Raw genomic sequence first — 57,671 nt, 5'->3', positions numbered from 1 at the left:
AGGAGGCATTTTTGTACATAAAATTCATTTTATTCACGAACTAGTAAAACCCTTACCTTCAATCGTTGGAGAATTTTTATCAGGATTAGTTATTGGGTTTATTGCATTAGGTATTTATAAAGCTGGTAAAAAGATTTTTATAAAAAAGTAAAGTTAAACTCTATGAAAAGCATTATTTAAATTAACAATTTTTAAGCTAAGTTGTAAGTGTAACTAACAAAGAATATTTGTATTTTGCAATCGCATTTTCAATAGGTTTAAAATTATAAACCTAAAAAGTTAAAAGAAGAATTCTGAGAACGCTAAAAAAACATATCGCATTATTAAGTTTACTTGTTTTGCTTACTCCAATGGCTATACAAGTAGTTCATGCGTTTGAAAATCATCATCATACTGTTTGTACTTCAAAAAATGATGCCCATTTTCATGATAATAGTGATTTAGACTGTTCGCAATTACACTATCAACATCAAATTTTTCATACTGAAATTACTTCGGACTATGAGGTAGTTCCACAACATTATTATGTAGAAAAATTTATTCAACAACCTCAACAAACTAAGGTTGTTTATCTTTCTAAAAAATCATCAAGAGCTCCACCTTATTTTACTATTTAATCAGTTTATACATACAAAATTAATAGTAAAATAAAAACACATGCAAAAATATTTATACATCCTATTTTTAATAGGATTTACGGCTGTATACAGTCAAAACAATCTATCAGGAACTATAACAGATACAAATAATCAACCTTTATACGGAGTAGAGATTTACGCTCCGCAATTACATAAAGGTACGATAACTAATGGACAGGGTACATATACCTTAAAGAATATTCCAAACGGGAAAATCACTATAAATATAACTTTTTTAGGTTATAAAACCCTTTCTAAAACATTCATTTTCAGTAGCGACAACCAAACTTTTGACGCACAATTAGAGGAAGCTGTTTTTACTATTGATGAAGTAATAGTTTCGACTCCTTTTAATAAATTACAATCAGAAAATGTGATGAAAGTAGAACGCCTATCAGCAAAGTCTTTACAAAAAGTTGGAGCTACTACTTTATCTGAAGGAATTACCAATATTGCTGGAGTTTCTCAGGTTTCTACCGGAACATCTATAGGAAAACCAGTAATTAGAGGTCTTAGTGGTAATAGAGTTTTGGTATATACGCAAGGTGTTCGATTAGAAAATCAGCAATTTGGAAGTGAACATGGCTTAGGGGTTAATGATGCTGGAGTTGAAAGCATTGAGGTTATTAAAGGACCTTCTTCTCTACTCTACGGTTCTGATGCTTTAGGTGGTGTTTTATACATCAATCCTGAAAAATTTGCAAGCGAAAATGACACACAAATTGGCATTAGCCAACGTTATTTTAGTAATACTATTGGTAGTAATACATCTGTAGGTATCAAAACCTCAACAGAAAAATTACAATTTTTGGCTCGTGGTACTTATGCTTTTCATTCAGACTATAAAATTCCAACAAATCAAAGAGTTAGCAATACTCGGTTTAAAGAAAAAGATTTAAAATTAGGAGTAGGATTAAGTGAAACTAATTTTTCATCTGAATTACGTTATAATTACAACAATTCTCTTTTAGGATTGACAGAAGGAATTGGTGAGCAGACTAGAGAAACTGATATGGAATCGCCTTATCAAGAAATAGATAATCATATTATCAGTTTGCATAACCATATCTTTTTTAAGAATTCAAAAATGGATATTGATTTGGGCTATATCATAAATGATAGAAAAGAATTTGAAGAGCACGAAGACCATGAAGAGGAAGAAACAGAAGAAGAACATGAAGAACACGCTGAAGGTGAAGCTGCAATGTCTTTAAAACTTAAAACTTTTTCGTACAACACCAAATATCATTTACCAAAATTTGGTAAGATAGAAGCTTTAATTGGTGTACAAGGAATGCATCAAACTAATGAAAATTTTGGTGAAGAAATTTTAATTCCAGATGCCACTACCAATGACATTGGTGCATTTGCTACTGCTAATTATGAATGGAAAAGCCATGTTTTTCAAGCGGGAATCAGATTTGACAATCGATCTATTTCTACAGAAAGACATGAAGTAGAGCATGAAGATGAAATACACATTTTTGAGCCAATAGATAAATCTTTCAATAGTTTTACAGCTTCGTTTGGTTACAAAACTACATTGTTTAATAAAATTAACACGCGTTTTAATATTTCTAGCGGATTTAGAGCGCCAAATTTAGCGGAATTAACCTCAAATGGTGTACATCACGGGGTGAATCGTTTTGAAGTTGGAAATAGCGAATTATCTAACGAAAAAAGCTTGCAGTTAGATCTTTCTTTAGAATATGGTTCAGACCATTTTGAACTTTTTGCCAATGGATTTTACAATAACTTAAACGATTATATTTATTTATTTCCAACAGGCGAAATTGAAGATGATGCACCTGTGTTTGAATACCAACAAGAAAATGCAAAATTATACGGTGGTGAATTTGGACTACACTTACACCCACATCCATTAGATTGGTTACACTTGCGTAGTAGCTTTGAAATGGTAATTGGTGAGCAAGATAACGGAAATTATTTACCATTAATTCCTGCAAATACTTTCAAAAATACTTTATCTGCTGATTTTAGTTTTGATGGATTTCAACAAGGATATATTTCTTTAAGTGCTCATACTTTTTTAAAGCAAGATAAAGTTAGCATATTTGAAACTCCTACAAACGGATATACTTTAGTAAACTTTGGTTTAGGAGGCGATGTTATGTTAGGTAAACACAAAGTAAATACAAGTTTATCAATTACAAATTTGTTTGATGAAGAATACATCAATCATCTATCAAGATTAAAATCAGATGGCATATTAAATCCGGGAAGAAATATTGTACTTGGGTTTAGTTTTGAAATTTAAATGAAATAAAAAAGATGGGAGAAGTCCCATCTTTTTTTTGTTAACTATTTATATTACGCTAAATCAAACCTGTCAGCGTCCATTACTTTTACCCATGCCTTTACAAAGTCATTTATAAATTTTTCTTTACTATCATCTTGTGCATAAACCTCTGCATAAGAACGTAAAATAGAGTTAGAACCAAACACTAAATCCATACGTGTTGCTGTCCATTTTACCTCTCCTGTTTTACGATCTCTAATTTCATACAAATCATTACCCACAGGTTTCCATTCGTACTTCATATCGGTTAAGTTTACAAAGAAATCGTTGGTTAAAGCACCTTCATTATCAGTAAACACTCCATGTTTTGTTCCTCCATAATTAGCACCTAACATACGCATACCTCCTACTAGAACTGTCATTTCTGGTGCTGTTAATCCTAATAACTCCGTTCTGTCTAACATCATTTCTTCCGGACTTACTACATAATCTTTCTTTTGCCAGTTTCTATATCCATCAGCTAAGGGTTCTAAATACTCAAAAGATTCAGCATCTGTCATTTCATCAGTAGCATCTCCTCTACCTGGTGAAAACGGAACGGTTACATCGAAACCTGCAGCTTTAGCAGCTTTTTCAATTCCTACATTACCTGCTAACACAATAGCATCAGCAACGCTGATACCAAATTCGGCTGAAATAGGTTCTAAGACTGATAAAACTTTAGCTAAACGTTGTGGTTCGTTTCCTTGCCAATCTTTTTGTGGAGCTAAACGAATACGTGCTCCGTTAGCACCACCACGCATATCAGAACCACGATAGGTACGTGCACTATCCCATGCGGTTGAGACCATTTCTGAAATAGACAATCCTGAATTAGCTATTTTGTTTGCTACTGCATCTACATCATAATCTGATTTTCCTGCAGGAACAGGGTCTTGCCATATTAAATCTTCTTTAGGTACATCTGGTCCATAATAACGAACCTTTGGTCCCATATCTCTATGTGTTAATTTAAACCATGCACGTGCAAAAGTTTCTGAGAAATATTGAGGATCGTTCATAAACTTCAATGAAATTTCTCTATAAATAGGATCCATTTTCATGGCCATATCAGCATCAGTCATAATTGGATTATGACGGATTGATGGATCTTCTACATCTACTGGTTTATCTTCTTCTTTAATATTTGTTGGTTCCCATTGCCATGCTCCAGCAGGACTTTTACGTAATTCCCAATCATGATTGAATAACATTTCAAAATACCCATTATCCCATTGTGTCGGGTGCTTTGTCCACGCTCCTTCTATTCCACTTGTTACCGTGTAACGACCTTTGCCTGTTTGTGTAGGATTCTTCCATCCAAACCCTTGCTCTTCAACACCAGCAGCTTCTGGTTCAGGTCCTAAAATACTAGCATCTCCATTACCATGAGTTTTACCTACGGTATGACCTCCTGCTGTTAAAGCTACTGTTTCTTCATCATCCATAGCCATACGCTTAAAGGTTTCACGAACTTGTGCAGCTGACTTCAAAGGATCTGGTTGACCATTTACTCCTTCAGGATTTACATAAATTAATCCCATTTGTACCGCTGCTAATGGATTTTCCATCGTTTCTGGCTTATCAACACTGTCATAACGTTCGTCACTAGGTGCTAGCCATTCTTTTTCAGCTCCCCAATAAGTGTCTTTTTCTGGATGCCAAATGTCATTTCTTCCAAAACCAAATCCATAAACTTTTAACCCCATGTTTTCATAGGCAATAGTACCTGCTAACACAATTAAATCTGCCCAACTTACTTTATTACCGTACTTCTTTTTAATAGGCCATAATAAACGTTTTGCTTTATCTAAGCTTACATTATCTGGCCATGAGTTTAAAGGGGCAAAACGAATGTTTCCTGCACCACCACCACCTCTACCATCGGCAATACGATATGAACCTGCTGAGTGCCAAGATAAACGAATCATAAGACCGCCATAATGTCCCCAATCGGCAGGCCACCAATCTTGACTATTCGTCATTAAATGGTGCATATCCTTTTTCAAAGCTTCAACATCTAGCTTCTTTAACTCTTCATGATAATCATAGTTTTCTCCTAAAGGATTTGTTTTAGTATCATGCTGATGTAAAATATCTAAATTCAATGTTTTTGGCCACCAACTAGTCACTGATGATGCGGTTGAAGTAATAGCTCCATGCATTACCGGACATTTTTTACTTGAATCTTGTTCTGGATAAGCTCCCGTAGTACCATCTTCCCCATTTCCATGATGATGTGGACATTTACCTTGATTAGATGATGCGTGTAAATGATTATTGTTTTCCATTGTTTAATATTATTAAGTTGGTTAATAAATGGTTTCTACCAAATTTACGACTTTATTAGCTATTGATATTCAATAGCTTAATTTTTAAGTTTTATTTCACTATAAATTAAACTTATAGAAATAGTATTTTAACATTAGAAAAACAAATACAATAGTAGATGAAATAAAAAAAACTGATTTTTTAAAAATCAGCTTTTCTTGGATATAAAATATAATACTTACTTATTGCACATATTTTGTTTTCTTTAAAGTGTTTAATATGATGAAGGAAGCTAAAAAGAATACTGCTAAACATAGTACACTCCATTGCATTGAGTCAGTAATTGCATATAAAATTCCGTATACAGCTGTTCCTAATACAATAGCTATTTTTTCTGTTACATCATAAAAACTAAAATAGGTTGCATGATCTTCTGTTTCGGGCAATAATTTTGAATAGGTTGAACGAGTTAACGATTGAATAGCTCCTTGCACCAATCCTAATAAACCACCTAATCCATAAAAATATAAATCTACATTCGTTTGATTCTTATCTAACATGAATGCAGCAAAACAAACTAACATCCATATAGCAATAGTAGATTTTAAGGTGGAAATATTTCCAAACCTATCAGATAGCCTAGAAAATAAAAAAGCTCCTAAAATAGCAACTATTTGCACTAATAGAATCGTAACTATCAGATTAGTTGATGACAACCCTAATTCTGAAGAACCAAAAATAGCAGCCATTAAAATAATGGTCTGAACACCTATACTCAATAAAAAGAAAGAAATTAAAAAGCGTTTAAGTGTAGGATAATTAAGTACCTCCTTTAAAACAATCTGTAATTCTTGATATCCTTTCCATAAATAATCACTTTCCGGTTTTTTGTTGTATACATTTTCAGGGAGTCTATTAAAAGTAATTTGTGCAAAACCAATCCACCATAACCCTACCAATACAAATGAAATACGGGAAGCTAATCCACTATCCATACCAAACCATTCAGGTTTTTGAATCATTATTAAATTTATGATTAATAAAATTACAGATCCAGCATATCCAAACATAAAACCTTTAGCACTGGCTCTGTCTTGTTGTTCTGGTAACGCTACTTCTGGTAAATATGCATTATAAAACACCAAACTAGACCAAAAACCAATACTAGCCAATACAGTAAAAACAATACCAATCCAAACAGTATCAATTCCTTTAAAAAAATACAAACTCATTACTGACAAACCTCCTAGCCAACAAAAGAATTTCATGAATTTTTTCTTGCTACCAGTATAATCGGCAATACCAGAAAGAATTGGCGACATAAAAGCTACCACTAAAAATGAAAAAGACAATGCATAACTATATAAACTACTAGGATGACTCCAATCAATTCCTAAAAACTCAACAGTTTTTCCTTCTGTAATAGCATCATAATACAACGGAAAAACTGCTGTACTAATTACCAATGAATATACCGAATTGGCCCAATCGTAAAAAGCCCAACCGTTAATTAATTTCTTATCACCTATTGTATGCATATATGTATTTTTATTTTTTTAATGCTTTCGTTTTTAGAAACAAAAAAACCGCTCTTAAAATAAGAACGGTTTGCAATATAGTAAAACTATTTTGTTAGTTATTTTGCCTTAACTTTTTTGGTTTTGGTATGTTTGAGCTTGTTGATTAAACTTAGCCGCATACTTCTTGGCTGTTGGCAAATAGCTACGTAAAGTTGCTATACGTGATTGATTTGATGGGTGCGTGCTTAAAAACTCTGGCGGAGCTTGACTACCGCTTTTTTGTGCTTCTTGTCCCATTCTTACCCACACATTTACTGCTTCCTCTCCTTTATAACCAGCCATAATCATAAAAACTAATCCTAATTTATCAGCTTCAGTTTCATGTGTTCGGCTATATTTTAACATTCCTAGTTGCGAGCCTACTCCATATAACATATTCCACATATCGCGTTGTTCACTATTCTGTGTACCTAAAGCTACAGCTGCTCCTCCTAATTGTTGTATTTGTGCAGATGACATACGCTCTTGTCCGTGCTTAGCAAATGCATGAGCTACCTCGTGCCCCATTACTGCAGCAATACCATCAGTATTAGCACAAATAGGCATAATACCGGTGTAAAAAACTACCTTTCCTCCTGGCATACACCAAGCATTTATAGTTTTATCATCAATTAAATTGAATTCCCATTTATATGAATTTGCTTCTTGCTCCATACCATTAGCACGCATAAATCTATCAACAGCAGCTGCAACATTTTTACCTACTGCTACAAGTTCGTTAGCTTTAGGCGTGTTTTTAACCACCTTTTCACTATTTTCTTTTAAAAAACCGTTATACTGTTGAAAACTCATAGGAAGTATTTCAGCATCGCTTACAAAATTAACACGTTGTCTTCCTGTAATTGGCACAGTACTACATTCTATAAATAAAACAGAAGTAAGTGCCAGTAAAAAAATTCTTTTCATTTTTCTTTTGATTTTTATTAACTACTAAATACTACAAATGTGTAGTTTTTTCAGAATTTAAATATACAAAATTTCTATCTTTATAACATTTACTGTCATTTATTAGTAATAATGGATTATTTCACTACCTTAAAAATCTTACCAGCAAGCATTGCTATACCCAGCTCTATTAGGCTAATTGCTAAAAGCTTACAACTTTTTTCTAGCAAATTAACAGTAATTTTTACCGATAAATTATTTACAACTCCTGTTAATTTTAGTGTTCCTAAGAGAGAACAAGTAATGTGGGAAAGTGCTCAAAAAAAACGAGTAAAAGTTGAAAGTTTAGGTCAAGAGATTGATGTTTTATCCTACGGATATTCAACAAAAAAAGTATTACTGGTACATGGTTGGTGTGGTAGAAGCACTCAATTATATACGCTTGCAGATAAACTTTTAGAAAATGGATGTATGGTGATTTCTTTTGATGGTCCTGCTCACGGAAAGTCAGAAGGGAAACGTACCTCTATGATTGAATTTATTGAAACCATTAAGCAATTAAATAAAGATTTTGGTCCGTTTGTAAGTGCTGTGGGGCATTCTTTTGGCGGAATGACCTTATACAACTGTGCTAATGAGCTAGATCTAAAAAACTTTGTAACTGTTGGCTCTGGAGATAAAGTGAGTACAATTATTAATGATTTTATTAAAAACCTTCAACTAAAACCTATTATAGCATCTAAATTACATAGACATTTTAATAAAAAATGGAACATAAATGTAGATGATTATTCCAGCTCAGAAAAGGCCAAAGATATAAAAACTCCTGTTTTGGTAGTTCATGATACACTTGATGGAGATGTTGGTGTAAGTTGTGCGGTAAATATCCGTCAAAAACTACAAAATGGAACTTTACTCATAACACATGGTTTAGGTCATACTAAAATATTAAGAGATAAAGCTACCATGAATAAAGTAGTAGAATTTATTAAAACCAACTTATGAAACCTTTAAACATCATCTTACTAGTTTTAATCGTGGCAACATCTTGTCAATCAATTTCACAAAACAAAAAAATGGAAAACAAAAAATATACCGTAGAAAAAACAAGAGAAGAATGGAAAGAAAAACTCACTCCAATGCAGTTTCATGTTTTACGTGAAGCAGGTACTGAAAGACCGGGTTCTAGTGAGTTTGATCAATTCTTTGAAAAAGGAACCTATGTATGTGCTGGTTGCGGCACTCCACTATATAAATCAGATAGCAAATACAATGCAGGTTGTGGTTGGCCTTCTTTTGATGAAGCAATTAAAGAAAATATAGAACTGGATGTAGATTATAAAATTGGGTATGCTCGTACCGAGTTAAAATGCAAAACTTGTGGCGGACATTTAGGTCATCGATTTGAAGATGGGCCAAGAAACACCACAGGGCAACGCCACTGTATCAACGGAGCTGCATTAAAATTCATTCCGGATAATAAGAAATAAAAATCCATGTTACACTCCTATCTTAACAGCGTTAAAAAGCAATTTGAATATTATAAAAGTTTGGGTGATAAAACTTTTACACAATTAACCAATGAGCAATTCTTTTTTCAGCACAACAACCAAAGTAATTCTGTTGCTATAATTTCAAAGCACATAAGCGGAAATATGCTCTCTAGATGGACCAATTTTTTAACTGAAGACGGAGAGAAAGTATGGCGTAATAGAGATGATGAATTTATAAACAATTTTAAAACCAAAAATGACGTTATAAATTATTGGGAAAAAGGATGGCAATGTTTGTTTAATGCTATCAATTCACTTAAAGAAACTGATCTTGAAAAAATAATTTATATCAGAAATCATGGTCATACTGTAGTTGAAGCTATCAACCGACAATTATGTCATTATGCTTATCATGTAGGACAATTGGTATATCTAGGAAAATTATTATTAAATGAAGAGTGGCAATCTTTATCTATTCCTAAAAATGCATCAAAAAATTACAACGCAAAAAAGTTTTCTAAAGAGAAAACCAGAAAGCATTTTACTGATGATTTATAAAAAATTAGTTCTGAAGATAATTTTTACAAATAAAAAACTAAACACTCATCACTTATAACTCGCTACTAATAATTATATTTGTGCCTCTAAAAATGAAGTAAACACAGATGTTTAATAATTTAAGTGATAAATTAGATAAGGCGTTTCATACGCTGAAAGGACACGGAAAAATTACAGAGGTAAATATTGCTGAAACTTTAAAAGAAGTTAGAAGAGCTTTATTAGATGCCGATGTTAACTTTAAAATAGCCAAAGACTTTACCAATTCTGTTAAAGAAAAAGCTTTAGGTCAAAACGTATTAACTACGTTAAATCCTGGACAATTAATGGTTAAAATCGTTAAAGACGAATTAACCGAATTAATGGGTGGTGAGACAGTTGGTATTAATTTAGGAGGGTCTCCAACCGTAATTTTAATGTCTGGTTTACAAGGATCGGGTAAAACTACCTTCTCTGGTAAATTAGCCAACTACTTAAAAACTAAAAAAACAAAGCAAGTTTTATTGGTTGGATGTGATGTATATCGTCCTGCTGCTATCAATCAGTTAAAAGTTGTTGGTGAGCAAATTGGTGTTGAAGTATATGCTGAAGAAGGGAACCAAAACCCGGTTGAAATTTCTAAAAACGCTATAAAATACGCAAAAGCCAATAGCAAAAATGTGGTAATTATTGATACCGCAGGTCGTTTGGCTGTAGATGAAGAGATGATGACAGAAATCTCTAACATCCATAAAGCTATAAATCCACAAGAAACTTTATTTGTAGTGGATTCAATGACAGGGCAAGATGCGGTAAATACTGCAAAAGCCTTTAACGATGTTTTAAACTTTGACGGAGTCGTTTTAACAAAGTTAGATGGTGATACTCGTGGTGGGGCTGCTTTATCAATTAAATCAGTAGTTAACAAACCAATCAAATTCATCGGTACAGGTGAAAAAATGGATGCTATTGATGTTTTCCACCCAAGCCGTATGGCAGATCGTATTTTGGGGATGGGAGACGTTGTTTCGTTAGTAGAACGTGCTCAAGAACAATACGATGAAGAAGAAGCAAGAAAGCTTCAAAAGAAAATTGCTAAAAACCAGTTTGGTTTTGATGATTTCTTAAACCAAATCAATCAGATCAAAAAAATGGGTAGTATGAAAGATTTAGTAGGAATGATTCCTGGTGCCGGAAAAGCTTTAAAAGATGTAGATATCGATGACGATGCTTTTAAAGGAATAGAGGCCATTATCTATTCAATGACTCCAGAAGAAAGAAGCACTCCTTCAGTAATTAATGCAAGCCGTAAAAAAAGAATTGCAAAAGGTTCAGGAACTTCTATTCAAGAAGTAAACCAGTTAATGAAGCAATTCGACCAAATGAGTAAAATGATGAAGATGATGCAAGGTGGTGGCGGTAAACGTATGATGCAAATGATGCGTGGTATGAGATAAAAAACAATCAATATAAAAAAAGAGAAGCCTTAGCTTCTCTTTTTTGTTTTTACTTACTATTTTTAACCCTATATAACAACACAACAAATACACTAACATGATCTTACTCGACGGTAAAAAAACGGCAGCTGACATTAAAGAAGAAATTGCTCTTGAAGTTGAAGAACTAAAACAAAATGAAAAGAAAATACCACATTTAGCCGCTATAATTGTAGGTAATAACGGTGCCAGTGTAACGTATGTAAATGCTAAAGTAAAAGCTTGTGAACGCGTTGGGTTTGAATCAACTTTAATTCGTTTACCAGAAAATATTTCTGAAGAAGACTTACTGAATGAAATTGAAGTTTTAAATGTTGATAATGATATAGACGGGTTTATTGTTCAACTTCCTCTTCCCGATCATATTGACGAGCAAAAAGTAATTATGGCTATTGATCCGGATAAAGATGTTGACGGATTTCATCCAACAAATGTTGGTAAATTAGCTTTAAACTTGCCTACTTTTATTTCAGCAACACCTTTCGGAATTTTAGAATTACTAGACAGATATAATATTGAAACCTCAGGAAAAAATGTTGTAGTAATAGGCCGTAGCCATATAGTAGGAAGTCCAATGAGCATCTTACTTTCACAAAAAAGAAAAGTAGGAAATGCCACTGTAACACTAACCCATAGTAGAACTCAAAATTTACCTGAAATTACTAAAAAAGCAGATATAATTATAGCTGCCATTGGTATTCCAGAATTTTTAAAAGCAGATATGATAAAAGACGGAGTTGTAGTTGTTGATGTAGGAATTACTCGTGTAGCAGATGCCTCTAAAAAAAGTGGTTACAGGTTAGTTGGTGACGTTGCTTTTAATGAAGTTTCTAAAAAATCATCTTATATCACACCTGTTCCAGGCGGTGTAGGACCAATGACTATTGCTATGTTGTTAAAAAACACGTTACTGGCATGCAAGCGTAAAAATGCTTAAAAAAAACCATGTAAGAACTTTATTCTTACATGGTTTTTAAACCTAAATCTTCAAATAAGAAAATATATTTAAAAATATTGACTAAGCTCTTTTTCAGCTTCAATCTCTACTGCATTTTTATTTTTTCTGAATAATCTAGCTGAAATATTTCCTTTCAATTTAATTTTATTTCCATTCACCTCTAACCAACTTCCTTCACGTAACCCTAAGACTGGAGTTTGGTTAAAAACATGGTATTCCTTTATACGTGTTTCTCTTGTTTCTCCCATGTGTGTAGAATTTACATCCGGATCAAGATAATGCGCATTAATATTAAATTGAATGAACCCTAACGTATCAAAACTCGGTGGATATACAATAGGCATATCGTTTGTATTCATCATGGTAACTCCACAAATATTACTCCCTGCACTGGTTCCTAAATACGGCGTACCTTTTTCAACTACTTCCTTTAAAGGTTCAATAATTTTATTTTGATACAATTGATTAACCAATTCAAACGTATTTCCTCCACCAGTAAAAATGGCTTCAGCTTTTTCAATGGCTTCAATAGGATTTTCAAACTCGTGTATTCCTACTACTTTTTTATCAATTTTTCCAAATGCTTCTCTAGCTTTTTGAGTATAAACATCATAACTAATTCCGCTTGGTCTAGCATACGGAATAAACAAAATGGTTTGCTGATCTTTAAAAAATTCTGATAATGTTAGCAGAATATATTCTAAGTATCCGCTTCCATGGATAGTAGATGTACTGGCAATGATTAGTTTTTTCAAATTAATTAGCTTTTTATTGTGTAAAAGTATTAAAACTATATTTTTGTCCGAAATTTAAATTAACCCAAATTAATAAACTATGAAAAAATTATTTTACATCTTTGCCTTAACTTTTTTATTTATTTCTTGTTCAGATGAATCTGAAAATATTGTTGATGTTTCAGAAAGTGAAATAGCAGGAGTATGGGATTTAACTGATTTTGATTTAGATGTTAAGACCACGTATGTTTTTCAAGGGCAATCAATTGTAAGTGAAACAACTGCTTATGGAAAAGATTATGATTTCTCTTTTACCTTCAATCAAAACCCTAATGAAATTTTCAATGAAGGTACGTTTACTATCGTAACAACAACAACTACTACTGCTGGTGAAACACAAACCATCGAAAGTCCAGCTACTGTTATTGATGGATTTAATTCAGGTTCTTGGAGAATAGAAAACGGAAAACTTATTACAGAGTCTACCGAAAATATGACTAGTGAAATTATCATTGAAAGCTATTCAGAAAACAAATTAGTTTTAAAGTCCCCAACTAATGAAGAGCTCACAGAACAAGGTGTTTCTGTTAAAATTAAAGGAAATGTATTTTTAACATTAGAAAGATAACAGTAAAATTATTCAATCTGAAAAGCTCCTATTAAGGGAGCTTTTTTATTTAACAAAAGTTTACCACAGCTTTAAAACATTTTTAAGAGGACATCCAGTTTTATTTGTAGTATGAAAAACTATGTGCTTTTATTCTTATTTATTATTCCATCTACTATAATTGCTCAAAAAGCTCCAAAAATTATCAAAGGACAAATTTATGTAGACAGTATTTCGGTTTCAGATGTACACATTCTCAATAAAACCTTAGAAATAGGTACAATAAGTAACACAAACGGAACTTTTGAAATTTTAGTCAACACAGGTGATGTGTTATTAATTTCTCATTTAAATGTTGAAATTTTAGAACATACTATTACTTCTAAAGATATTGAAAATAAAAGCATTTCCATTTATCTTTCCAGTAAAACATATATTTTAGACGAGGTAGTCATCAAAAAAAGAAAGGGGATTTTTGATATAGATGACGATATTATGCCTCATAATGCTCCTATTGTAAATGCAAAAACATTAAATTTACCTTATGCTTTATCAGAAAAAGCCAAAGCAGAAAAAACAGTTAAAATCAGGTCAGGTGTAGTTGTTGGACTCGATGGGGCATTAAATGCTCTTAATGGTAAAAACAAACAGAAAAAACTACTCAAAAAACTAAAAAATGAAGATACTAATCTCAAAAAAATTAGATCTTATTTTACAGATGGATTCTTTGTATATCAGCTTAATATTAAAAAAGAAGACATTAATCATTTTTTAGAATACTCTTTCTCAAAAGGGATCATACAACTTTATAATGAAGATAAATATTTAGAGCTTACAACTGTTTTGTTAGAAAGAAGTAAGCATTTTCCACATCAAAGTGGTATTGATAGTACAAGAATAACACAAAAATAATGTATGCAAAAACTACTACTCTATATTTTATTTCTTACTGTATCCATTTATAGTTTTTCACAAACTAACAGAAAAATTTTACAAGGAGAAGTTCTTGATCAATTAGGCCCTTTAATTGATACGCATATAGTAAATATAACAACCAAAGAAGGTACTTTTACTAATGATAAAGGGCAATTTTCATTATTTGCTAAAACAAATGATAGTATTCAAATCACTTCTGTAGGCTATAAAACTTTAAAATTTAAAGTAAATATTGAACATTTTGGCATTCAACAAAACCAATTTTTTCTTCAAAAAAACACAGTGATTTTAGATGAAGTAGAAGTCAAAAACCATAATTTACAAGGAAACTTAACTACTGATATCAAACAAACACCTAAAGATAAAAGGGCTGATGCATTAGCTAAAACTATGGATTTTTCTAATATAAATATGGATGCTCCAACCATTAGACCTATTGATGAAATAAATAGAACTAAGGCTCCAGATGCTAGACTAATAACAGATCCAACAGCACGTTTTGCAGGAGTTGGAACATCTTCCTCAATCCCTTTTAAACATTCTGAAAAACTATGGGCATTGCGCAAAGAATTGGCATTTAAAAAAAGTATGCCTGCAAAACTATTATCGGAGTTAGGAGAAAAATTCTTTTTTGAAGAACTCAAAATTCCTGTAGAAAAGTATTATCATTTTTTAGAATATTGTAATCCTTTAGGAATTGAAAAAATGTACCAAGAAGGTAAAACAATACAAGTCATTAAAATTTTTCGACAAGAACATAAAACTTATCTTGAAATTATCAAAAAAGAGTAACTTGGCCTACTATTTGAGTTAAAAACAGTAATATGAAAAAATTAGTATTAGTAGCAATTATTATTTCTTTATGTTCTTTTTCAGCACATAAATACTATATCGCTTTAACTGAAATTGAACATAATACTGACAGTCAGTCAGTACAAATGATAATGAATGTTTTTATGGATGATATAGAGCTAGCTATTAATAAAGATTACCATACCAACTTGCAATTAGCTTCTAAAAACGAGGTGCAAAATGTAGATTCTCTATTCGAAAAATACCTTAACGAGCATTTTAAAATAAAAATTAACAATTCTCCTTCTACATATAAATACATTGGTAAAGAATATGATGGAGGTATTATCTTTTTTTATCTTGAAATTGAAAATATTACTGAAGTAAAAGCCATTGAAATTCAAAACGATGTGTTAACTAAATACTTCCCTGATCAACAAAATTTAGTAAAAGCTAAAATCAACGGAACTAGAAAAAGTCTTTTTCTAACCAAAAAGAATGATAAAGGTTTGTTAAAATTCTAGTTTACTTGCTTCATTAGTAAGATAATTTCTGTATTTTTCAAATCATTTTAAATTAATTCAAACAAACACTAATGAAAAAAGTAACAACTTTACTACTTTCAGTGCTTTTTATTTCTGCATCTACTTTTGCACAAGAAAAAAAAGAGCCACAACAAGGTCATACTGACACAAATAAATTCCGCCAGTTAAAAGATGTTTTAGCAACACCCAATAGCCAACGTACAGCATCAGGAGCTCCTGGTCATGCTTACACACAGCAAAAAGTTGACTATGCTATGAATATTCGTTTAGACGAAAATACAAACAAGATTTATGGTGATGAAACCATAACATATCATAACAATTCTAAAGATCATTTAGAGTATTTATGGTTACAATTAGATCAAAATATGCGTGCTCCAGACTCTCAAACACCTTTAGCAGATTCTAAAAGTGCTAGTGGTTGGCAAACTCCAGAACAGTTTGTAGGAGAAAACATGGGGAAACCTAAAGATTTTGGTTTTAAAATTGAAGCAGTAAAGTATGAAGATGGTAGAGATTTATCGCACACTATCAACCGTACCATGATGCGTATTAATTTACCTACTCCATTAGCACCTGGTGATGAATTTACTTTTAAAGTAAAATGGAATTATTTAATTAATGATATCAATGCTGATGGTGGACGTTCAGGATTAGAAACATTTCCTGATGGAAATTTCAATTATACAATAGCTCAATTTTTTCCAAGACTATGTGTGTACGACAATGTTGAAGGTTGGCAAAATATGCAGTTTTGGGGACGAAGTGAATTTGCTTTAGAATTTGGAGATTATGATGTAAAATTAACTGTACCCGCAGATCATATAGTTGAAGCTACAGGTGAATTACAAAATGAAAAAGACGTTTTAACTAAAGAACAACGTAATCGTTTCGAACAAGCTAGAAAGTCATATAAAAGTCCTGTATTTATTGTTACTCAAGCAGAAGCAGAAGCAAACGAAAAAAAGGCAACTAATAAAACTAAAACTTGGCATTTTAAAGCTAAAAATGTGCGCGATTATGCTTTTGCTTCATCAAGAAAGTATATTTGGGATGCTATGGCAGTAAACATTAACGGTAAAACTGTAATGGCTACATCATTATATCCAAAAGAAGGAAATCCTTTATGGGAAGAACACTCAACAAGAGTAGTAGCTAATACTCTTGAAGAATATTCAAAAATGACTTTTGATTATCCGTATTCAAAAGCTGTTTCTGTACATTCTGAAAGACAAGGAATGGAATATCCAATGATTTGCTTTAACTATGGTCGTCCAAATCCTGACGGAACCTATTCAGATAGAGTTAAAAACGGAATGATTGGGGTTATTACACACGAAGTTGGACATAACTTCTTCCCTATGATTGTAAATTCAGACGAACGTCAGTGGACTTGGATGGATGAAGGAATTAACTCTTTTGTAGAAATGCTTGCTGAATTAGACTATGATTCAAGCTTTAATACAGGAAACCTACCTAAAGACATTGTTCGTTACATGAGCTTAGATCAAGATAAATTATCTCCTATCATGTCTCAAGGAGATTACGTACACAATTTCGGCCCTAATGCTTATACAAAACCTGCAGCTGGTTTATACATGCTACGTCAAACTATTATGGGCCCTGAATTATTTGACTATGCTTTCAGAACGTATTCAAAAAGATGGATGTTTAAACATCCAACACCAGCAGACTTTTTCAGATCTATGGAAGATGCTTCTGGAATGGATTTAGACTGGTTTTGGAGAGGTTGGTTCTATACAACAGATTATACCGACATAGGCATTACAGAAGTTAAACCATTATATTTAACCGACAAACAAAGTGATAGAGTTAAAGAACTAATAAAAACAAACCCAAGAGCAAAAGCTTATTTTGAATCATTAGGAGATTTAGTGTTCTTAACTGATAAAAAAGAAGATGCAAACGCAGAAAAAGTAAACAAATACTTAAACTCTTTACCAGCAGATAAAAAAGGAAACTTAAAAGAACTGCCTAATTATATTTATCAAGTAGAATTTGAAAAACCAGGAGGTTTAGTAATGCCTATAATTGTTGAAATCACGTATGCTGATGGAACAAAAAAGCGTCAAACATTCCCTGCTGAAATTTGGAGAAAGAATGAAAACAAAGTATTTAGAGTATTTACTTCTAACCAAGAAATTAAAAGCTTTGTAGTAGACCCTGATTTAGAAACAGCAGATATTGACACTTCTAACAATAGTTGGCCTAAACAAACAGAAAACAAGTTTGATAAATTTAAAAATACTGTTAAAAACTAATTTTCAGTTTAGTTAATCTTAAAATCCGTAACACGCATGTTACGGATTTTTTTTTATGCTTTATTTTGATTTTTTAAAATTAAATTATACTTTTAACTCAATGAAAATCAACAAAACATATCAATCTTCTTTATCAAATGCTTTTTCAGCAGTTGGTTTTGTTGGCATTACTTCAATTACAACAACCCTTTAGGGGGTATTTCTATTCATATAATTTAAGCTATAGTTTATTTTTTCAAAAGATTTGAAAACAGATAAATTCTATTATACGTATTTGTTTTTCTGAACAAAAAATCAGAATATAACCTTTAAAAAATAGCAAATGAAAGTTTTAAAATTCGGAGGATCGTCCGTCAAAGATGCTAACTCTATACAACAGGTTTTAAAAATCATAGAATCTCTTTCTAAAAAAGAAAAATTAGCAGTAGTCGTGTCCGCTTTTGGTAACACCACAAATCAACTTATAAAAGCAGCACAATTGGCTGAACAAAAAAGTAACGATTATATAAATGTTGTAAAAAGTATTGAGCAGCATCATTATCAAGTTATAAAGGAGTTAATTCATCAAAAAGAAGAAGTTTACAAACAATCAGAAGTATTATTCAACGAACTCAAAACCATTTATCAAGGTTGTTTTTTGTTAGAAGAAGTTACACCAAAGGCAATGGCACTCATCAGTGGTTTTGGTGAGCGCATTTCATCATATATCATTGCTGAAGCTGCAAAACAAAATTTGGATGCTGTATATAAAGACAGTAGAGAGCTGATTGTTACTGATACTAATTACCTAAAAGCACAAGTAAACTTTGAGTTAACTAATAAAAAATGTCAAGATTTTTTTGATAAAAATGAGTATCAAATCACCATTTTACCTGGGTTTATAGCTAAATCAGAAAACGGACAAACCACTACATTAGGTCGTGGCGGTTCCGATTATTCTGCAGCTATTTATGCAGCGGCTTTAGATGCCGATGAATTGCAAATTTGGACTGACGTAAGCGGAATGTTTACCGCAAATCCTGCTATTGTAAAGCAGGCATTTCCAATTGCTCAAATATCATATCAAGAAGCCATGGAAATGTCGCATTTTGGTGCAAAAGTTATCTACCCTCCTACCATTCAACCCGTAATGGAGAAACAGGTTCCGATTCGTATAAAAAATACATTTGATTCGGAAAATGTAGGAACGCTCATTACACAACAAACGAGTGAAAACGGTTCGGTAAAAGGAATCAGTTATATTGAAAACATATCCTTATTAACCTTAGAAGGAAGCGGAATGATTGGTGTTTCTGGAGTTTCAAAACGTTTGTTTGAAGCGTTGTCCGATGAAAACATCAATGTTATTTTAATTACACAAGCTTCCTCTGAGCATTCAATTTGTGTAGGTATTTTTGAGGAGGATGCACAAAGAGCGGCACAAAAGATCCATCAGAAATTTGAAATAGAAATAGCACAACATAAGATTGACCCGGTTACAGTTGAAAACGATTTAAGTATTTTGGCTTTAGTGGGCGATAATATGAAAAACCATCAAGGTTTAAGTGGAAAAATGTTCAGTGCCTTAGGAAAAAACAATGTAAATATCCGTGCCATTGCACAAGGTGCATCTGAAAAGAATATTTCCGCAGTTATTAAGCAAAGTGATGCTAAAAAGGCTCTAAACACCTTACATGAGCAGTTTTTTGAAGAAAAAATCAAACAACTCAATCTTTTTGTTACAGGAGTTGGAAATGTAGGAAATCGATTCTTAGCACAGTTATATCAACAAAAAGAGTATTTACTTCAAAATTTAAAGCTGAATATTCGAGTGGTTGGAATATCTAACTCTAAAAAAATGGCTTTTGATGAAAACGGAATTGACCTAAACAATTGGCAAGAAGCTCTAAACAATGGAAGTAGAGCTGGCTTACAACTATTCTTTGATGAGATCAAAAAACTAAACCTACGTAACAGTGTTTTTGTTGATAATACTGCCAACGAAGCGGTTTCTGAAATGTACGAGGATTATTTACGTAATAACATTGCAGTGGTTACATGCAACAAAATTGCCTGTGCTTCTGATTTAGAAAATTACAAAAAGCTTAAAAAAGTATCGCAAAAATATAATGCTCCTTTCTTGTTTGAAACCAATGTTGGTGCAGGTTTACCGATTATTGATACACTTAAAAATTTGATTGCCTCGGGTGATAGAGTGCATAAAATTCAAGCAGTATTATCAGGTACTTTAAACTTCGTTTTTAATAATTTCAACCAAAAAGTTACCTTTCATGATGTTGTTACGCAAGCGCAAGCGGAAGGATATACAGAACCCGACCCTAAAATTGATTTAAGCGGAATTGACGTCGCAAGAAAAATATTAATTCTAGCTCGTGAAAGTGGTAATGACTTAGAACTATCAGATATCAAAAACAACTCATTTTTACCTGAAAAAAGCTTAAAAACAACTAATAATGACGATTTTTATGCGAGTTTACATGAATTTGAAGCCCATTTTCAAGAAATATATACCAAAGCAGCAGCAGAAAATTGCAAGTTGAAATATGTTGCTGAATTTTCTGAAGGAAATGCTAAAGTAGGCTTACAGCACATTCCGTCGAATCATCCATTTTATAATTTAGAAGGAAGTGATAATATTGTGTTATTTTTTACAGATAGATATCCTGTGCAACCACTTCAAATCAAAGGTGCTGGTGCTGGAGCCGATGTAACTGCTTCGGGGATTTTTGCAGATGTAATTAGAGTAGCAAATAGTTAATTAGAAAATAAAAATGGACAAAATAAAAATATTTTCGCCTGCTACAGTGGCTAATATTTCTTGCGGATTTGATGTTTTAGGTCTTTGCTTAGATACCATTGGTGATGAAATGATTATCAGAAAAACAAAAGAAAAAGATGTTAGAATCAGTAAAATTGTGGGACAAATATTACCCTTAGATCCTGATAAAAACGTTGCCGGAGTTGCAGTAAAAAGTTTATTACAAAACATAGAGGTCGATTGTGGATTTGACATTGAAATTCACAAAAACATAAAACCCGGAAGCGGTATTGGTAGTAGTGCAGCCAGTGCTGCCGGAGCAGTTTTTGGCGTGAATAAATTATTAGGAGAACCTTTTTCGTTACATGAACTCATTGCGTTTGCTATGGAAGGAGAAAAACTGGCCAGTAGTGCTTTACATGCCGATAATGTAGCTCCTGCTTTACTTGGTGGTTTTACGTTAATAAGAAGTTATAATCCGTTGGAGGTAATAAAGATCAACGCTCCAAAAGAGCTATTTGTTACAGTTATTCATCCTCAAATAGAAATAAAAACTTCAGAAGCTCGCGCGGTATTACCTAAAAACATGAGTTTACAAAAAAACATTACCCAATTGGGAAATTTAGGTGGACTTATTAGTGGTTTATATACCGAAAATTACGATTTAATTGGTAGATCCTTACATGATGAAATAGCAGAACCGTATCGTTCAGCGCTAATTCCGAATTTTGACACCGTGAAAGAAAATGTGCAAAAAGTCGGGGCTTTAGGAAGTGGAATTTCAGGTTCGGGCCCGTCAATTTTCGCATTATCAAAAGGAAAAGAAACCGCAGAAAAAGTAGCCAAAGCTATGGCAAAAGTCTATAAAAACACCAACATCGATTTTGATGTACATGTTTCAAAAGTAAATTCAGAAGGAATAAAAATATTAGAGTAAAAATGTGTCATTGCGAGTGTAACGAAGTAATCTTTCTATTTATCAAGAGATTACTTTGTCTTACCTCCTCATAATGACGGAAATAAACAAATAATCAAAAATGAACTATTACAGTCTCAACCATAAAGCGCCAAAAGTTTCTTTTAAAGAAGCTGTTATTAACGGACTAGCTCCCGATAGAGGTTTGTATTTTCCTGAGAGTGTTACTCCCCTACCTCAAGATTTTATTGAAAATATTGGTGATTTTTCCAACGAAGAAATTGCTTTTGAAGCCATGCAACAATTTGTAGGAAATGATATTCCGAAAGAAGATTTGCAAACCATCATCAAAGAAACGTTGTCGTTTGATTTTCCTATTGTACCTATCGAACAAAATATCGGGAGTTTAGAATTATTTCACGGACCTACCATGGCGTTTAAAGATGTGGGAGCTCGATTCATGGCACGCTGTTTAGGGTATTTCAATCAAAATAACCCTCAAAAAGTAACGGTTTTAGTAGCAACTTCGGGAGATACGGGTGGTGCTGTAGCAAACGGATTTTTAGGGGTGAAAGGTGTGGATGTTGTCATCTTATATCCTCGTGGAAAAGTAAGCGATATCCAGGAAAAACAATTAACAACACTCGGACAAAATATTACGGCTTTGGAAGTAGATGGAGTTTTTGATGATTGTCAAGACATGGTAAAAACTGCTTTTTTAGATAGAGATATTCAGCGTACGCTTACCTCGGCAAATTCTATAAACATTGCACGTTGGCTACCTCAAATGTTTTATTACTTTTTTGCCTATAAACAAATGTACAAAAAACATAAAAACATTGTTTTTTCAGTACCTAGTGGAAATTTCGGAAATATTTGTGCAGGTATTATGGCTCAAAAATTAGGACTTCCTATCCAACATTTTGTAGCGGCTACTAATGTGAATGATACCGTACCGAATTTTATGGGTAACGGTGTTTACAATCCTAAACCTTCACAACCAACCATTTCTAATGCGATGGATGTGGGTAATCCGAGTAATTTTATACGAATTCAAGAATTATTTAATCATGATTTTGAAGCCTTAAAAAATGTTTTTTCATCGTATTCTTTTACAGATAAAGAAACTAAAGAGGCGATGCAAACCATCTATCAAAAAGTAAACTATATTACCGATCCTCATGGCGCTGTTGGGTATTTAGGACTCAAAAAATTTGGATTATCAAATGATAGTTATGGTGTATTTTTAGAAACGGCTCACCCTGTAAAATTTTTAGATATTGTGGAAAATACCTTACATGTTACGGTTACAATTCCTGAGCAAATCCAATCTATAATGAATAAAGAAAAAAAATCGATAAAAGTCAGTTCTTATCAAGAATTAAAAGAGTTTTTAAACAAGTAAATTTAGTTTGTTTCTTATAATTTGATTCTTATAATAAGAACTGAAAACTTCCCTACTTTCACTCTACAAACAAAAAACTTGTCCAATACAATTCTTTATAGTAACTTCACTTTTACAACTAATTTTAACACAAATCGTTGTTTTACATGGAGTATACGGCAACTATAGAAGAGGAAAACAAAGAAATAGCTAATCGCTATAAAGATTTACTAAAAGGTACGTATCAAACTTTATCAGAAGATGATAAAAAAATGATACGTAAAGCCTTTGATATTGCTGTAGAAGCGCATTCTGAGCAGCGTCGTAAATCCGGAGAACCTTATATTTTTCATCCTATTGCGGTAGCTAAAATCGTAGCTTATGAAATTGGTTTAGGTGCCACCTCTATTGCCGCCGCCCTACTTCATGATGTAGTTGAAGACACTCATTATACTGTAGAAGATATTGAGCGTCTGTTTGGTGAAACAGTAGCACGTATTGTTAGTGGATTGACCAAAATTTCAAAGCTTAAAAAAGAGCAAGATTACTCTATTCAAGCAGAGAATTTTAGAAAAATGTTGCTGACTTTAAATGATGATGTTCGTGTAATCTTAATCAAAATTGCTGATAGATTGCACAATATGCAAACCATGGATGCAATGCCTGATTACAAACAGGTAAAAATAGCATCTGAAACCTTATACATCTATGCCCCGTTAGCACATCGTTTAGGTCTGTATAATATCAAGACTGAACTGGAAGACCTTGGCTTAAAATATACAGAACCCGATGTTTACAATGATATTTTAAACAAAATAAAAGAAAGTAAAGAAGACCAACAAAAGTACATAGACACTTTTAATGCCCGAATTAAAGAAGCATTAGATAAAGAAAACTTTCAATATCAAATTAAAGGTAGGTTTAAGTCCATTTTTTCTATCCGAAGAAAAATGTTAAAACAAAAAGTATCTTTTGATGAAGTGTACGATAAATTTGCCATTAGAATTATTTATCAACCTACCAGCAATGACGAAAAATTTGATGCATGGAAAATCTACTCTATTGTAACAGATTTTTACAAACCTAATCCTGCTCGTTTACGTGATTGGATATCTCAACCTAAATCAACAGGCTATGAAGCTTTACACATTACTGTAATTGGGCCGGAATCTAAATGGGTAGAAGTACAAATTCGTTCGCAACGAATGGATGAAATTGCCGAAAAAGGGTATGCCGCTCACTTTAAATATAAACAAGGAAATGTTCGTGAGAGTGGTTTAGAAGAATGGTTGAATCGATTAAAAGAAACCTTAGAAAATCAAAGTTTAAATGCAGTTGATTTTGTTGAAGATTTTAAATTAAACCTATATGCAAAAGAAATCTACGTTTTTACACCTAAAGGAGATTTAAAATCATTACCTAAAGGAGCTTCTGCTTTAGATTTTGCTTTTGCTGTACATACCGATGTAGGTCTTAAATGTAGAGGCGCAAAAGTAAATGGTAAACTAGTACCTTTAAGTCATGAACTAAAAAGTGGAGATCAAGTAGACGTGTTAACTTCTGCAACTAATAAACCTAATGTTCGTTGGTTAGATTTTGTTATAACTGCTAGAGCTCGTGCTAAAATAAAATCTGCTTTAAAAGCCGAAGAAAAAAACATTGCAGAAGAAGGAAAAGCTATTTTAGCAAGAAAATTGCGTCACTTAAAAATTAATTATAGTGAAAAGGTAGTACATGAAATTGCCAGTTATTTTAATTTAAAAACAAGTTTTGACCTATTTTACAGAATTGGTAACGGCGCTATTGACAATACACAACTAAAAGAATTTGTAAGTCAAAGATCTGGCTCTCTTATGAATTTCTTCAAAAATCCGTTTAAACGAACAGGAGGCAAAGAAATAACTGACAGAGAGGAAGTTACCAACAAATACGATGCGTTAGTTTTTGGTAAGGAAGAAGAGCGCTTAGACTATACTTTAGCTCAATGCTGTAAACCTATTGCTGGTGATGATGTTTTTGGGTTTATTACCATAAATGATGGTATTAAAGTGCATAAAATGAATTGTCCAAACGCTATTTCATTACAATCAAATTATGCGTATCGAATTATTAAAGCAAAATGGATTGATTCTACCAAACAAGAATTTTCAGTTGTATTACACATTTCTGGCGTAGACAATAAAGGAATTGTAAACAATTTAACCCGTGTAATTTCAAATAATATGGATGTGTTTATAAATTCCATAAACATATCAGGTAATGCTGGTATTTTTGACGGTAAACTATCAATTACCATTAAAAACAGAAATCAATTAAACAAATTAATTGATAATATAAAAAAGGTAGATGGAGTTCTTAAAGTAGATCGTGTTAACAGAATGTAAACATCATTTGCCTTTAAAACTTTTTTTATTAATAAATAAGCGTAAATTTGCTTGTCGCAAAAAAAATTTGAAATGAGCAGCTCTGTAGAAAATCAAGAAATAGTAAAAAAAGTATTTACGACTTTTTTAGAAGAAAAGAAACACCGTAAAACACCAGAACGTTACGCTATTCTACAAGAAATTTATGATGCCGAAGAACATTTTGACATAGAATCTCTATATATCAAAATGAAAAATAAAAACTATCGAGTAAGTAGAGCTACTTTATACAATACCATGGATTTATTACTAGAGTGCGGATTGGTACGCAAGCACCAATTTGAAGGGCAATCTATGGCGCGTTATGAAAAAAGCTACTTTGACAAAAACCACGATCATGTAATTTTAACAGATTCTGGTGAAGTAAAAGAATTTTGCGATCCACGAATTCAAATTATCAAAAAAACCATTGAAGAGGTTTTTGATATTGATATTCACAACCACTCACTTTATTTCTACGGAACAAAACGAAACTCAAAATAACACAACAAAACACATAACAACACATAATGGCAGTAGATTTATTACTTGGATTGCAATGGGGTGATGAAGGAAAAGGTAAAATAGTAGATGTTCTTACCAAAAATTACGACATCATTGCTCGCTTTCAAGGAGGTCCAAACGCAGGTCATACTCTAGTTTTTGACGGCAACAAATATGTATTACACACTATTCCATCAGGAATATTTCATAAAACAGCATTAAATGTTGTAGGGAACGGTGTGGTAATAGACCCGGTAATTTTCAAAAAAGAATTAGAAACTCTAGATCAACATAATATACATTATGCTGATAAATTACTAATATCTAGAAAAGCGCATTTAATCTTACCAACACATCGTTTATTAGATGCCGCTTCTGAAACTTCTAAAGGAAAAGCAAAAATTGGTTCTACCTTAAAAGGAATTGGCCCTACTTATATGGACAAAACTGGTAGAAATGGTATGCGTGTGGGAGATTTAGAAATGGATGATTGGAAAGAAAAGTACCGTGCTTTAACTGAAAAACACATCAAAATGTTAAACTTTTTTGATGTACAAATCGACTATGATTTAAAAGAATTAGAAGCAGAATTTTCTAGAGGAATTGAAAAACTAAAAACACTTCAATTTATTGATAGTGAAGAGTTTTTAAACAATGCTATCAAAGAAGGTAAATCAATTTTAGCAGAAGGAGCTCAAGGTTCTTTATTAGATATTGATTTTGGTACTTATCCGTTTGTAACTTCAAGCAACACAACTGCAGCTGGTGCTTGTACTGGTTTAGGAGTTGCACCAAACAGAATAAAAGAAGTGTTCGGTATTTTCAAAGCTTATACTACTCGAGTAGGATCGGGGCCTTTCCCAACAGAATTATTTGATGAAGTTGGAGAAACTATGGGACGTATAGGTAATGAATTTGGAGCAACAACAGGACGTAAACGTCGTTGTGGTTGGTTAGATCTTGTAGCTTTAAAATATGCATGTCAAGTAAACGGAGTTACTCAGTTAATGATGATGAAAGGTGATGTATTATCAGGCTTTGATACTTTAAAAGTTTGTACTGCATATAAGTATAAAGGAGAAATAATTTCACATCTACCATACAATATTGAACCAGAAAATATTGAACCCATTTATACAGAAATAAAAGGTTGGCAAGCAGATTTAACTTCAATGACCGATAAAAAAGATATGCCAGAAAATTTATTAAAGTATATTGATTTTATTGAAAAAGAAACTGAAATTCCTATTACCGTAGTTTCAGTTGGTCCAGATAGAAAACAAACTATTCACAGATAATAAAAAAAGGAGTTCATTTGAACTCCTTTTTTTATTACTTTCCTGCTAAAATATCTTTTCCAAAACGCTCACATTGTTGTAAGGTTTCTAACACATCATCCATAGACGTTTTAGGATTGATCAAGCACATGCGTAATACCACTTGTTTATTCAAAATAGTAGTTACTAAAACCGCTTCTTTTGATTCCATAACTCGTTGTGATATTTGCTGATTGATTGCATCTATTTCTTTTTCGTTCAAATCAGCACCAATTGGGTTGTATCTAAAGTTAATTACAGCCAACGTAGCGGGTGAAATTACTTCCCATTCCCTACTCTCTCTTAAATGTGCTTCTACATTTTCTGTTAGTTGAATATTATAACTTACAGCATCTCTAAACGCTTCTAAACCATAGGTTTTAATAGACATGTAGAATTTTAAAGCACGTAACCTTCTTGTTAATTGAATTCCGTAGTCGTAAAAGTTGATTTCCGACTCATTCCCTTCAATATCACGTAAATACTCAGGTTTTTCACTAAAAGTATTACTCAACCAAGAGGCATCTTTTACTAATAAACAACCTATTTCATAAGGCTGATAAAACCATTTATGTGGGTCTACTGTTAAAGAATCCGCACGTTCAATTCCGCGTAACGCTCTTGATCCTTTTTTAGATAGTATAGCTGCTCCTCCATAGGCTCCATCAACATGAAACCACATATTTTCATCTTCACATATATCTGCTATTTCATGTAATGGATCTACTGTACCTGTATTGGTAGTTCCTGCAGATGCTATAAAACAGAAAGGTTGTAAACCTTCTAATTTATCTTTCGCAATAGCATTTTTAAGTTTATTAATGCCTATTTTAAACTCAAAATCGGTTGGAATGATACGTATTTGTTCTTTTTTAAATCCTAAAACTCTAATAGCTTTTATATTAGAAGAATGCGCTTGATCTGATAAATAAATAACAGCTTTTGAAAAATCATCTCCACATTTTATTCTACGAGCCGTAACCAAGGCAGTTAAGTTTGCCATAGAGCCACCACTGGTAAAAATTCCTCCTCCTTGTTTTACAGGAAAATTGAACATTTTTAACAACCAGTTCATGGTAACAATTTCTAATTCAGCTGCAGCTGCAGAAACAATCCATCCACCAGAAAACACATTAAATCCTGTTGCCAAAGAATCGGCCATAGTACTTATAAAATTGCTTGGTCCTGGTACAAATGAGTAAAATTTTGGATGTGAAGTAACATTACTGTTAGGAATAACGTTTTCCATAACAAAGTCTAACACTTCATTTGCCGGCATTCCGTTTTCTGGTGCTTCTTGTAAAAAAATGGTATCCATTTCTTTACGTGTTGCAGTAGATACCGGTTTTTTGTTTTCTAACGTTGCCCAATGTTCTGCTATTAAATCAACTATCTTATATCCATAGGATTTCATTTCATCCAAGGGTATATCAAAACGACCTTTCATAAAGTTTTTGTGTATTTTAATGCAAAATTAGGCAACTCAAAATCCTTATAAAACTTTATACCTTATTAATTTTATTATAGAGTTAAGAAATTTGGCATGTTCTTTTCACTATTTTTGCTTCATTAAAAACAACAATTTTGAAAAAAGTTTTCTTTTTTATTCTTTGTATAGCAACCACCATAAGTTTTTCTCAAACCAAAAAAATTCAGATACTTTCTTCAGAAATCAGTACTGTAGATGAAGAAAAATATCCGGGAGCTACTATATTAATTGGTAATGTTAAAATTGCACATGAAGGCGCCACTTTAGACTGTAAAAGAGCACTTCTTTACAAAGACAAAAACTTATTTCAAGCTGTGGGAGAAGTGGTTGTTGAGCAAGGAGATTCTATTATTCAATATTCTGATTTTGCTAATTACAATGGTAACACCAAAATTGCAAAGTCTTGGGGAAATGTAGAAGCACATGACAAAGAAATGAAGTTAAGTACAGATACTTTGTATTTTAATAGAGCTCAACAAGTTTTATACTACCCTAATGGAGGTACAATTACTGATAAAAAGAATACTTTAAAGAGTGTTAAAGGAACGTATCATTTAAACGAAAAAAAGTTTTCTGCACAAACCAAAGTAAATGTTGTTAATCCTGATAATCAATTAGATTCTGATCATTTAGACTATTATACAAATACAAATTTGGCGTATTTATACGGTCCATCAACCATTACCAATTTAAAAGATAGCACCAAAATTTATTCAGAAAGAGGGTTTTATGATACAAATACAGACATTTCTTACTTCGTAAAGAATGCAAAACTATACTTGAAAGAAAAAACGATAGAAGCGGATAGTTTGTATTACGACAAACCTAAAGGATTTGCCTCTGCCAACAATAATATAAAAGTGGTTGACACCATTCAAAATATGGTTATAAAAGGAAATTATGCTGAAGTTTTTGAGCATTTAGATTCCCTTTTTATCATTAAAAAACCAGTGGCTATTTCTGTGATGGAAAAAGACTCTTTGTACATGCACGGAGATACCATTTTAGTAACAGGTAAACCCGAAAAACGTGTTGTTAGAACGTTTCATAATGTAAAAATATTCAAATCTAATTTACAAGGTAAGTGTGATTCTATTCACTCTAGTCAAGAAACCGGACTCACACGTATGTACAGAGACCCGATCTTATGGTCAGGAAAAAATCAAATTACAGGAGATAGCATCCAGTTCTTATCCAATAAAAAAACCAATGAATTGGATTCATTAAAAGTATTGAATAATGCATTTATGATTCAAAAAGATTCCTTAGCAGAAGACAATTACAATCAAATCAAAGGAAGAGACATCTTTGGTAAGTTTGAAAATAATGACTTAACTTTTTTAATGGTAAAAGGAAATGCAGAATCGCTTTACTATAACCGAAACGACAAATCTCAACAATTAGAAACCATTACCAAAGAAACAGCCAGTAATATTGAGTTTATACTGAAAAACAATGAAATAACTCAAACAAAATATCTAAAACAATCAGAAGGAAAAACTTATCCTCCATCTGAATTCCCTTCAGATGAAAAAAAATTCAAAGGTTTTGTTTGGAGAGAAGATGAGCAACCAAAAACCATGGAAGACATCTTTAAAAAAGATAAAAATATTGTTAGAAAGCCTCTAAAAAAGAAGTTCGGAGAAGACATTCAAAAAGCTAAAGAAAAATTTACTAAAGAGGCGTTAAAAAAAGGGAAAAACAAACCAAGAGCTGATTTAAATTTAGGCAGAAAATAGTGAAAGAAGATTTTTTAAAATATCAAGGACAAACCACTCCGCATCCATTAGCTATTGAAATTTCACATGCCAACGGGAGTTATATTTATGATACTTCCGGAAAGGAATATTTAGATTTTGTAGCGGGTGTTTCTGCCAATAGTTTAGGGCATAATCATCCTAAAGTAAACAATGCTATTAAAGATCAACTTAGCAAGTATACACACGTAATGGTGTATGGAGAGTTTATTCAGCAACCACAGCTAGAGCTTTGTAAAACGCTGGCTTCTACCCTTCCAGCAAGCTTATCCTCTGTTTACTTAGTAAATTCGGGTACAGAAGCAACGGAAGGAGCTTTAAAGCTTGCCAAAAGATATACTGGAAGAGCAGAAATCATTTCTGGTAAAAATGCATATCACGGGAATACAATGGGATCTATGAGTGTATGTGGAGCAGAACAACAAAACAGCACATTTCGTCCGTTAGTTCCAGGAATCAAATTCATTGAATTCAACAATGAAGAAGATCTAAAAAAAATAACCACTAAAACTGCTGGAGTTATTTTAGAAACCATTCAAGGAGGTGCTGGTTTTATTGAACCCAAAAACGAGTATTTAACTAAGGTTAAACAACGTTGTGATGAAGTTGGCGCTTTGCTAATCTTAGATGAAATTCAAACTGGAATTGGACGTACAGGTACTTTTTGGGGCTTTGAAAATTACAATGTTGTACCCGATATTATCATTACTGGGAAAGGTTTAGGTGGCGGAATGCCAATTGGTGCTTTTATTTCATCTTATGAAATAATGAACACGCTGAAAGAGAATCCTAAATTAGGACATATTACTACTTTTGGTGGACATCCGGTAATTGCAGCAGCAGCATTAGCAACTGTTCAGGAGTTTTTAACCACCAATTTAATGGAAGAAGCTTTACGTAAAGAACAACTTTTAAGAAAGCATCTTACCCATTCAGCTATCAAAGAAATTAGAGGAAGAGGCTTAATGTTAGCTTTAATTATGGAGTCTCCAGAAATAGCAGATAAAGTTATTTTAGAAGCTTTAAACAAAGGATTGATCTTGTTTTGGTTACTATTTGAAAAAAGAGCGGTTAGAATAACTCCACCCCTTACCATTACCGATGAAGAATTAATAAAAGGTTGTGAAACTTTAACAAATATTTTAGACAATATAGCCCCCTCACTTGCGTTATAAGTATGCATAATAGATTGGTTAGGGGATTTATCATTATCTATTGACAGAAAATCGGTTAAATTTATTTTTAGCCGATTTTTTAATTTTATATCTAACTAATAATTAAACTGTTGTTTCATTGTCATTTTTTCCTTCTTTTTATCAAAAAAAAGAATAACATCTTATGTTGAGCAAAACAGCACTAAAACTTTTATAAAAATAAAATTAAAAAGGACTACCTTTCTCTAAAATAAATTCAATTACTTTTAAACAGATTTGAATAAATCTTAACAAAACACACTATTTAATAATAAGAATACTAAAAAAAGGTAAAAAAAATCCTTAATTATAACCCAAATAAGTGTAACCAATAGCATAAATAACAGTAAGTCAAATACTAAGCTATGCTTGTACAAACAACATTATTTTTATAATTTGCATCACGCAAAACAAACGAACATATGGCGATTGAAATTACACGTCTATTTGACTTTCCTTACTACCAATTAGAAAAGTACAATTTAGATAAAGCACTTACCACTAACTATAATGGCGAGTGGAAATCCATCTCTACTAAAGAATACATTGATCAAGCAAACGCAATAAGCCGTGGTTTATTACGACTAGGAGTTCAACCCAATGATAAAATAGCAATTATATCAACCAACAACCGTACAGAATGGAATGTTTGCGATATAGGTATTTTACAAACTGGTGCGCAAAGTGTACCAATTTACCCAACCATTTCTAAAGAAGATTATGAGTATGTTTTAAATCACTCAGAATCTACATATTGTTTTGTTTCTGATGAAACAATTATTGAAAAACTTAACCAAATTAAAGGAAACACGCAATTAAAAGGCGTTTTTACTTTTGATGATATTGTAGGTGAAAAAAGTTGGAATGAAGTTTTAGAGTTAGGTAAAGATGAAAGCAATCAAGCTGAAGTTGAACAACGTAAAGACAACGTAAAAACGGACGATTTAGCAACATTGATTTATACCTCAGGAACAACCGGTAGACCTAAAGGTGTGATGCTATCTCACAAAAATATTGTGTCAAATGTATTAGCAAGTGAAAAACGTGTACCGCTAGAATCTGGGAAATCAAAAGGATTAAGTTTTTTACCTGTGTGTCATATTTTTGAACGCATGATTTTATACTTATATCAATATTGTGGAGTATCTATTTACTTTGCAGAATCTATTGAAAAGCTAAGTGAAAATGCTCAAGAAATAAAACCTAACGTAATGACAGCTGTTCCGCGTTTATATGAAAAAATTTACGATAAGATTTATGCTAAGGGAGCTGAGTTAACAGGTATCAAAAAGAAACTATTTTTCTGGGCTATTGAATTAGGTTTAGCTTATGAACCATACGGCGCCAATGGGTGGTGGTATGAAAAGCAGTTAGGTATAGCTCGTAAATTAATCTTCTCTAAATGGCAAGCAGCCTTAGGCGGAGAATTAAAAATAATGGTATCTGGTAGTGCCGCTTTACAACCTCGTCTAACTCGTGTTTTTGCTGCAGCGGGTATGCCTGTTATGGAAGGTTACGGATTAACAGAAACCTCTCCTGTAGTATCTGTAAATGATGAAAGAAATGGCGGATTTAAAATTGGTACCGTAGGTAGAATTATTGAAGGCGTTGAAGTAAAAATTTCTGACGAAGACGAAATTTTGGTGAAAGGACCAAATGTAATGCTTGGCTATTATAAAGACCCAGAAAAAAGTGCTGAAGTACTTAAAAACGGGTACTTCCATACCGGAGATAAAGGAAAAATTGAAAATGGTTTTTTAAGTATTACCGGACGTATTAAAGAGATGTTTAAAACCTCTGGAGGTAAATATGTAATTCCTACTTTAATTGAAGATCGATTAAAGCAATCTCGTTTTATAGAACAAGTTATGGTAGTAGGTGAAGGTGAAAAAATGCCTACAGCCTTTATCCAACCTAACTTTGAGTTTGTACGTGAATGGGCAAGTCGTCATGATCTTACTGTAAACAATCTTGCTGAAATTGCTAAAAATCCTCAGGTAATTGAACGTATTCAAGAAGAAATTAACGATTGTAATACTCATTTTGGTAAATGGGAACAAATAAAGCGTTTTGAATTAACTCCTGAAGAATGGACCATTGATGGCGGACATTTAACACCAACAATGAAGATGAAACGTAAAGTTATCAAAGAAATTTACAAAGACTTGTACGAAAAAATGTACGATAGAGCTTAAAAATACAAACCGTTGCACTTGCAACGGTTTTTTTTATATGTAACCCAGAGTGTCGTAGAAAGTCGTTTCAACTTCTCTTAATACTTGTCATTCCTGCGAAGACAGGAATCTAAAAGTGAAAACATTAGTTATAACAAGACTTGTTTTGCGAACAGGACGAAGTAATTTCTTTATAAAAAAAAGATTGCTTCATTTTCATTTCGACTACGCTCAATGTCCAATTCGCAATCACTGTAAGCCAAAACCTAAACACTTCAGAGGTTCTCGATACAATTCCAATATATTGGAATCACTCGAACTGATATTAATTATTATCCTAAGCACTATCGAAGGGTACATTCAATTCTCCTAATACTTGTCATTCCTGCAAAGACAGGAATCTAAAAGCAAAAACATTAGTTATAACAAGACTTGTTTTGCGAACAAGACGAAGTAATTTCTTTATAAAAAAAAGATTGCTTCATTTTCATTTCGACTACGCTCAATGTCCAATTCGCAATCACTGTAAGCCAAAACCTAAACACTTCAGAGGTTCTCGATGCAATTTCAATATATTGGAATCACTCGAACTGACAGTAGTTGTTATCCTAAGCGCTATCAAAGAGTTCATTCAATTCTCCTAATACTTGTCATTCCTGCAAAGGCAGGAATCTAAAAGTAAAAGAACCAACATAAAAAACCAATTAAAACCTGTAATTTTGTCCCGTTTAAGGTGTATACATGAAAAAACTTATTGAATTTTCTTCGGATGTTAATGGAATTCCACTTCCTGAAAAATTCAATTATCCGTATAATTATTCTCCTCATCCGTTAGCAACAATAGCTGCGGAGGAACTGCAACACTATTTAGCACATCAAACGGATTTTAAGCATGATTTCGGACTTCAAAACCCAGAAAATCAAGAAGCCTTGGGTAAAATGTTCGGAGTTTTAGTAGTTCAAAATTCTGAAGGCAAATTAGGCTATTTAGCGGCTTTTTCCGGTAAATTAGCTAACAGTACGCAACATGTACATTTTGTACCACCAGTAGCTGATATATTAGCTGAAAACGGATTTTACCTTCAAACAGAGCAGCAACTCAATCAAATCAATGCTCAAATTGAAGAAATTCTTTCTAACAAACAATACATAGCTTCAAAACAGGCTTTTGAAACCCAACAACAAAAGCACCAAAACATCTTACAAACCGAACAAGACAGTATTCAACACAAACGTAAACTCAGACGAAAAGAATACAAACAACTCAAATCTACCCTGTCAGAGGCTGGTTTGGCTATACACCAAGAAAAGATCAACCAACTCAATGTAAATGAGGAATTCTTTTTACGTGAATATGAAGTGTATTTAAACGATAAAATCCGCCCGTTGCAACAACCCTTTGAGCAATTTCAATTGAAGATTGAGGAACTAAAAACGCTTCGCAAACAAGTTTCTTCCAACGTACAGCAACAAATATTTAAAAACTATCAGTTTGTAAATGCCAACGGTAACACTAAAAATTTACTAGATATTTTTAGCAACTCCAATCAAAATATTCCTGCCGGTGCGGGTGATTGTTGCGCGCCCAAATTATTGCAGTACGCTTTTACACACCACCTCACTCCTATTGCTATGGCAGAGTTTTGGTGGGGAAAACCTTTAACCACTTCGGTACGTAAACACCGCTACTTCTACCCTGCTTGTGTAGGTAAATGTAAACCTATTTTAACCCACATGTTACAAGGTTTAAACGTTGAAGAAAATCCGTTGATTGCAGAACTCACAGCACCTAAAGAACTGGAAACTGTATTTGAAGACGAGCATTTACTGATTATAAACAAACCTGCGGAATTTTTAACCGTATCGGGTAACGAAATTGAGGACTCTGTATACAGCCGTATCAAAAAAATGTACCCAAACGCTAGCGGACCTTTGGTAGTGCATAGAATTGACATGTCTACCTCCGGTATTTTACTCATTGCTAAAAACAAAGATATACACAAAGCATTGCAAGAGCAGTTTATAAACCGAACCGTAAAAAAGCGATATGTAGCGGTGTTAGACGGTGTTATTTCACAACCCAAAGGAACTATAAATCTGCCTTTAAAAGTCGATTTTCATAACCGTCCACAGCAAATGGTATGTTTTAAAAACGGTAAACCTTCGGTAACTGAATTTGAAATTATGGAAGTTAAAAACAACCAAACTCGTGTATATTTTTATCCTATTACGGGGCGCACCCATCAACTACGAATGCATGCTGCGCATCCGTTAGGATTAAATACACCTATTGTGGGTGATGATTTGTATGGTACACGTGCCAATCGTTTGCATTTACATGCAGAATACATCTGTTTTACACATCCGGTTTCTCAAAAGAAAATAGCATTTAGGGTGAAAACACCCTTTTAATTTACGGAAAATCACATAGTTAATTGCGGAAAACCACAATATTTCGTTGAGGATTTCTTTTTAAATTTGAGGTAACTAACTGAAAAACATCTATACTTCTTTTTATTATTAATAATTTTCCTTTTAAATTTTCTATTTGTATAAATAATATTGAAGAATAGTTGTATTAAAAACTAACTATTATGAGAAAAATATTTCTATTCATCATTATTTGTACTTCTTTAAATAATCTTTTTTCACAAACCGAACTTTCTGAAAATGAAACTAGTCAAAAGCTTTTAATCCTTGAAAATCAATTAAACACTATTAAAAGTAAAATTGCTGAAAACAGACTTGACAGCTTATACGTAGAGTTAGGAAAACTTGTTAAAGAAAAAAGTAAACAAAATACTAACACAACAATTATACAAGATAATATTAATAAGATTCAAAAAAAATTACAAGAAAGAGAAGATTTATACACACAGCTCCAAAATGAATTTACTAATATTTCATTACAAATTAAAAACACAACCAATTCAATATCTGGAACAGTAGAAACTCAGATTTCTCAAAAACTAGATGAACTGAAAAATGAATCAATAGAAATTAGAAAAGATTTAACAAGAGATAATTCTATTAAGTTTAAAACTATTTCATTAACCTGGTATGATTTAGGACAACAAATCTTAGCTATTTCTAATACGGCAAAATCAATTTTACTTTTTGATGTTGAAACTGCTAAAAAAGCGAATAACACATGGCAAGAAATTGGAAAATATGCAGGAATTGTTGGTGGAATAGCAGGTGCCGTAATAGCTTCTGACGATGAAAAGGCTGGAATTATGACTTCAGGAATTTCACTTTCTTTCACAACTTTGATAACAACTTTATTTAAGAAAAAAAACAATCAAAAATTAATAGAAAATATTTCAAGAAATGTTGCATTTACAGATGAAATAAACTCATTTTATAAAGTTGCATCAACATTTGGAAACAAAACAAAGATACTTTACGAAGATGTTAAACCTCATCAACATAATAACGATTGGATTCCATCTCTCGAAAATGTAACTGAATTTTACACTTTAATATCTTTAAGAAGAGATTTAACCGTAATTATAAGACAAATGAGGGCTAAAGCACAGCACCTACTTAGCCTATCTGTAACTAATGAAGGAAAAACACAATTGACCCAACTTATAAAGGATTATGATTCTGCCCTCGAATCTTGGGAAGCATCAGAAACAGTCTATTTATCAACGTACAATTATTTATTTAAAGTACTATCTGAAAATTAGAAATAGTAAGCAGCACATAATATTAGGTAAAATATCAAAAATCTAAAAATGAAAATTGACATCCATACACATACAAAAAAATGCAAACAAGGTGATTCTGATAACAGAAATATTAGTCCCGAAAAGTTTGACGAGATAATTAGGCTAACGGATGTCAAAATTTTAGCAATAACAAATCACAACCATTTTGACCTTGCACAATATGATAAAATAAAAACTAAAGTTCAAGATACTTGTCAAATATGGCCTGGTATTGAGTTAGACATTATGGAAAATAATCGTAGAGCACATTTAATTGTTATTCCAAACCCAAAATATGTAACTGGTTTTAATAACAAAGTAAATGAATTACTTACTGACAAGACACCTGACAACTTCAATATTTCTATCGAAGATACAGTAAGCTCGTTTGATGATTTTGAACCTATTTATATCGCACATTATTTTGGCAAAACACCTAATCTACTTGATGAAGGAATTGAGAAATTAGTTAGCTTAGTAAAAAATAAAACAAAAGTTCTTAAGGAGGCTTCAAATGCAATTTCAGCCGGAATTTTTATTAGTCACGGTCATAACTCAATATATGGTTCTGATATCCAGAATTGGGATAACTATCAAGAAATTTCAAAATTATTACCTGACCTTCGCTTGCCTGTAGAATCTTTTGAACAATTCTGTTTACTACTTGAAAAGGACAATGCTACAATCAATACAATTCTCGAAAAGAAAACACCTGAGTCTCTTCAATTAAATGTATTCGGAATTGCTGAATTGATTGAGTTAGACATTTACAATGACATTAATGTACTTTTTGGCTCAAAAGGTACTGGAAAAACTGAGATTCTTAAGTCAATTTCCAAACACTATAATGATATTGGATTTGAAAATAACGTCTATGAATCCAACTCACAAAAACTCGAAGAAGTTTATGACTTGAAAGGTAGAGAGTATGATTCAGAATCAACAACTTTTGGAATAGATAATTGCTACAATGAACTAAGAAGATTGAGAAGTGTAACAGAAAAAAATGTCACAAGTCTTAGTTCGTACCTTAGATACTATTCAGTGGATGAAACTAATCGAATTTCAAGAAATCTAAAATTAAAAAACTACACACAGGAAGATTCTTCTTCACCTGAAAGAGATTTCGAAGAAATCAGAAGATTATATAATAAATTCGAACAGTTTTTAAATTTTATAGAATTTGAACGAACTCTAACTGACATCATTGGAGAGGAACTTATTAGTAAGTTAAATGATATTCTAACAAGAATCAGTTCTAAACTAAAATCTGAATCTCTCGAAAAATTCACTGACTTAAAAAGTATCTCTCTTTTTAATCAAATAATTACTGTATTTGTAGAAGAAATTGCAAGAAAAACAGGACAACCACAAAAACCAATATCAACAGGTTTTAAAGATTATGCTAGTAATCGCATCAAAATTGAAAAGGACTTAATCAAAATAAATCAATGCATTTCTAGTCAAATTCAACCAATGATTGAATACGTTGGTGATTTAGGAGAGAAAGGTGATTTGTACTGTCAAACTAATATTAAAATTCAAAACGGTTCAATAATAGACACGAGTTATCAACCTATTAAAAGAGTTAATAAAAATCCGCAAAGGTTTATAGCAGACAAATTAAGAACTCTTACCAATTATGTATACACCAATTCACTTTTCGAAAAAATAAATGAGTTTAAACAAATAGACAATTCTGATACAATAACTAGTATAAGTGATTTGCTTTTATTTTACCGACATTTCACAATTGATGATGACCAGTACACACCATCAACAGGGGAATCATCTATGGTATTACTTCATAATGAATTAATGGAAGATAAAGAGATTTATCTAATAGATGAGCCTGAGAAAAGCTTGGGTAATGATTATATAAGTAATGTCATCGTTCCTATTCTCAAACAACATGCATTAAGTGGTAAAAAAATAATTATAGTAACACATGATGCTAATATTGCTGTCAGAACTCTTCCATACAATTCTATTTATAGAGAACATGACGCCAGCGGATATTATACATATTTAGGAAATCCGTTTTCTAATAATTTAAAATGTAAAATAGACACAAAAGAAGATTTGGACTGGAAAGAAATAAGTATGAAAACACTTGAAGGCGGAAGAGATGCCTTTGGGGAAAGAGGAAAAATATATGGAAACACATAGAGCTACAATAGATAGAAAAGACGAGAAGACTTCACTTGTTCTACATATTAACAACGAACAATTGGAAATTGAATTAACTGAAGACAAACCAAATGCGGTAAAAAGTGTATTTAATAACTTAATTGCATCTTTAAAGAAAGGTGTGTTTAAATTTGAGTTGGAAGATGAAAAAGAAGACCTCTATTTTCATATTTGTACTGAATATATGGGTCAATTAAATACTGAACTTAGTAGTATTCATCAAGAGCTTGAAGATTATGAATTGATTGATAAAAATGAATAAAAAAGTCCACAGAAAAAACTAAAGCTAGAAAATCTTAACTTCACACCATTATTATCTTTTCCCCTAGCCCAAAATGATAGTTAAAAACCCCAATTTAGATGTTCCTCATGGTAATACCGTAATTTGGCGGTATGTAGGCTTAGATAAGTTTTTAGATCTGCTTACCTCTCAAGAGTTGTTTTTTTCTAACGCTGCAAAAATGTCCGACAAGTACGAAGGACTTATTCCCAAACGCAACCAAGAGTATTTGTTAAAAGCTATTAAAAATAATGGGCTATCGCGTGAAGAAGCTGAACAAGAAAGGCAAGCACGCTTACATAGAATTCATACGTTAAAAGAACTGACCCTACTCAATTGTTGGACGATGAGCCAAAATGAATCCTATGCCTTATGGAAGATCTATTTAGGCGGTGCCAAAGCAGGCGTTGCTATTAGAACCACGGTGGCAAAACTTACTCGCGCTATTAAAAAAGGAAACGATCCTTTTAAAGAGAACATTTACCTATCTAAAGTAAAATACACCGATTTTATTAAAGAAGAACCCGAAAACAGGTTCAACGTCATTACCACCAAAAACAAGTTTTACGATTATGAAAAAGAACTCCGTTTATTTATTTTTCATGAACCTTTGGCAGAGGGTGGTATAAAAACTCCGTATGATCTATTTACCGGTAGAGGCGTAAAAGTTGATTTAAGCGAATTGATAGACGAAATCTATTTGAGTCCGTTTGTAGGTAAATGGTTTGATTCTACTTTTATTGAGGTGTTAGATAAAGTACACCCTAATTTGAGTGAAAAAATTAAAAATTCTGAAATATTAGACCACTAAAACAACTCAAAATCTTTGTTATATTAGCAGTTTTTACATGCTAACTAAACTAACCCTTTTATGAGCTCAACTACATCTAAGTACGAGGTTTTAGAACAAGAAATTTCTGAAATGATTAAAAAAACCACTAGGTGGAGTAAGGAAAACAAACGTAAATCTTTTTACATCTATATCTGTATTTCTATCTCTTCTGTACTTATTACTTTTTTAGTGGCTATTGGTAATGATATACCGGAACATTTACGCTTTGGAGCTAAAATACTTACCTTATTTTTTAGTGGTTTGACCACGGTGTTAGCAGCCTGGGACGGATTTTACAACCACAAACAATTATGGGTGAATTATGGTGAAACCAGAGATTACTTAAAATCTATTCAGTTAAAATTAAAATTATTAGATACGGATAAACGTACGGATGATAATGTTTTAAACGATATTTATAAAGAATATCAAGACCTGTTACATAACAGTAACTCTAAATGGAGAGAGCTACGAATGGAAGAGGTAAATCATACTTCAAAAGAATAAAAAAGTACCGAAAATACATCTTCATTTAAAAACCTATTTTCGATACTCATTCCCTACTCTATAGAAAGTTCCTATTTTTTCTTCAACAACAATGGGCAACTGCGTTTAAAGCGCTCTAACCTAGGCACAGAAACACTTCGCACATACGGGTTGTTAGGGTTGCGTTCTTCAAAGTTTTGATGATACTCTTCGGCTTTATAAAACAGATCAAATTTCTTTACTTCCGTTACAATTTTACCGTTGTACTCTTCTTTGTTTAGCTTATCTATCGTCTTTTTGATAATTTCTTTCTCTTCATCAGTTTGATAGAATGCTATAGAGCGATATTGTGTACCAAAATCAGGATATTGTCCATTGACCGTAGTTGGATCGTGTGATGCAAAAAAGGCATCTACCAATTCTTGAAAACTTACTTTTTTGGAATCGTAATATACTGCCACAGTTTCAGCATGTCCTGTTCTGCCTGTACCAATTTCTTGATAGGTCGGATTTTTTGTATGTCCGCCTGCGTAACCGGAAACTGCCTCCTCTACTCCTTTAATATTTTCATAAATAGCCTCTACACACCAAAAGCATCCGCTGGCAAAATAAGCAACTTTTTTATCGTTTTGTGCATTCATCATAGTTGTAAATAGTACTAATGTTATTACCAAAATTTGTTTCATCTGTAATCATTTTGAACTTTGGTCGATTAAAAATACAAAAACCAACAAAAAAGCCATTTGAATTTCTTCAAACAGCTTCTTTTTACAAAAACTAACAAAATTCAATAATTGCTTATTGAAGGTCTTTATCTCCCGCAGTTGGGTTTTATAATAATTATTCTTTTTTGTAAACCTTTTTACTTTCTCCGTTATTAGTATTAATTATGTAAAGTCCTTCAGGAAGATTATTAATAATTTCTTGCTTTTGTTCTTTACTATTCACAGTTGTTTCTCGGATCTTTGTTCCTTGTAAATTAAATATTTTTATAGAGCCAGGTCTTCCATTAGGATGATGATACTGGAATTGTTTTGTAACAACATTGTTATCTCTGGTTAATTCATCTAAATAATCATAAGTATCTATAGAAAAATGTAGATAATGAATCCCTGACGAGGTGAAAGCACCAGAACCGTTATCTTCATTATTTATTGTAAAACTACCAAATATGTTTTGAGTAGAATTAGAATTTTGATGATCTAAATCATAAGTTATATAAAATGTCCCTACAAATAAAGAATTATTAACGTTAAAAGTTGATGATCTACTTAAATATATATCTAAGGTTCCATTTTGTTGATTTCCTTGATAAAAAGCTGTTCCAATGTTTTTAATTTCCGCTTCAAAATTTATATTATCGAATTTCTGGTACTCATTATCCTCTATATCTGTACTTCCAAAAGTTAAATCAGGTTTTCCTTGTTGAATAGGGCATCCATTATTTGAAGATGAACCCGCTTGGTTTGGGCAGTTATCCTGATAGTTTTGAATTCCATCATTATCGCTATCTCGATTATCTTGAGTGTCACAAGCATCTCCTATTCCATCATTATCTACATCAGATTGACTTGAATTTGAATTAGCTGGACAATTATCTTCATAATTATCTACTCCATCTCCATCGCTGTCTCTATTATCTTGATTATCACATAAATTACCTATTCCATCGTTATCACTATCAGCTTGATTCGAGTTAGAAAAATTTGGACAATTATCACATCCATCTCCAATACCATCATTATCTGAATCTATTTGGTTTGGATTAGATTGATAAGGACAATTATCAATTAAAAAGTCAACACCATCACCATCTGAATCATATCCAGGTCCCGCCCAGTTAGAATATGAAACTTGATCACCTGAAGTTACTTTACGCCTAAAATATATCCCTATTTCATTTGCTGACTGTACTTGTGCAGAATTTAAAACCAAATTAATATTCTCAGCATTATAATAAAGACTTGGTTCTTCTCCAATGGATGCTACAAAAGCTTCCCATTGATAAGCATAACTCCCGTTTCCTCCTAAAGGAGTACTTCCTATAAAAGTGTCAACTCCATTAAATACAATAGTGTTATTTATTAGTTCTAAAACTATTGGCTCTACCCAATTTGAATAGGATATTTGATTTCCAGAAGTAACTCTTCTTCTAAAATAAATACCATATGGGTTTTCTAATGTTCCAAGGTTACTTATAAATAAGTCTTTGTTACTACCTCCAGGAGTATATTCTCCTTCTCCAGTTCCTGCGTCAGATATCCATATTTGCCAAGAATAATTGTAAGTTCCATTTCCTCCAGAAGGTGTACTTCCAATAAATGTGTTAATTCCATCAAAATAAATTGTATTATTAGTGATTGGAGCAACTACATCTTTTTTTAATTCATTAATAATGCAATCTGAAGCTAGACCTTTTTGAGGTGTAACTAAAATTAAAAAAAGGATAGCATATAAAAAGTAATATTTCTTAATCATTATGTAATTATTAATAGTTACTATTTTAATAAGCTATACACAAATTGAGGATAACCACGTTCTCCATTTTCATTTGTTAATGCTAAAAACTGTAATTTGTATAAGTTACCATCAGTATCTGTAATTATATAGAATACATTTGAATTAACCTGACCTGAAAAAACATCTCTCCAGCTGCTACCAATTATAGTCTGATCGTTATATACAAAATTAGTATCAACTACATTATCTAAAGTAAAGCTTTCATAAGTTAAGTCTTCAACCTCAGTGTCAATCAAATAAACTCCTACATTAGATAGTGTATTGTTTATTACAAAATCTGAAAAAGAATAAGCTCCTAAAGTGCCTCCTCCAAAATCTAATATTTTATTTGACACTGTAAAGTTTAAATCCCATTCAGTCTTTTCTGGCTGTACATTAACTTGTACTCCCGTATTAAAGCTAAAGAAAGTAAAATGGTAATCTTCATTTTTAGTAATAACAAATTCTTCATGAGTGGTTGCATCTAAATCGGCATACTGCAACACATAGTTACCACCATCTTTTAAAATTTTAATTTTTTTCCAACCTCTTGCCTCTCCATTTATAATAGTGCTACCTGTAGTAGGGGTTTCGATACCAACTTTATATCCTAAATTTACTATGTAAACGTGGTTTTCAGAATCAATATCTGAAACCTCTTTAATAGCAGTTTCAGCTACACTTCCATTAGGAGAATCTACATAAGAATTAGATCCTGGTACTCCAATACTTACTAAAGGCTGTAAATCTTGTACTTCTTGGTCTGAAGAGCTAACCGCATCAATATCTGTAGCCGTTAATTCACCAGTAGCCATAGCGATTGAACCGTTAATTACTACTCTAAATTCGTTACCTGAGTAAAAACCTAAGTCCCAAGAATCTCTTCTTACTACTGTTGAAGTATTTGTACTTAAATCTACATATACTTGATTTGGTTCATTTGGTCCACCTACTTCAGGTGCAACCGTTGCTCCTTCAATAACAACTTTAATAGGTTCTGAAGGTAAATTATTATCATCACCACAGCTTACAAAAGAAAATACTGTAGCCAATAAAATAAATGTTAAAAACTTGTTTTTCATGATTATTAATTTTTAAAAATTGAGATTATATAATAGTTTTAAATAATAAGATCGTCCGTATCCTAATAAAAGGGTATTTGAGTTAGCTCCATGAGCACCATTACCTGCATTACTAATATTTACATTGGTAACATCAAACAGATTCCTTGCTCCTACAGTAGCTTGTAGCTTGTTACTTAAAAAAGACTTTTTTAATGATACATCTAACCAATTGTATGGAGATGTAGTTGATTTTTGAAATAGTGAATTACCATCTTCATCTGTCCCAGAAGCAATATAGTTTTGTTGTTTTCCGTTATGTTTTAGTAATAGTGTTATTGCTGTATTCCAGTTTTTGACATTATACGTGGTACTTGTATTGATTTGGTATGAATACAGAAAATCGTTTTCGGCATTTACTTCATTATTTACAATTCTTGAAATACCCTGAAGCGTAGCTCCTAAATTGAAAGTCCAATTATCTTTTTTAATGCTATTTTCTGAAGTAATACCCCATAATTTATAAGCATCTATATTTATATATTGATATTGTAATGGTGTAGTGTTAACAATAGCTAAATCTATTTTATCATTAACATCTATATAACTTATTTTAAAAGAGTTTAATAACGAAGTATTGTTAAACCAGCTTCTCTTTTTTAAATTAACAAACGCTGTAAAACCATTTTCTGGATCTAAGTTTTCATTTCCTCTTACATCGTGGTTAGAGTCTACAAAATAGTAATAAAGTTCCTCAAAATTCGGAGTTCTATATGAGGTTCCAATATTACCTCTAAGCTCAAAACCTTTTTTCATTAAATATCTGGCACTAAAAGAACCTAAAAACTTTGAATAGAATAATGAATTGTATTCATATCTCACTCCTGGACGTACCATAAACCTATCAGAAAAATTTATTTCTGATGAACCAAATAAAGCATAGTTCCCTTGGTTTCTTTCCTTATCTTGTTGTGTTATACTTCCTGAAGCTTGTGTATCAAAACCACTTATATAACGTGTCTCATATCCCAGTTGAAAATTATAAGTATCGCTTTTAGTTAAATTACTTACTGCCCCTTTTGAAAAGAAAACTTTGCTTGATTGATAAATTTCATCTGTTTCATTAGACTTTTGACCACTTAAAATGTAATAATTGAACTCATTTAAATACCGTTTTTGTGTTTGATAAGACAATGAAACATTATAGTTTGCACCTGAAGTGAAGTTTCCGTTAATATTAAGGTTATTTATAAACCTATTTGTTGTAAATATTCTATCTGTAGCAGATGGGTTACTGGTTTGAGATTCTGTATCAATATTTGCTCTTACACTAGCATCATAATAATTCACATCTTCATTAAAATAATCAAACTTATAATTTAGTGTAAAATTCTTTTTCCTATAATGTAATAATCCATTTGTCGTTAATTGATTTTTAGGTAACCAACTATACCCTCTTAAACCATCGTTTTCATAATAATCTCTACCTTTTCTATTGTCATAGAAACCAGCAAATTGATTTCTGTTAAATCCAATTCTACCAAACCAATTACTAGAAAAGTTATGTGCTATATTAATACTTTGAATATGTCTTCCTTCATCAAAAAAAGCGTATTCATCACTCACCGTTTCTTCTTGTAACGAAGCTTTAATACTCCATTCATCTTTTGTTGTTTTTTTAGTAATAATGTTTATTACCCCAGATACCGCATTGGCACCATACTCCACCCCCATGGCTCCTTCAACAATTTCAATACGCTCTACGTCATCAAGATTAATTTGAGTTAAGTCAATATTATTTCCCAAACCATTGTCACTTACTAACGGAATGTTATCTATTAAAATATTAAAGTATTGAGCATCCAATCCAAAGAAAGAAATTGTTGATTTTCCAGATTGTGAACTTGGTATTACAGTAAGGTTTAAATTATAGTTTAGTAAATCAGCTAAATTATTAGCTGCTTGATTTTCAATTTGCTCTCTTTTAATAACAATTACATTATGAACAGATTTTTTTATGGATTGTGGATTATACTGACCAGTAACCACCACTTCATCTAATTTATTATTGGGAATACTGTCTTTTTCCTCTTTTATATCTTGAGAAAAACAGTGAATTGAGATTAATAAAAACAGAAAAATAATTTTCTTATTTAGAAACATTCTTAATAATTTTGATGCAAATATATAAGTTATTTTTAATCAATCTAAATAAATTTTATATTTTTGCTTAAAATTAAAATCAATACAAAAACAATGAGAACACTACTAATAGCAAGCTTAATTTTACTATCTTCTATATCAGTAAATTCGCAAAGTAAAAAGGCAAAAGACAAAACTGCCATTAAAAATATGTGTGGTTGTTACGAAGTAACTTTCAACTTTGCAGAAACATTTAACTACAGTAAAGATTCTTTATACAAAGCATCAGAAACCAAAGTGGCTAAAGGTTTAGAATGGGCACAATTGGTTGAAGATGGTAAAGACAAAATATCTATTCAGCACTTATTACAAGTAGGGAATCCTGCAAAACCACACATTGTAAAGCACTGGCGTCAAGACTGGATCTATGAAAATCAAGATTTTTATATGTTCAATGGAGATAACAACTGGATTTACGTGAACAAACCAAAATCTGAAGTTAAAAAACAATGGACTCAAAAAGTATTTCAGGTAGATGACAGTCCGCGTTATGAAGGTTCTGGAACTTGGGTGCATGTTGATGGAAAAAGCTACTGGGAAAACACTACCGATGCTCCATTACCACGAAGAGAGTACACTAAAAGAAGTGATTACAACGTAACCGAAAGAGGAAATCGTCATGAAATTACAAGCTACGGTTGGTTACACGACCAAGACAATAAAAAAATTGTCAGAAAAGCTGGTGAAGAAGACTTTGTGTTAGCGCACGAAAAAGGATATAACACTTATGTTAAGGTTGACGATTCTAAATGTCAAGCAGCTCAAGATTGGTGGGTTAAAAATGCTGGCAAATGGCAGTTAGTAAGAAACAAATGGGATGAAGTTTTTAATAAAAAAACAAATCTAACTCTTGCTAAAAAAGTGGACAACAAGGTTTTATTCAAGCATTTATTTTCTGATGAAATTGACAATGCAGAAGAAATCAATGAAGTGATTGAATCTTTTGTAAAGAAGTAACTCATGAAAGATATAATGAAATCAATTCTTCTTACTTGCTTCTTAGCTTTTTCTTTATTGCTAAACGCGCAAACTAAAAACATTTTTTTAGATAGAGCCTTTTGGAAGAACAATCCAACAATTGAGCAAGTTGAACAAAAAATTTCCGAAGGAAACAGTGCTACTGCTCTCAACAGATTTGGCTTTGACGCTGTGGTATATGCCCTTTTAGAAAATGCAGATGAACATGTTATTAAACATTTACTCACCAAAAAAGGAAATGATGTTAATAAGTTAACGCACGACGGAAGAACCTATATTTTTTGGGCAGCCTACAAAAATAACATGCCTATTGTAAAGTATTTATTAGCAAACGGAGCAAAAACAGATGTTATTGATGATAAAGGGTATACAATCTTAAATTTTACCGCTGTTGCTGGTATTGAAAACCCAAAATTGTATGATCTACTAATTGAAAACGGAGCAGATGTTTCAAAAGATAAAACTCCAAAAGGTGCTAATGCTTTATTACTAATTGTTCCTAATCTATCAGATTTTGCTATGGTAGACTATTTTACGGCTAAAGGTTTAGATTTATTTTCTACTGATAATGATGGTAATGGAGCTTTTAACTATACCGCTCAAAAAGGAAATAAAACAATGTTGGAATTGCTTATTAAAAAAGGAATTCCGTACAAAAGCCTAAATAAAAATGGCGGAAATGCTATGTTATTTGCCACAAGAGGTTCTAGACGTGGTTATAACTCGTTAGCGTTCTTTAAATATCTAGAAAGTGTAGGAATTAACCCAAATATTACCAATAAAGAAGGGATAACTCCTTTACATAACCTAGCCTATTCTAATAAAGACATTGCTTCTTTTGAATATTTCATTAGTAAAGGTGTAGATGTGAATCAAGCAGATAAAGAAGGAAATACTGCTTTATTGAACGCAGTTTCCCGAAATTCTTTAGAAGTGATAAAACTATTAGCTTCAAAAACAAAAAACATTAACCATACCAATAAAAGTGGACATTCGGCACTTACTAAATCGTTAAGAAACAAACCTGAAATTGTTGGTTTCTTACTTCAAAATAAGGCTGATGTTTCTCTTGTTGATGCAAAAGGAAATGACTTGAGTTATCATTTATTCAACACTTTTAATCCGAAAGATAAAGAAGCTTTTCAACAAAAGTTAAACGCTTTAACAACAAAAGGATTAAAGGTTAGCAATGCACAAAAAGACGGATCAACCTTATATCATTTAGCCGTTGAAAAAAACAGCTTACCGATGATGGATTTCATTAAAAAGTATAAATTTGATGTGAATGCTAAAAATTCAGAGGGATTAACAGCTTTACAAAAAGCAGTTATGACCGCTAAAGATCATCAATTAATAAAGTATTTGATTGCCGAGGGAGCCAAAAAAGATATCAAAACAGATTTTGGCGAAACTCTTTTTGATCTGGCAAAAGAAAACGAAGCATTAAAAAATTCAGATATTAGTTATTTAAAATAGTAAAAGTGTCATTCCCGCCTTCGCGGGAATGACACAAAAAACCAATATAAATAAGATACCTGTTTTCACAGGAATGACAAAAAGATGAAAAAAATTATTTCTATACTAATAGTAGCATTTAGCATAATGGCTTTTACTACGTCAACTAGTAAAAAATATAAGTGCATGATCCAAATGAAAAACTATACCGGTGAAGGCGCTTATGTGGTTATTTCTTTATTAAATCCGCAAGGAGAATATGAAAAAACATTATATGTACAAGGAGATGATGAAGAATGGTATCATGATATTACCGAGTGGTGGAACTTTCATGGAAAAGTACGTTCAGATATTGATGCTATAACCGGTGAAACCATTAGCGGTGGTAATAGAGCAATCAGCCTTATTGAAATTGAAGATGATAAAATTGACGCTGGTTACAAAATCCGTTTTGAAACTGCTGTTGAAGATCAAGAATATTATGAAAATGATGTGGAATTTGAATTGACATCAGAAAGTGTAAAAAGTAAAATTGAAGGGAAAGGCTTTATCCGTTATATACGTTTGATGCCACAATAGTATGAAAACTACACTATCTATTTGGAGGTATAGCCACCTAACCATGGCTATATCTTCTTCCCTTTTTATTATTATAGCTTCTATAACCGGAATTATTTTAGCATTTGAACCTATTTCAAATCAGCTAAAACCCTACGCTATTCACAATTCTGCTAATATTACATTGGCAACAACTATTTCTTCTTTAAAAAATGAATATGATGAAGTAATTACCTTAAAAGTTGATGATCATAACTTTATTGAAGCTTCAGTTTTTACCAAAGAAGGAAAAAGTGACACCTTTTATATAAACCCAACAACAGGTAAAAAAATAGCTTCTTTAGAGGATAGAAATCCTATTTTTAGTTGGACTACCAATTTTCATCGTTCTCTATTTTTAAAATCTACCGGACGTTTTTTAGTCGGATTTTTCTCTTTCCTCCTCTTTTTAATAGCTGTGACAGGTAGTATTTTAGTGATTAAAAGACAAGGAGGAATTACCAAGTTTTTTACAAAGGTAATTAAAGAAGACATCAATCAGTATTACCATGTTCTTTTGGGTAGATATACACTTATACCCATTGTTATTATAACACTAACGGGCGTATTTTTATCGCTTGGAAAGTTTTCTTTACTTCCAGAGAATAAAATTTCTCATAATTTCAATCTTCCTGAAACTAAAACTAACAAAAACATTTCTATTGCTGATTTCAGTATATTCAAAAACACAAAGCTTAATGAACTAACCAGTTTAGAGTTTCCTTTTTCTGATGATGAAGAAGATTTCTTCTTTTTAAAATTGAAAAACAAAGAAATGTATATTCATCAGTATACTGGAGATATTATCAGTAGTCAAAACTTTTCTTGGACTCAAATATTAACCCATTATAGCTTGATTTTACATACTGGTAAAGGAACTATTCTATGGTCGGTAATTTTAATGTTTTCGTCATTTAGCATATTGTTTTTTGTCTATTCTGGTTTTGCTATCACAATCAACAGAAGACAAAAAAACAGCTTACTTAAAAACAAATACAATAAGAATGCTGCGGAATATATTTTACTTGTTGGCTCAGAAACAGGTAGCACTTTTAGTTTTGCAAATTCTTTGTTTAATGCCTTACTAAAAGCTAAAAAAACAGTTTTTATTGATAGTTTGAACAATTATTCTAACTATGGTAATGCAAAACATTTAGTTGTACTTACATCTACCTATGGTGATGGTACTGCCCCAGCAAACGCTAATAATTTTTTAACCACACTAAAAAACACTCAACAATCCAACTCAATTGAGTACTCTGTAATTGGATTTGGATCTTTAGCCTACACTAATTATTGCAAATTTGCCACCGATGTTGATTTAGCCTTACATAAACTTTTTAGTTTTAAGCGCGCTCTTCCTATTTATAAAATCAACAATCAATCATTCACCGATTTTAAACAATGGGGAATACTTTGGGGAAAGAAAAACGGTATTGAACTAGAACTCAAACAAAAACTACAAAAACAAACAAAACAGCAACTTTTTACCGTTGTAGAAAAAACACAACTAAATACTGATGATTCTTTTTTAATCAAATTAAAACCTCACAAACAAACTAAATTTTTATCGGGAGATTTATTAGCAATAACACCCAAAGAAGATAACCTACCTCGCCTCTATTCTATTGGAAAAATAGATAATTGTATTCTGTTAAGTATAAAAAAATACAGTCACGGAATTTGTTCAAGCTATCTAAACCAATTAGAAATTAATAGTACTGTGCTGGCTACAATACAAGCGAATACTTCCTTTCATTTTCCAAAAAAATCAAAAGAGGTGGTTTTAATTGCTAACGGTACCGGAATTGCTCCTTTCTTAGGAATGATACATGAAAAAGACACTGCTGTTAAAACACATCTGTTTTGGGGAGGAAGAACAAAAGCTTCTGCCGAAATGTATTCAAAACATCTATTAAAAGCTTCTGAAAACAAGCAATTAACAAGCCTATATATAGCCTATTCTCAAGAACAAAAAGAAAAAATGTATGTGCAAGATTTACTTGTAAAACAAGAAAACATCATTGCTTCAGCACTAAAAAACAAAGGAACCATTATGATTTGTGGTTCAGTTGCTATGATGAATGATGTAATAAAAGTATTAGAAAAAATAAGTTTAGAAAAGTTGAAGAAACCACTAAACTTTACTCAAATAAAAACAGACTGTTATTAATTAAATAACACGAAAACGATAAATTATAATTTTTGAAGTTGTAATTGTTTATTTGTTTGCAAGCTCCTTGTTTTCAATTATGTGAAAGCAGGGAGTTTTTCATTTTGTTTAAAACTTAGCAAATTAGTTCAAAACTTTGTTTGTATGTAGCCTTGGTGTTTGTTACTTTTGCTTGAGTAAACAGGAGTAAAACATGGAGCATTTTATAGTATCGGCACGTAAATATCGCCCTCAAAATTTTGAGGACGTGGTTGGGCAACAAGCCATAACCAATACGTTAGAAAATGCTATAAAAAACAACCACTTAGCTCAAGCTTTATTGTTTACAGGTCCGCGTGGTGTAGGTAAAACTTCTTGCGCACGTATTTTAGCGAAACGTATCAACCAAGAAGATGCTACTACCGATGATGAAGATTTTGCGTTTAATATTTTTGAATTAGATGCCGCTTCCAATAACTCGGTAGATGATATTCGTAATCTTACAGATCAGGTTCGTATACCACCACAAACAGGAAAATACAAAGTGTATATCATTGATGAGGTACACATGTTATCGCAAGCAGCTTTTAATGCTTTTTTAAAGACTTTAGAAGAACCACCTGCGCATGCTATTTTCATCTTAGCAACTACAGAAAAACATAAAATCATTCCAACGATTTTATCTCGTTGTCAAATATTCGATTTTAAACGAATTAGTGTTTTAGATGCTAAAAATTATCTGAAAACTATTTGTGAAAAGGAAAATATTACTGCGGATGATGACGCGTTGCATATTATTGCTCAAAAAGCAGATGGAGCGATGCGTGATGCGCTTTCTATTTTTGATAGAGTTGTTAGTTTCTCCGGAAACAACTTAACTCGCGAAGCAGTTACGCAAAACCTAAATGTGTTAGACTACGATGTGTATTTTAACATGACGGATTTGTTACTCGAAAACAAAATTCCGGAAGTATTAATGGCTTTTAACGATGTTCTTTCGAAAGGTTTTGAAGGACATCATTTTATAAGCGGATTAGCTTCTCATTTTAGAGATTTATTGGTTGCAAAAGACCAAGCAACGGTTGCACTGCTTGAGGTTGGTGATAATACCAAGAAAAAGTATTTAGAACAAGCCGCTAAAGCAACTATGCAGTTTTTACTGCCTGCCATTGATAAAGCCAATGATTGTGATTTGAAATATAGAGCAAGTAAAAATCAACGATTATTAGTTGAACTTACATTGATGCAAATTGCCTCTATCACTTTTGATGGAGCAAAAAAAAAATCTAGCAACTACATAATTCCAGCTACCTTTTTCACATCTTTAGCTCCCGCAGTTACAAAAAATGTAAAACCAAAGATTCAAAAAACAGCTCCCACAAAACCTGCTGTAGAAACGCCAATTAAAGAGTCTGAAGTTCCATCTATCAAAAATATTAAAAGAAGAACATCGGCATTTTCTTTAAAGAGTATTCAACAGAAAAAAGAAATGAAAAATATTGCTGTTGAAGAAGAAAACTATGATAACCATCCTAGAACTCCTTTTACACAAGAGCAATTAGCTGAAGCCTGGAAAAAATATTATTATCATTTACAAAAATTAGGAGAAAAAAATATTGCCTCTATTTTAATTGCAGGCGAGCCTGTGTTGATTGATGGCTTTTTGGTAAAATTAGCCTTACCCAATAAACTGATGAAAAATCAGCTAAAAAAGGATAAGCATAAATTACATAAATTCTTACGTGAAAAGCTTAACAACTACGGAATAAACGTTAAAATTGAGGTGAGTGAAACCGTAGAGAAAAAGTTTGTGTACACTCCACAAGAAAAATACGAAAAGCTTAAAGAGAAAAATCCACTAATTGAAAAGTTAAAAAATACCTTTGGTTTAGAAATCTAATTGTTTTCCTAAATATACAATTAATCCATTCTCAATTTTTTTAACCTGACTTTCAAACTCCGTAATTAAGAAAATTTCGTTAGCACTATTTTTCACCAATATAGGAACAGATTTTAACTCCTCGTGTAATTTAGTTATTTTCTTTTTGTACTCATTCATTGAAGTAATAGGAGTTTCATGAATTTCTGGATAGTCTCTTACAGTTTCCATTAAATTAATGTAATCATCTTTTACTGTGAATAACTGTGTTAACTCGTCATATTCCTCTGTAATTACTTCTTGTGAGCTTGCTAATCTATATGCTCCTTGTTCTCCAAAAATTGATGAGAAATTTGAAAGAGCGTATTTATTAACTGCGTCACTACCTGTCATTGCAATTAAATAACCAACATCATTCAACTCAATATTATCGGTGAGCTCATCATCATAAATATTAACATCAAAAGCTTCAAAACCTGCCTTTTTTGCATTTTCAACAGCTTCATTGTTAGAGTCTATCAATACTACTCTCCTATTGTTTTCTTTTAAATAATTTGCAATTAATTTTCCTACTGTATTAGCACCTATAATCATGATAGCATTAGATCTTTTCAAGAAAACGCCTATAACCTGAGCAAACAAACGTGCTGTAGTGGCATTTAATAAAACCGTACCCAGTACAATCATAAAAACTAAAGGGGTAATATATTCAGCTCCTGGTATGCCTTGTCTAAGCAATTTAGAACCAAAAAGAGATGCTATACCAGCAGCTACAATACCTCTTGGTCCAACCCAACTAATAAACATTTTTTCGTTGGTTTTTAAGTTTGAATTGTGTGTACTTAAAAACACCGATATAGGGCGTATGATAAATACTACAGAAGCAAATAATACTAACGATTTCCAATCATACAGCAACATTAAGTCTTTCATATCAATATTAGCCGCTAAGAGGATAAATAAGATAGAAATTAATAAAACACTTAATGATTCTTTGAAATAGAGAATTTCATTTAAGTTCTTAAGCTTACTATTACCTAATACCATTCCCATTACCACTACTGCTAGTAAGCCTGATTCATGCGCAAAAAGATCGGACTCTACAAAAACCAATAAAACTGTAGATAATGAAACTACATTTAATAAGTAATGTGGCACCCATTTTCTGTTGATAATAAATATTAAAGCGTGAGCAAATGTAAATCCGAAAGTAGTACCAAAAAGTAAAATTTTAACAAACTCAATTAAAGCCGTTTGTGTAAATCCACTACCGCCACCAACACTAATAAACTCAAATACCAATACCGCTACTAAAGCTCCAATAGGATCTATTAAAATACCTTCCCATTTAAGTACAGCAGACACGTCTTTTTTAAGCGGAATATTTCGTAAAATTGGAGTTATTACTGTTGGTCCAGTAACAATAATTAATGCTGAAAATAAAAACGATAACTCCCAGTTTAAGTTAAAAGTATAATGCGCTACGATACCTGCTCCAAAAAAAGTAACAACAGAACCCAAAGTAATTAATTTAGTAATTACAGGACCTACATTCTTTATTTCTCCTCTACGTAAAGTTAAACCTCCTTCAAAAAGAATGATACTAATGGCAAGTGAAACAAAATAATATAGCCCTTCACCTGGAAAAAGTCCTTTCTCTCCATTCCAAATAGGTTCTATAAGTTTGCTACCATCTTCTGTAAAAAATTCAGCAGCAATAGGCCCTACTAAAAGTCCAATTAAGATCAGCGGTAAAATTGCCGGCAGTTTAAGTCTCCAAGCTACCCATTGTGCTAAAATTCCTAAAATAATAATACCCGCTAATTCTACCATATTTTTTGTTTAAAAAGCTAAAAATACTGAATTTAATATAAAATCAAATTTATTATTCCTTAATTTTTCACCTCTAAAAACCTAATTACTTCATTACCAAAATCATCAACTACAGTTACTTTATAAATTCCTGTTTTAGGTTGTACCGATAACTCGTGATAATTTTGAGTTGATTGGATAAATTCATCGTTCAAATACCAGAAAATAGTAGCATTTTGATTGGTATGTGTGAGTTTTAAAATAATGCTACTCTGTTGACCACTAATATCTTTGGTAAGAGAAATAGTGGATTTATATTTCGTCGGAAAAATAAAATCCATTTTGTTAGATGACAACTCATTACAATCACTCCTGAAGTTAGGTAAAGGTCGATAATCAGAATTGTTCTGCTGGTAATACAATGCCATTAACGGAGGTAAGACAAACCAAGGTTTGGATTTGATTGCTGAAACAGGCTCACAATTAGAACTGACTCTAAACTGCTCATTTTTATCTACTTGCACCAATTGATGATACGGACATGATTTACCACGAATGCCATTTTTAGGAATGCGTTTTACTTCACTTTCGCATATAGGCAACGCTAAACAACCGCTTTTTTTGCAAATCTTCTCTTCAATCAAATCTTCATAAGGCTCTAAAAACCAATCCGATTTTGGCAATACATCAAACACATCAAATAGTAACGGAGCAGCACATCCCACTCCTGTCAAATCAGGTCTTCCCTCTCCATCTGAGTTCCCTATCCACACTCCTACCGTATATTTCGGTGTTGTACCAATGGCCCAAGCATCTTTGTTTCCAAAACTAGTTCCGGTTTTCCATGCTATTTTTTGTGAAGAATCGTAATATTTCCATGCTTGGTCGGTTTCCGGTCTGTTAACTTCTGTGAGTGTTTGTAAGGTGGTATACGCTGAACCTGCATCTATTGTTTGAAAATCTTTTCGGAGTTTACCAAAATCAATTTTATCTTCCTTTTTAAAAATAGGATCTACAAATTCATATTGGTAATATTGATACTTTGAACTGTCAAAATGATTAACAATTCCCGCATAACCAGCAAAGGTTTTACACAAATCCCATAAACTGGCTTCTGCTCCTCCTAAAATAAGTGACAACCCATAATAATCTGCCGATTTAGTGATGTTTTTTATATTATAATCTTGTAAATCACTTCTAAATTTTTCCAGTCCGTAACGCTGTAACATTCGTACTGCGGGAATGTTCAACGAGCGTGTTAATGCTTGATTTGCGGGTACTGCTCCGTCAAAGGTTAGATTGAAGTTTTTTGGGGAATATCCAGCGATTTCCGTAGGAACATCAGCAACCAATTGTGTGGGTAACAAATCTCCCGACTGTAACATTTGTGCGTATAACAGTGGTTTTAGCACACTCCCCGTACTTCTGGCTGAAATCACATTATCTACATGTTTATGGTGTAACGTATCCGTAGGTGCATTTCCAACATAGGCTAAAACTTTACGAGATTCTACATCTAATACTAAAACAGCTAAATTGTAAACTTCGTTTTGCTTTTGACGCTCATAATGGCGTTTTGCTAAATAATT

Annotated in this window: 43 protein-coding genes and 2 pseudogenes (2 of these 45 running past the window's edge); 33 read left to right on the top strand and 12 right to left on the bottom strand. The window is 32.2% G+C overall.

Translation table 11 applies throughout. The features are described from left to right. The 3 genes from SLH33_RS01250 to SLH33_RS01240 all read left to right on the top strand — a co-directional run. Window positions 1-151, top strand: partial view of a DUF808 domain-containing protein gene (locus SLH33_RS01250; RefSeq protein WP_320417243.1) — the 3' portion only. Its footprint begins 728 nt before the window's first position; the window shows 151 of its 879 coding nt (coding positions 729-879); its start codon lies beyond the left edge, outside the window; it ends in the stop codon at window positions 149-151. A gap of 199 nt (window positions 152-350) precedes the next feature. After that, window positions 351-617, top strand: coding sequence for a hypothetical protein (locus SLH33_RS01245; RefSeq protein WP_320417242.1), 267 nt, complete (start codon window positions 351-353; stop codon window positions 615-617). 40 nt (window positions 618-657) lie between these two features. Then, window positions 658-2,916 carry a TonB-dependent receptor gene (locus SLH33_RS01240; RefSeq protein WP_320417241.1) on the top strand — a complete coding sequence of 753 codons (2,259 nt, stop codon included), beginning with the start codon at window positions 658-660 and terminating at the stop codon, window positions 2,914-2,916. A gap of 53 nt (window positions 2,917-2,969) precedes the next feature. Here the strand turns inward: SLH33_RS01240 and katG are convergent, their stop codons facing one another. From katG to SLH33_RS01225, 3 genes are all read right to left on the bottom strand, one after another. Continuing rightward, window positions 2,970-5,228, bottom strand: coding sequence for a catalase/peroxidase HPI (katG, locus tag SLH33_RS01235; RefSeq protein ID WP_320417240.1), 2,259 nt, complete (start codon window positions 5,226-5,228; stop codon window positions 2,970-2,972). A 222-nt stretch (window positions 5,229-5,450) separates the two neighbouring features. Continuing rightward, the gene (locus tag SLH33_RS01230; RefSeq protein ID WP_320417239.1) at window positions 5,451-6,746 is read right to left on the bottom strand and encodes an MFS transporter; all 1,296 of its coding nucleotides are present in this window, start codon (window positions 6,744-6,746) and stop codon (window positions 5,451-5,453) included. 108 nt (window positions 6,747-6,854) lie between these two features. After that, complete coding sequence (locus tag SLH33_RS01225) at window positions 6,855-7,694, bottom strand: M48 family metallopeptidase (RefSeq protein ID WP_320417238.1); 840 nt, start codon at window positions 7,692-7,694, stop codon at window positions 6,855-6,857. A 111-nt stretch (window positions 7,695-7,805) separates the two neighbouring features. On the opposite strand from SLH33_RS01225, the gene SLH33_RS01220 reads away from it, so the two are divergent. The 5 genes from SLH33_RS01220 (at window position 7,806) to folD (ending at window position 12,136) form a co-directional block, all read left to right on the top strand. Then, window positions 7,806-8,678: an alpha/beta fold hydrolase gene (locus SLH33_RS01220; RefSeq protein ID WP_320417237.1), complete on the top strand. Its 873-nt coding sequence runs from the start codon at window positions 7,806-7,808 to the stop codon at window positions 8,676-8,678. 71 nt (window positions 8,679-8,749) lie between these two features. Further along, window positions 8,750-9,163, top strand: a complete 414-nt coding sequence (gene msrB / locus SLH33_RS01215) for a peptide-methionine (R)-S-oxide reductase MsrB (RefSeq protein ID WP_320417236.1) — start codon at window positions 8,750-8,752, stop codon at window positions 9,161-9,163. A gap of 6 nt (window positions 9,164-9,169) precedes the next feature. Next, window positions 9,170-9,724, top strand: coding sequence for a DUF1572 family protein (locus tag SLH33_RS01210; RefSeq protein ID WP_320417235.1), 555 nt, complete (start codon window positions 9,170-9,172; stop codon window positions 9,722-9,724). Window positions 9,725-9,831: 107 nt separating this feature from the next. Then, entirely contained in the window at window positions 9,832-11,160 is a 1,329-nt protein-coding gene (gene ffh, locus SLH33_RS01205) for a signal recognition particle protein (protein WP_320417234.1), read from the top strand. Between the two features lie 97 nt (window positions 11,161-11,257). Beyond that, window positions 11,258-12,136, top strand: coding sequence for a bifunctional methylenetetrahydrofolate dehydrogenase/methenyltetrahydrofolate cyclohydrolase FolD (folD, locus tag SLH33_RS01200; protein ID WP_320417233.1), 879 nt, complete (start codon window positions 11,258-11,260; stop codon window positions 12,134-12,136). A gap of 68 nt (window positions 12,137-12,204) precedes the next feature. Here folD and pepE read toward each other — a convergent pair whose 3' ends face one another. Further along, entirely contained in the window at window positions 12,205-12,912 is a 708-nt protein-coding gene (gene pepE, locus SLH33_RS01195) for a dipeptidase PepE (protein ID WP_320417232.1), read from the bottom strand. 79 nt (window positions 12,913-12,991) lie between these two features. Between pepE and SLH33_RS01190 the strand changes: the two genes are divergently transcribed. The 11 genes from SLH33_RS01190 to SLH33_RS01140 all read left to right on the top strand — a co-directional run bounded on the left by SLH33_RS01190 (window position 12,992) and on the right by SLH33_RS01140 (window position 27,315). Further along, a complete protein-coding gene (locus SLH33_RS01190) occupies window positions 12,992-13,519 on the top strand; it encodes a hypothetical protein (protein ID WP_320417231.1) in 528 nt (175 codons plus the stop codon). Between the two features lie 111 nt (window positions 13,520-13,630). After that, window positions 13,631-14,410: a carboxypeptidase-like regulatory domain-containing protein gene (locus SLH33_RS01185; RefSeq protein WP_320417230.1), complete on the top strand. Its 780-nt coding sequence runs from the start codon at window positions 13,631-13,633 to the stop codon at window positions 14,408-14,410. A gap of 3 nt (window positions 14,411-14,413) precedes the next feature. Next, window positions 14,414-15,226 carry a carboxypeptidase-like regulatory domain-containing protein gene (locus SLH33_RS01180; protein WP_320417229.1) on the top strand — a complete coding sequence of 271 codons (813 nt, stop codon included), beginning with the start codon at window positions 14,414-14,416 and terminating at the stop codon, window positions 15,224-15,226. A 32-nt stretch (window positions 15,227-15,258) separates the two neighbouring features. Next, window positions 15,259-15,750: a DUF6702 family protein gene (locus SLH33_RS01175; RefSeq protein WP_320417228.1), complete on the top strand. Its 492-nt coding sequence runs from the start codon at window positions 15,259-15,261 to the stop codon at window positions 15,748-15,750. 71 nt (window positions 15,751-15,821) lie between these two features. Beyond that, window positions 15,822-18,053: a M1 family metallopeptidase gene (locus SLH33_RS01170; protein ID WP_320417227.1), complete on the top strand. Its 2,232-nt coding sequence runs from the start codon at window positions 15,822-15,824 to the stop codon at window positions 18,051-18,053. Window positions 18,054-18,375: 322 nt separating this feature from the next. Beyond that, complete coding sequence (gene thrA, locus SLH33_RS01165) at window positions 18,376-20,811, top strand: bifunctional aspartate kinase/homoserine dehydrogenase I (RefSeq protein WP_320417226.1); 2,436 nt, start codon at window positions 18,376-18,378, stop codon at window positions 20,809-20,811. A gap of 13 nt (window positions 20,812-20,824) precedes the next feature. Further along, on the top strand, window positions 20,825-21,748 hold the full coding sequence (locus SLH33_RS01160; protein ID WP_320417225.1) for a homoserine kinase: 924 nt from the start codon (window positions 20,825-20,827) through the stop codon (window positions 21,746-21,748). 100 nt (window positions 21,749-21,848) lie between these two features. Further along, window positions 21,849-23,132 carry a threonine synthase gene (gene thrC, locus SLH33_RS01155; RefSeq protein ID WP_320417224.1) on the top strand — a complete coding sequence of 428 codons (1,284 nt, stop codon included), beginning with the start codon at window positions 21,849-21,851 and terminating at the stop codon, window positions 23,130-23,132. A 146-nt stretch (window positions 23,133-23,278) separates the two neighbouring features. Then, entirely contained in the window at window positions 23,279-25,495 is a 2,217-nt protein-coding gene (locus SLH33_RS01150; RefSeq protein WP_320417223.1) for a bifunctional (p)ppGpp synthetase/guanosine-3',5'-bis(diphosphate) 3'-pyrophosphohydrolase, read from the top strand. Between the two features lie 72 nt (window positions 25,496-25,567). After that, complete coding sequence (locus SLH33_RS01145; protein WP_320417222.1) at window positions 25,568-26,017, top strand: transcriptional repressor; 450 nt, start codon at window positions 25,568-25,570, stop codon at window positions 26,015-26,017. A 26-nt stretch (window positions 26,018-26,043) separates the two neighbouring features. Then, window positions 26,044-27,315, top strand: a complete 1,272-nt coding sequence (locus SLH33_RS01140) for an adenylosuccinate synthase (RefSeq protein WP_320417221.1) — start codon at window positions 26,044-26,046, stop codon at window positions 27,313-27,315. 34 nt (window positions 27,316-27,349) lie between these two features. On the opposite strand, the gene SLH33_RS01135 is transcribed toward SLH33_RS01140, so the two are convergent. Next, entirely contained in the window at window positions 27,350-28,780 is a 1,431-nt protein-coding gene (locus SLH33_RS01135; protein WP_320417220.1) for an aspartate aminotransferase family protein, read from the bottom strand. Between the two features lie 137 nt (window positions 28,781-28,917). Between SLH33_RS01135 and SLH33_RS01130 the strand changes: the two genes are divergently transcribed. The 9 genes from SLH33_RS01130 to SLH33_RS01090 all read left to right on the top strand — a co-directional run bounded on the left by SLH33_RS01130 (window position 28,918) and on the right by SLH33_RS01090 (window position 41,468). Next, complete coding sequence (locus SLH33_RS01130) at window positions 28,918-30,561, top strand: OstA-like protein (RefSeq protein WP_320417219.1); 1,644 nt, start codon at window positions 28,918-28,920, stop codon at window positions 30,559-30,561. Continuing rightward, window positions 30,561-31,754 carry an aspartate aminotransferase family protein gene (locus SLH33_RS01125; RefSeq protein ID WP_320417218.1) on the top strand — a complete coding sequence of 398 codons (1,194 nt, stop codon included), beginning with the start codon at window positions 30,561-30,563 and terminating at the stop codon, window positions 31,752-31,754. Before SLH33_RS01130 ends, SLH33_RS01125 begins: the two co-directional genes overlap by 1 nt. A gap of 440 nt (window positions 31,755-32,194) precedes the next feature. After that, the gene (locus tag SLH33_RS01120; RefSeq protein ID WP_320417217.1) at window positions 32,195-33,967 is read left to right on the top strand and encodes an AMP-dependent synthetase/ligase; all 1,773 of its coding nucleotides are present in this window, start codon (window positions 32,195-32,197) and stop codon (window positions 33,965-33,967) included. A gap of 720 nt (window positions 33,968-34,687) precedes the next feature. Then, on the top strand, window positions 34,688-36,358 hold the full coding sequence (locus tag SLH33_RS01115) for an RluA family pseudouridine synthase (RefSeq protein WP_320417216.1): 1,671 nt from the start codon (window positions 34,688-34,690) through the stop codon (window positions 36,356-36,358). Window positions 36,359-36,540: 182 nt separating this feature from the next. Next, window positions 36,541-37,638 (top strand): hypothetical protein, encoded by a 1,098-nt coding sequence (locus tag SLH33_RS01110; RefSeq protein WP_320417215.1) that lies wholly within the window; start codon window positions 36,541-36,543, stop codon window positions 37,636-37,638. A 48-nt stretch (window positions 37,639-37,686) separates the two neighbouring features. Beyond that, entirely contained in the window at window positions 37,687-39,828 is a 2,142-nt protein-coding gene (locus tag SLH33_RS01105) for a hypothetical protein (RefSeq protein WP_320417214.1), read from the top strand. After that, window positions 39,815-40,111, top strand: a complete 297-nt coding sequence (locus SLH33_RS01100) for a hypothetical protein (protein WP_320417213.1) — start codon at window positions 39,815-39,817, stop codon at window positions 40,109-40,111. Before SLH33_RS01105 ends, SLH33_RS01100 begins: the two co-directional genes overlap by 14 nt. Before the next feature lie 73 nt (window positions 40,112-40,184). Then, window positions 40,185-40,940 (top strand): hypothetical protein, encoded by a 756-nt coding sequence (locus tag SLH33_RS01095; RefSeq protein ID WP_320417212.1) that lies wholly within the window; start codon window positions 40,185-40,187, stop codon window positions 40,938-40,940. Window positions 40,941-41,000: 60 nt separating this feature from the next. Then, the gene (locus SLH33_RS01090) at window positions 41,001-41,468 is read left to right on the top strand and encodes an SLATT domain-containing protein (RefSeq protein ID WP_320417211.1); all 468 of its coding nucleotides are present in this window, start codon (window positions 41,001-41,003) and stop codon (window positions 41,466-41,468) included. Window positions 41,469-41,539: 71 nt separating this feature from the next. Here the strand turns inward: SLH33_RS01090 and msrA are convergent, their stop codons facing one another. The 5 genes and pseudogenes from msrA to SLH33_RS01070 all read right to left on the bottom strand — a co-directional run bounded on the left by msrA (window position 41,540) and on the right by SLH33_RS01070 (window position 47,170). Further along, entirely contained in the window at window positions 41,540-42,091 is a 552-nt protein-coding gene (msrA, locus tag SLH33_RS01085; RefSeq protein ID WP_413818252.1) for a peptide-methionine (S)-S-oxide reductase MsrA, read from the bottom strand. Window positions 42,092-42,287: 196 nt separating this feature from the next. Beyond that, window positions 42,288-42,470 (bottom strand): annotated as a pseudogene (locus SLH33_RS13035) (T9SS type A sorting domain-containing protein); the annotation flags it as partial. A gap of 441 nt (window positions 42,471-42,911) precedes the next feature. Further along, window positions 42,912-43,268 (bottom strand): annotated as a pseudogene (locus tag SLH33_RS13030) (thrombospondin type 3 repeat-containing protein); the annotation flags it as partial. A gap of 677 nt (window positions 43,269-43,945) precedes the next feature. Continuing rightward, window positions 43,946-45,028: an HmuY family protein gene (locus SLH33_RS01075; RefSeq protein WP_320417208.1), complete on the bottom strand. Its 1,083-nt coding sequence runs from the start codon at window positions 45,026-45,028 to the stop codon at window positions 43,946-43,948. Window positions 45,029-45,040: 12 nt separating this feature from the next. After that, entirely contained in the window at window positions 45,041-47,170 is a 2,130-nt protein-coding gene (locus tag SLH33_RS01070) for a TonB-dependent receptor plug domain-containing protein (RefSeq protein ID WP_320417207.1), read from the bottom strand. Window positions 47,171-47,263: 93 nt separating this feature from the next. Between SLH33_RS01070 and SLH33_RS01065 the strand changes: the two genes are divergently transcribed. The 5 genes from SLH33_RS01065 to dnaX all read left to right on the top strand — a co-directional run bounded on the left by SLH33_RS01065 (window position 47,264) and on the right by dnaX (window position 54,291). After that, window positions 47,264-48,166, top strand: coding sequence for a DUF6607 family protein (locus SLH33_RS01065; RefSeq protein WP_320417206.1), 903 nt, complete (start codon window positions 47,264-47,266; stop codon window positions 48,164-48,166). A gap of 3 nt (window positions 48,167-48,169) precedes the next feature. Continuing rightward, window positions 48,170-49,663 (top strand): ankyrin repeat domain-containing protein, encoded by a 1,494-nt coding sequence (locus SLH33_RS01060; RefSeq protein ID WP_320417205.1) that lies wholly within the window; start codon window positions 48,170-48,172, stop codon window positions 49,661-49,663. Between the two features lie 84 nt (window positions 49,664-49,747). Then, entirely contained in the window at window positions 49,748-50,221 is a 474-nt protein-coding gene (locus tag SLH33_RS01055; RefSeq protein ID WP_320417204.1) for a DUF2271 domain-containing protein, read from the top strand. Window position 50,222: 1 nt separating this feature from the next. Next, a complete protein-coding gene (locus tag SLH33_RS01050) occupies window positions 50,223-52,412 on the top strand; it encodes a PepSY domain-containing protein (RefSeq protein ID WP_320417203.1) in 2,190 nt (729 codons plus the stop codon). A gap of 193 nt (window positions 52,413-52,605) precedes the next feature. Next, entirely contained in the window at window positions 52,606-54,291 is a 1,686-nt protein-coding gene (dnaX, locus tag SLH33_RS01045; protein ID WP_320417202.1) for a DNA polymerase III subunit gamma/tau, read from the top strand. Here dnaX and SLH33_RS01040 read toward each other — a convergent pair. Both SLH33_RS01040 and pbpC read right to left on the bottom strand, forming a co-directional pair. Next, window positions 54,280-56,103, bottom strand: a complete 1,824-nt coding sequence (locus SLH33_RS01040; protein WP_320417201.1) for a sodium:proton antiporter — start codon at window positions 56,101-56,103, stop codon at window positions 54,280-54,282. The two genes, dnaX and SLH33_RS01040, sit on opposite strands and share 12 nt — an antisense overlap. Before the next feature lie 59 nt (window positions 56,104-56,162). Then, window positions 56,163-57,671, bottom strand: the 3' portion of a protein-coding gene (pbpC, locus tag SLH33_RS01035; protein ID WP_320417200.1) for a penicillin-binding protein 1C. The gene runs 843 nt beyond the window's last position; the window shows 1,509 of its 2,352 coding nt (coding positions 844-2,352); its start codon lies beyond the right edge, outside the window; its stop codon occupies window positions 56,163-56,165.

It is taken from the genome of Tenacibaculum sp. IB213877 (genome assembly GCF_034043975.1).
GTDB lineage: Bacteria > Bacteroidota > Bacteroidia > Flavobacteriales > Flavobacteriaceae > Polaribacter.
The sequence above is the reverse complement of the archived record's forward strand: the minus strand, read 5'-3'. Positions and strand labels throughout refer to the sequence as shown.

Bases quoted from the DNA above. Each gene is read 5' to 3' on its own strand.
- SLH33_RS01245 (WP_320417242.1), top strand. From the start codon at position 351: ATGGCTATACAAGTAGTTCATGCGTTTGAAAATCATCATCATACTGTT.
- SLH33_RS01240 (WP_320417241.1), top strand. From the start codon at position 658: ATGCAAAAATATTTATACATCCTATTTTTAATAGGATTTACGGCTGTA.
- katG (WP_320417240.1), bottom strand. From the start codon at position 5,228: ATGGAAAACAATAATCATTTACACGCATCATCTAATCAAGGTAAATGT.
- SLH33_RS01230 (WP_320417239.1), bottom strand. From the start codon at position 6,746: ATGCATACAATAGGTGATAAGAAATTAATTAACGGTTGGGCTTTTTAC.
- SLH33_RS01225 (WP_320417238.1), bottom strand. From the start codon at position 7,694: ATGAAAAGAATTTTTTTACTGGCACTTACTTCTGTTTTATTTATAGAA.
- SLH33_RS01220 (WP_320417237.1), top strand. From the start codon at position 7,806: ATGGATTATTTCACTACCTTAAAAATCTTACCAGCAAGCATTGCTATA.
- msrB (WP_320417236.1), top strand. From the start codon at position 8,750: ATGGAAAACAAAAAATATACCGTAGAAAAAACAAGAGAAGAATGGAAA.
- SLH33_RS01210 (WP_320417235.1), top strand. From the start codon at position 9,170: ATGTTACACTCCTATCTTAACAGCGTTAAAAAGCAATTTGAATATTAT.
- ffh (WP_320417234.1), top strand. From the start codon at position 9,832: ATGTTTAATAATTTAAGTGATAAATTAGATAAGGCGTTTCATACGCTG.
- folD (WP_320417233.1), top strand. From the start codon at position 11,258: ATGATCTTACTCGACGGTAAAAAAACGGCAGCTGACATTAAAGAAGAA.
- SLH33_RS01190 (WP_320417231.1), top strand. From the start codon at position 12,992: ATGAAAAAATTATTTTACATCTTTGCCTTAACTTTTTTATTTATTTCT.
- SLH33_RS01185 (WP_320417230.1), top strand. From the start codon at position 13,631: ATGAAAAACTATGTGCTTTTATTCTTATTTATTATTCCATCTACTATA.
- SLH33_RS01180 (WP_320417229.1), top strand. From the start codon at position 14,414: ATGCAAAAACTACTACTCTATATTTTATTTCTTACTGTATCCATTTAT.
- SLH33_RS01175 (WP_320417228.1), top strand. From the start codon at position 15,259: ATGAAAAAATTAGTATTAGTAGCAATTATTATTTCTTTATGTTCTTTT.
- SLH33_RS01170 (WP_320417227.1), top strand. From the start codon at position 15,822: ATGAAAAAAGTAACAACTTTACTACTTTCAGTGCTTTTTATTTCTGCA.
- thrA (WP_320417226.1), top strand. From the start codon at position 18,376: ATGAAAGTTTTAAAATTCGGAGGATCGTCCGTCAAAGATGCTAACTCT.
- SLH33_RS01160 (WP_320417225.1), top strand. From the start codon at position 20,825: ATGGACAAAATAAAAATATTTTCGCCTGCTACAGTGGCTAATATTTCT.
- thrC (WP_320417224.1), top strand. From the start codon at position 21,849: ATGAACTATTACAGTCTCAACCATAAAGCGCCAAAAGTTTCTTTTAAA.
- SLH33_RS01150 (WP_320417223.1), top strand. From the start codon at position 23,279: ATGGAGTATACGGCAACTATAGAAGAGGAAAACAAAGAAATAGCTAAT.
- SLH33_RS01145 (WP_320417222.1), top strand. From the start codon at position 25,568: ATGAGCAGCTCTGTAGAAAATCAAGAAATAGTAAAAAAAGTATTTACG.
- SLH33_RS01140 (WP_320417221.1), top strand. From the start codon at position 26,044: ATGGCAGTAGATTTATTACTTGGATTGCAATGGGGTGATGAAGGAAAA.
- SLH33_RS01135 (WP_320417220.1), bottom strand. From the start codon at position 28,780: ATGAAAGGTCGTTTTGATATACCCTTGGATGAAATGAAATCCTATGGA.
- SLH33_RS01120 (WP_320417217.1), top strand. From the start codon at position 32,195: ATGGCGATTGAAATTACACGTCTATTTGACTTTCCTTACTACCAATTA.
- SLH33_RS01115 (WP_320417216.1), top strand. From the start codon at position 34,688: ATGAAAAAACTTATTGAATTTTCTTCGGATGTTAATGGAATTCCACTT.
- SLH33_RS01110 (WP_320417215.1), top strand. From the start codon at position 36,541: ATGAGAAAAATATTTCTATTCATCATTATTTGTACTTCTTTAAATAAT.
- SLH33_RS01105 (WP_320417214.1), top strand. From the start codon at position 37,687: ATGAAAATTGACATCCATACACATACAAAAAAATGCAAACAAGGTGAT.
- SLH33_RS01100 (WP_320417213.1), top strand. From the start codon at position 39,815: ATGGAAACACATAGAGCTACAATAGATAGAAAAGACGAGAAGACTTCA.
- SLH33_RS01095 (WP_320417212.1), top strand. From the start codon at position 40,185: ATGATAGTTAAAAACCCCAATTTAGATGTTCCTCATGGTAATACCGTA.
- SLH33_RS01090 (WP_320417211.1), top strand. From the start codon at position 41,001: ATGAGCTCAACTACATCTAAGTACGAGGTTTTAGAACAAGAAATTTCT.
- msrA (WP_413818252.1), bottom strand. From the start codon at position 42,091: ATGATGAATGCACAAAACGATAAAAAAGTTGCTTATTTTGCCAGCGGA.
- SLH33_RS01075 (WP_320417208.1), bottom strand. From the start codon at position 45,028: ATGAAAAACAAGTTTTTAACATTTATTTTATTGGCTACAGTATTTTCT.
- SLH33_RS01070 (WP_320417207.1), bottom strand. From the start codon at position 47,170: ATGTTTCTAAATAAGAAAATTATTTTTCTGTTTTTATTAATCTCAATT.
- SLH33_RS01065 (WP_320417206.1), top strand. From the start codon at position 47,264: ATGAGAACACTACTAATAGCAAGCTTAATTTTACTATCTTCTATATCA.
- SLH33_RS01060 (WP_320417205.1), top strand. From the start codon at position 48,170: ATGAAAGATATAATGAAATCAATTCTTCTTACTTGCTTCTTAGCTTTT.
- SLH33_RS01055 (WP_320417204.1), top strand. From the start codon at position 49,748: ATGAAAAAAATTATTTCTATACTAATAGTAGCATTTAGCATAATGGCT.
- SLH33_RS01050 (WP_320417203.1), top strand. From the start codon at position 50,223: ATGAAAACTACACTATCTATTTGGAGGTATAGCCACCTAACCATGGCT.
- dnaX (WP_320417202.1), top strand. From the start codon at position 52,606: ATGGAGCATTTTATAGTATCGGCACGTAAATATCGCCCTCAAAATTTT.
- SLH33_RS01040 (WP_320417201.1), bottom strand. From the start codon at position 56,103: ATGGTAGAATTAGCGGGTATTATTATTTTAGGAATTTTAGCACAATGG.